Source organism: Candidatus Sodalis endolongispinus, from assembly GCF_018777395.1.
Taxonomy (GTDB): Bacteria; Pseudomonadota; Gammaproteobacteria; order Enterobacterales; family Enterobacteriaceae; genus Sodalis_B; species Sodalis_B endolongispinus.
The window spans coordinates 2,247,099-2,304,769 of record NZ_JAFJYC010000001.1 but is presented as its reverse complement, the minus strand read 5'-3'; the positions used below and the strand labels follow the sequence as shown (position 1 = coordinate 2,304,769).

Genomic DNA, 57,671 nt, shown 5'->3' with positions numbered 1-57,671 from the left:
ACACAAAGCTGAACGGTGCCTGTTTACCCTCCGTACGCACGACGCGCTGCGCAATGACCTTGGACGGGGTATCAGGGATGGTGGCATCGGACAGTGTCACCGTCAGCGCCGCGTCCGGCGGTAGCGCTATGCGCTCGCGGATATAAACCGTACCGCTCACCGCCGGCTGGCTGATGGCGCCATGCTGAGCGGTTCCCGGCGCTTTAAACGCGGGGGTGGGAATATTGGCGCTTTTATCCGCGCATCCTGCAAGCGTAGCGCCCAAGGCAACACCCGCAACAATCTGCCAGAGTTTCATCTTTCGCTTCTCCTTCTTATTATTTGCCGGACCTTCACCACCGTTTAACACCTCGTGGCGAATGCGATGGTGGTTCATACCACCCAAGGCTTTAATCATGGCACAAGACTCCGGAATTTTCCTGTCACCGGGTCAAGGAGGACATTTTCTCGCCAGCCCTACCTGTGTGGGTAAACGGCACCCATAAAAAAAGCGGGAGCACAAAGGCTCCCGCCAGGGGTGACCAGAACGGCCGGTCTGCGGACCGGCAATCGCCGGTGATTAAGGGTTGTAGGCGTTTTCGCCGTGGCTGTTTACGTCCAGACCTTCGCGTTCTTGCTCTTCAGAAACGCGCAGGCCTACCATCATATCGGCGATTTTGAAGCCGATAAACGCGACCACACCAGACCAGATCAGACACACCACTACACTTATAAGCTGTACCCAGACCTGATGTCCCATGGTGACGCCTTCAGCATAACCGGTACCGACCAAAGACGCGGATGAGAATACGCCGGTCAGGAGACAACCGACGATGCCACAGACACCGTGGACGCCAAACACATCACAAACGTCATCCACTTTCAGCCATTTCTTCAAGGTGACCACACCCCACAGGCCTGCTGCGCCACCGACCAGACCGATGACCAGCGCACCGCCAACGCCGACGGTACCGGCAGCCTGAGTGATGGCAACCAGACCGGCGATACAGCCGGAGCACGCGCCCAGTAATGAAGGTTTACCGCGCAGCATCCACTCGACAAACACCCAGGACAGGATGGCGCCGGCGGTGGCCATGACAGTGTTAATAAACGCCAGACCGGCAATTTCATTGGCGGCGCTGGCGGAGCCGGCGTTGAAACTGAACCAGCCGACATACATGATAGCGGTACCGGTAAACACCATCGGCAGGTTATGCGGTTTAAACGCTTCTTTACCAAAGCCGGCGCGTTTTCCCAGCAGGTAAGCTCCGACCAGCCCGGCGCTGGCGGCATTGATATGCACCACCGTACCGCCGGCAAAGTCCAATGCCCCAAGCGATGCCAGGAAGCCACCCGCCCATACCATATGCGCCATCGGCAGATAGGAGAAGGTCAGCACCGCCGAGAAACGGATGCGTTCCGCCAGCGCGCCGACGATAAGGCCGACGGTAATACAGGCAAAGGAGCACTGGAAGGCGACATGGATCAGCTGATAGAAACTGCCGGTCAGCGCGGTCACTCCGATGCTTTTCAGCATTATCATGCTGAAATCGCCGAAGAAGGCGGCGTTACCGGTGCCGAACGTCAGCGAATAGCCATAGATCATCCACAGCACACAGACCAGAGCGAAGGTGACTGCCACCTGCGTCAGCATCGACAACACGTTTTTCCCGCGCAGCAAGCCACCGTAAAAAAGCGCAATCCCCTGCAGGGTCATAAACAGCACCAGCGCGGTGCTTATCATCATAAACGCGTTATCGGCCTTGTCGGCCGCGGGTGCCGCAGCCATGGCCCAGGACGGCAAAAGGGCTGCAGCGCCAACAGCGGTGAGTGAGACTAGTTTTTTCATTTTTTATTCATCCCTTTCTACGAATAGCGCATAACGTTAAAGTGCCGCTTCGTCGGTTTCGCAGGTACGAATGCGAATAACCCGCTGAAGTTCAGCAACAAAAATTTTGCCGGTGTAAGCCGCTTTGCTAATCACGTCAATCACCTTCATCAAGCTGATCATCGGCAATAGCGATATCAATTTTCACTTTCGGTAGAAAATTAACGCTATACTCAGCGCCGCGATATAGCTCGGCAGGGCCTTTCTGACGCCCAAATCCTTTTACTTCAGTGACCGTCAGCCCCTGAATACCTACAGAGGAAAGCGCTTCACGCACATCTTCCAATTTAAATGGCTTAATCACCACGGTTACCAGCTTCATATGTACCCCTCGAAAATTGAGTCCCGACTCGCGACCATTACGCCCAACTAAAGCAAAGCATGTGCCACAAATGTTTTGACATAAAAATTTACCGTTAGCAGGCTATTCCTTTGGCGGCTGCCCGTTTTAACGCTGGCCGTCGGGGTAAAATTGAAAGATCAACAACCCGGTAACGCACCAAACGGGTGCTTAATGCCAAAAAAAGGTGCGTCTGTCACAAAAATGGCACATAAATGCCCATTCACAGTGCGTATTTGGCTAAGTGGGCATTCGATTGCCGCGAATGTTTAGCTAAGGGGTACGGTGCTACCGCTTCCGCCGCGAGAAGGAAGCCGGTAGCGCCGGCGCTGACAGGTGCGCAACGCGCCAAAGCGCCTTCAGGCGGACAGTACCTGGGGCTCTTCGGCGTGCAACGCCTGGCCCGCCTGTTGCAACTGATACATTTGATAATAGCGGCCTCGCGCCTGCAGCAAGGCGGCATGGGTACCGCGCTCCACCACCTCTCCGCGATGTAGCAACAGGATCTGGTCCGCCTCAACCACTGTCGACAGCCGGTGGGCGATGACCATGAGCGTCGTATGGCGCCGCACCGCCTGCAGCGCGCGCGCAATCGCCTGTTCGGTTCCAGAATCGATATTGGCGGTAGCTTCGTCAAGGATCAGTATCGCCGGCGTAGAGACCAGCACCCGCGCCAAGGCCAGCAGTTGCTTTTGTCCGACCGACAGCGTATTGCCCTGCTCTCCCAGTTAAGCGTGCAGCCCGCCCGGTAAGGTGCGCACCAGCGGTTCCAGTTGCACCTGTTCAAGCGCGTGCCAGACCTGTTGCTCGCTGAGCTCCCGTCCGAGGGTCACATTGGCATAAACCGTTTCGGCCATGACCACCGGATCCTGCTGCACCATCGCTACCCCCTGGCGCAATACCCGGTGGCTGAGGGTTTCAATCGGCCGGCCGTCCAACAACAGCGTCCCTGGGTTTACCGGGTAATACCCCATCATCAGGCTAGCCAGAGTACTTTTACCGCTTCCGGTATGCCACACCAGGGCGATAAAGCTTTTCGCCGGCGCCGTTAGCGAAATGTGGCGCAGCACCGGCAGTCCGCGACGGTAAGCAAACTCAAGGTCGCGCACCGCAATCGCACCGCCGCCGAGGGGACGATCATCCAGACCATAGTGCTGTGCGGGACCCTCCATTAATTCAAAGATACGCTCCCCAGCCACCGCTGCCTGCTGCATGATTGACTGCTGGGATGTCAGCTCAATAAGCGGCTCGTTCAGCCGGCCGAGGTAGTTGATAAAGGCGTAAAGCACCACCACACCTATCGCCACGCGCGGGCTGAGCCCGAACAACAACAGCATACCGCACAAAATAAGTGCGAACAGCAGGCTGAGCATCGGGCGCAATAAGTAGCCCTCCAGCCGCAGCGTCGCCATACGGGTCTGCAAGTGGGCATGGCTCTCCCGCTGAAGCTTGGCGCCAAAACGCTGTTGCTGACGGAATTGCTGAATGACCCCCATACCGTTGATAGCTTCATTGAAACCATCATTGATATCGGCGACATAGGTCCGCAGCCGCCGGACAATCGGCGTGCTGTAATGCTGATACAACCACATAACCACAATGACTACCGGGAACAAAATCAGCGAGATGCATGCCAGACGCCAGTCCAGTAAAAACATCGCTACCAGCATGGCACCGATTAACGCCACGCTGCGCAGCACGGAAGCGACCACCGTGACGTACAGATCTTTCACCACTTCGGTATCATTAGTGACCCTGGAAATAAGCTGCCCTACCGGCTGGGTATCGAACACGCTCAATGGCTGGCGCAGCGCGGCGTCCATCACTTCCGTACGCAGTTGCTGCACGACGCTTAACGCTGTGCGGTTAAACAGTAGCGCTTGAAAATAGCGCAGCGCGGCCGCCAGCACCTGTAGCGCGAGAAAAACCAGTACCAGGCCGGCCACCGTCCAAAACGGCATCATTTTCTCCGGCAGAATATGATCGATGAAATAGCTAATCACTATCGGCCCGGCAACTTCCGCCGCCGCCGCCAACCACAGCATCAGGACCGCCAGCGTTAACGGCCTGCGGTGTGGCCGGCCATAGGCAAGCAGCCGCTTGAGGGTCGGCCAGAGGCTAGTCCAGTTACGCATCGCCCGTCTCCTTGGGGTGGGGTTCCTGTTCAATGGCGGCTTCCAGTTGCTGATAGCGGTACATGTCCCTGTACCAGCCAGGCTGCTGCTGCAACGATGAATGATCGCCGCGCTGGCCGACTCGACCTTGTTTTAACACCAGTATCTCGCTCGCGCCCTGCAGCGCCGACAGCCGGTGCGCGATAATAATTACCGTCCGGTGAGCGCCGAAGCGTCGCAGGTTATGCAATATGTTGTGTTCGGTGCGCCCATCAACCGCCGACAGCGCATCATCCAGGACCAGGATCTCTGCGTCCAGTAATAGCGCGCGGGCAATCGCCAGCCGCTGTTTCTGACCGCCGGACAGCATGACGCCGCGCTCCCCGACCTCTGTTTGGTACCCCTGGGGAAGGCGCAGGATGTCCTCGTGCACGCAGGACAACCGCGCCGCCTCCTCAATTTGCTGCGCCGTGGCGTCCGGGCGGCCGAGGGCGATATTGCTGGCGACGCTGTCGGAAAATAGAAAAGGCGTCTGACTCACCACCGCCAGACGGCTGCGCCATTGATCAAGCGCCAGCGCGGTCAAGGGCAGGTCGTGAAAGCGTATCTCTCCTTCGCTAACGTCAAACTGTCGCAGGATCAGCGCCAGAAGCGTACTTTTACCGGCGCCGGTAGGACCTCACACGCCCAGCATCTGCCCGGGAGCCAGCGTAAGATTAATGGCCTGCAGCGCAGGATCCCGGGTGTGGGGATAACGAAAGGCGCCTATCGCCACACTCAGGGTTCCCCGTCCCGCGGGAACGGATAACGTGCCATCCTCAACCTCCGTTCGTTCTTCCAGCGTCTGGCGGATACGGCTATAGGCCGCGCTGCCGCGCTCGACGATGTTGAACATCCAGGCAAGGGCGAGCATCGGCCAGATCATCAGGCCAAGATACACGATAAAGCTGGTCAGTTGACCGAGCGTCATGGCGCCGCGCATCACCAACCAGCTGCCGCCGCCGACCGCCAGTAAATTGGATAGCCCCACCGTCAGGTAGATAGTCGGGTCGAAGCGGGCATCCACCCGGGCCACGTGCATGTTTTTGTCGCCGGCTTCCAAGGCAACGGCGGCAAAACGCGCCGACTGATGTTGTTCGAGGCCGAAAGCCTTGATCATGCGGATGCTGGCCAGATTTTCCTGCGCCTGATTATTCAGCGAGGAAAACGCCGCCTGCGCCACGCGAAAACGCTGGTGAAAACGCTGACCGTCCCGTTTGATAATGACCGCCATTACCGGCATCGGCAAGAGCGCCAACAAGGTTAACTGCCAGCTGATTTGCAGACTCATCACCAGCAATACCGAGCAGCCCATCACCAGCGAATCCACCAGCGTCAGCACGCCTTCGCCGGCGGCGAAAACTACGCGGTCGACATCATTCGTAGCGCGCGCCATCAGATCGCCAGTACGGTGGCGCAGATAAAAGCCCGGTAGTTGCCGGCTGAGCAGATGATAGAGCCGGTCGCGCAGCTCCACCGCCAGCCGGTAAGCAGCGCCAAATAACAAAATGCGCCAAACATAACGCAGGCCGTAGACCAGCACGGCCGTTACGGCCATCACCCCTAGCCACAGTGCCAAATGACGCCCGGTGGCCTGACCCGCTACTACGCTATCGATGATAATGCCCACCAGCCGTGGCGGCACTAATTGTAATAGTGCGATGATGACCAGCAGCATCACAGCACCCAGGTAGTGCCGCCACTCGCGGCGAAAAAACCATCCTAATTGTGCAAATAATCTCACGAAGCGTTATTCCAAAATAAATAGGGCCAAATCGCCGCGTCGCGCGCCGGGCAGCATTGTCGCCGTATTATACCGTGATTAAGAAATTAATGCTGACATGATGCCCAGCGAGAACACCCATTGGCGTGTGACGCGCCGGCGTTAACCGCCAATACGCTTAACGCTTCTTGGCGTTGGCAGCGTAGGGAAAAAAACAATTAAATAGGTCATTACTAGCTTATTTAAGCTTCATAAAGCAAAAATAAGAGAAATATTTTCCACTATTAGCCGAATAGAGATAAAAAAAGCGAAGCGTTTTTCCGCCGTTCCGGTTAGGCTATATTCGGACTCATTATAAGGACTATAAGTATGTCTTCATGGGCAGCACAGGCGGTAAACGAGATAGCGTGTGATTTCCAGCGCTCGGCGGATACCCATTTGATCCGACTTACGTTGCCGTCCTTTCCCGATATTATTTTCTATCTCAAGGATGAGAGTACCCATCCCTCCGGTAGCCTGAAACATCGGCTTGCCCATTCTCTGTTTCTCTACGGGCTCTGCAACGGCTGGATCCGGCAAGATAAACCTATTATCGAAGCCTCGTCCGGTAGCACCGCCGTTTCCGAGGCGTACTTCGCTCGCCTGCTGGGGGTGCCGTTTATCGCCGTGGTGCCGGAATGCACCGCACGACGAAAGATTGAACAAATCGAGAACCACGGCGGCCGCTGCCATTTCGTCAGCCACGGCGGATTGATTTATGACGAGGCTAAACGGCTGGCGCGCGAACTGAACGGCCACTATATGGACCAATTCACCTACGCCGAGCGGGCTACCGACTGGCGCGGGAATAACAATATCGCCGAAAGCATTTGGCGTCAGATGGCGCGTGAGCCCTTCCCTCAGCCCTCCTGGGTGGTGATGAGTGCCGGTACCGGCGGCACCTCCGCAACGCTTGGACGCTATATTAGTTATCAGGGCCACCCTACACGCCTCATGGTCGTCGACCCGGAAAATTCGGTGTTTCATGCTTTTTTCGCCAGGGCGATCCCAACCTGACCCACAATCGGCCGAGCCGTATTGAGGGCATCGGCAGGCCGCGGGTAGAGCCGTCGTTTATCTCCGGCGTGATTGATGAAATGATGACCGTCCCCGACGGCGCAAGCATCGCTACGCTTGGATGGTTGGAATCACTGCTCGGCCGTCGCGTCGGCGGCTCTACCGGCACCAACATGTGGGGCGCGCTGCAATTGGCCAAACGGATGCGTGCCGCCGGCGAAGCGGGAGCCATTGTGACGCTTTTATGCGACGGCGGTGAACGCTATAGCGACACCTACTATCAGCCGGCGTGGGTCAGCGAACATATCGGCGATATCCGTCCATGGCAGGCAGAGCTGGAAAATCTGTAACGCCATTCGCCCGCCGGATTCTTCGCCTCCGCTACTGTTCATCCGCAGGCAGAGACAGTACCCTATATCCTTTGCCATTAAGAGTGAATGGGACAGATGAAACGAGCAGTAGTGGTGTTCAGCGGCGGGCAGGATTCAACAACCTGCCTTATCCAGGCGTTAAGTCAGTATGACGAAGTCCATTGCGTTACCTTTGACTACGGCCAGCGTCATCGGGCGGAAATCGACGTCGCCCGCGCGCTGGCGTTGCAGTTGGGCGCCCGCGCACACAAAGTGATCGACGCCGGCCTGCTTAATGCACTGGCAGTCAGCAGCCTGACCCGCGACAATATTCCGGTACCGGGTTACGAAGATACCGTCGACGGTCTGCCCAGCACCTTTGTCCCCGGCCGGAATATCCTGTTTTTATCCCTGGCCGCCATTTACGCCTATCAGGTCGAGGCAAGCGCGGTTATCACCGGCGTTTGCGAGACAGATTTTTCCGGTTATCCCGATTGCCGCGATGACTTTATCAAAGCGCTGAATGCCGCAGTCAATCTCGGTATGGCGCGCGAGCTGCACTTCATTACACCGCTGATGTGGCTGGACAAAGCCGAAACCTGGGCGCTGGCGGATTACTATCACCAACTCGATCGGGTGCGTCACGATACGCTTACCTGCTATAACGGCATCAAAGGCGACGGCTGCGGACAGTGCGCGGCCTGCCACTTGCGCGCGCGGACTGACGGCCTACAACGCGCAGCCTCAGGCGGTCATGGCCTCACTAAAAGCTAAAACCGGCCTGCGCTAAGTGCAACACCGACGCCATAAACGGCAGCAGCAGTCTGATGGCGCAAGGGCTATAACGCAGCCATGAATCGTCACGAGGCGGCGCCAATAGCAACTTCAGCGCCACAAACCGCAGCCAAGTGGGGTAAAACCATTACTGGCGCCCTGGTCGCATCAGGGCGACACCGCCGCCCTGAGCCGTAGACAACAGCGATAACGCCTTTCGTGGACCAGAAATATGCCGCGCTTGCGGTCCACGCCCGCGGCGCCTACAGCTTTAGACACTCTTTGAGCCGTGCCATCGTCGCCGGGCCAATGCCTTTGACCTTTTCCAAGTCTTCAATTTGCGCAAACGGCCCGTGCTGATTACGGTAGTCAATAATCGCCTGACCCTTTTTAGGCCCGATGCCTTTTAACCCGTCCACCAGCTCGTCCAGCGACGCGGTGTTGATACTGATTTTGTCCTCTTCATCCTCCGCCGAACCGTCCGTAGCCGGCGCGACCTCATCTATGGGTTCCAGCACCCGCGGCGCTTCGGCCGGCCTGCGACTCTTCGGTGTGTCCCGCGACACTGTGCCGCCGGCGCTTTGTCTGGCTGAACCGCCAGGCGCTTTTTTCTCTCGCTTACCCCCTGAGGCTTTCTTGCTCCCTGTCGGGATAGGGCGCGCCGTGACGCTAGCGGTGGGGCGTGCGGCTTTTTCCTGGATGTCCGGGGGGGCCGTGTCCGTGGTCTGGTAATCCATCGGCGCCTGCGCGCTTTCCAGCGGCAGCGTCGCCTCAAATGTAACGGGATCGGTCTGGGTGGCTTTATCGGCGGTGGTGGGTGCCAACGCGGCTTCGCAGGTGAGGGGGGGCAACGCCGCCTCGTCGGTCAGGGTGGCCTGCACCGGGCCGGCGCATTGCAGGGATAGGACAGCGATGAGGGTAAGTAACGTCCTGGTCAGAATCGGTTGTCGCATGCTCTTTTCTCCGTAGTGTATTCCCGTCAGAGCATGCCTTGGCGTTCTGCTTTCCGCTATCGCCCGCGGCAGGAAACGCAACAGGCCGCGAAAGCGGCCTGAAGCTATTGCAGGATTAACGAGAGAATTGCGGCCAACGCCGCGTTATTGCATCTGCGCCGCCGCGCCCGTTTTGATTTTCGCCTCCGCGCGCAGATTCGTCAGCAGCGCATCGAAGGTGACACCGGTCATCCCCTGATTTAACTGATCCACGAACTGTTTGCGTTGCTGCTCATCCAGCGGCCGTGGCGTTACGCTGTCCAGCGCGATCAGCACGATATCGCCCTGGGCATTGCTGGCCATGCCATAACTGCTTTTGCCCTGCGGCGGCTGGGGCAGCGTAAAGACGGTCTGCGCCAGCGGATCGCCCTGATTGGCAGAGTCGAATTGCTGCGGCGCGCTGAAGCTCAGCCCGGCCGCCTGCAGCGCCTCCGTGCCTTTGCCCTGCTTCAAGGCGACCAGCGCCTTTTCAGCATCAACGCGCGCCTGCTCTAGCGCTTTCTGGCGTTTCACCTCCTGCTCCACCCGCGCACGCACATCCTCAAGAGGCTGCACGCGTTCTGGACGGTGCTCGGCGATACGGATGACGAAAGCGCGGTTGCCGTCCACGGTGATAACGTCCGAGTTACTGCCCGGCGCCCCATTGCTGCCCAAAAGCGACTCCTGGAACAGCACCTGTTTCACCGCGTCGTAATTCAGCGCCGCAGGCACATCATCGTGACTGAACCAGTCGGTCTGCTGTGCCTTGATGCCGGCAGCGGTTTCCGCTGACGCCAGCGTCTCGTTATCGTTACTGGCCGCATCACTCACTTTTTGCTGCAGCGCATAATAGGCATCAATGTCTTTTTCCTGCTTCACTTTCGCCGCCACCGCGTCGTGGACCGCACTCAGCGGGCTAACCTGCGCCGGCTGCATGTCGTCCAAAAGAATGATAAGGAAACCGACCGAGGATTTAAGCACACCCGACAGCTGTCCTTTCTCGCTCAGATTAGCCTGCTTGAGCTCGTCGAGGGTGTCGCTGTCGCTCATCCAGCCAATATCGCCACCGTTTTTCGCTGAGACGACGTCGGTGGAGTGGGCTTTCGCTAGGGAGGCGAAATCGGCGCCCTCCTGCAGTTGTTTCAACCAGTCATTGGCATCGTTTTCGCTTTTGCTTTGAATAATGCTGTAGCGTTTACGTCCGGGGACGGTGAACTGATCGTGATGCTTATCGTACCATGCCTGGATTTCCTGCTCGTCGACGCTGGTTTTCGCCTCCATGGCTTCAGCCTCCATCGGGATATAGCTGACCTTGAAGGCTTCCGGCGACAGGTACTGATTTTTGTGCGCGCCATAGCTGGCCTGGATCTCATCGTCACTTGCGGTTTGCTTCTCTGCCAGTGCCGCGATAGCCAACGTTGCCAGACGCGCTTCGCGGGTTTGTACCGCCACCGCCAGCAGCCGGTCGGTTTCTGCCGGCAGCAGGAAACCGGTGCCGCCGATACCATGAATCAGCTGCTGGGTAAGTAACTGTTTGCGCATCAGCGCGGCATATTGATCCGGTGACAGCCCCATGTTGCCAATAAGGGAGCGGAATTTGGCATTATCGAATTTATCTTCGGTGCGAAACGCCGGGATGGCGAAGATTGCCTGTTTGATTTGATCGTCACCGATAGCCAGTCCCAGCTTATCGGCATACTGATCCAGAAGCGTTTCATCAATCAACTGCGAGAGCACTTGCTGGCGCATCTGGCGCATGTAGCCTTCATTGGCAGCCAACTGGGAGAACTGTTCACCCATGGATTCCTGCTGGCGGTTACGTTCGTTCTGTACTGCCTGCTCCAGTTGTGCACGGCTTATCTGCTGACCGTTCACCTTGGCGGCGTAGTCGCCGTCGCCGCCGATCAGATAGTTGCCTACCCCGGTCAGCACGAATGAAACGGCAATAAGCCCCAGAATAATTTTGAGCACGACGTGATTAGCGGCCGCGCGTAAATTGTCCATCATGGTGTGACAACACTCCGCTGTAAATGAATGAAACCTCTGCGCAGGTAAACGGACTGCTCGCCTGCCGCAGCTCCGCGGAGCCGCTGCGCGTTAATGCTAGTTATCTGACAACGCCAACCCTGCCTTGTCAGCCAATCTAGAAAAGCGCATCCTGATGATGCGCCTTGTATTCTACCCTACCCGTCTGACTGCGTCAGGTATTAGTTGACACAGGCGAGAACAGGAAAGCTATCAATTCACTGCGTCTTTCAGCCCTTTACCGGCACGGAAGCCCGGTACCTTGGCGGCGGCGATGGTGATTTCTTTACCGGTTTGCGGATTGCGTCCGGTACGAGCGGAACGCTCGCGCACGGTGAAAGTGCCAAACCCGACCAGCGCAACGTCATATCCCTGCTGCAGCGACTCGGTAACCGAACCGATGATAGCATCCAGCGCTCGTCCGGCGGCCGCTTTGGAAATATCAGCACCTGCGGCAATTTTGTCGATCAGTTGTGACTTATTCACTTTTTCATCCCCTCTTGAATTCTCATGTCGCGGCGGATTTTTCCTTAAACGCGACTGCGCAGCTGTTATATCAAACCCAGTATGTCGGAACAGACTGAACCTGCCCGCTGTCCCAACCCAGCAGCTCACTAACTTAACGGTACAAAAAAAGGCTGGCAAGCCCGAATTGGCCTGCCAGCCCATTTTTACTGGTTTATTTTACATAAACCCCTCATTTTACCGTTTCGGGCGCCACCTCGATGCCGAAAGGCGCATTCTGCAGCGCCAGATTAAGCACTTCGTCGATACGCTGAACCGGATGAATATCCAGGTCGTTTATCACGTTGGCCGGCATATCTTCCAGATCGCGCTTATTCTCAAAGGGGATCAACACGGTTTTGATACCGCCACGATGCGCCGCCAACAATTTTTCTTTCAGGCCGCCGATGGGCAAAACCTGACCGCGCAAGGTGATTTCGCCGGTCATCGCCACATTGGCCTTGACGGGATTGCCGGTCAGACAGGACACCAGCGCGGTACACATGGCAATACCGGCGCTCGGACCGTCCTTGGGCGTGGCGCCTTCCGGCACATGCACATGGATATCCCGCTTTTCATAGAAATCGGGATTGATACCGAGCTTGTCCGCCCGCGCGCGCACCACGGTCAGCGCCGCCTGAATGGACTCCTGCATCACCTCGCCCAGCGAACCGGTATAGGTCAGTTTGCCCTTGCCGGGCACGTACGCGGTTTCAATGGTCAGCAAATCGCCGCCGACTTCTGTCCACGCCAGACCGGTCACCTGGCCGATACGGTTCTCACCTTCCGCGCGACCGTAATCGAAGCGCTGAACGCCGAGGAAGTCTTTCAGGTTATCGGCGCTGATGGTGATATGTTTGGTGCTCTTGTCCATCAGCAGGGTCTTCACCGCTTTGCGGCACAGTTTGGAAATCTCGCGCTCCAGACTGCGCACCCCGGCTTCGCGGGTGTAATAGCGGATAATCCCCACCAGCGCACTGTCTTCCACCGTCAGTTCGCCTTTTTTCAACGCATTGCGCTCAAGCTGTTTGGCCAGCAGATGCTGACGGGCGATGTTGAGTTTCTCGTCTTCGGTGTAGCCCGACAGACGAATCACTTCCATACGATCGAGCAGCGGCGCCGGGATATTCATCGAGTTGGAGGTGGCGACAAACATCACGTCGGAAAGATCATAGTCCACCTCCAAATAATGGTCGTTGAATGCCACGTTCTGTTCGGGATCTAGCACTTCCAGCAACGCTGACGCCGGATCGCCGCGCATATCCGAAGACATCTTGTCGATTTCGTCGAGCAGGAACAGCGGGTTTTTCACGCCGACCTTGGACATTTTCTGTATCAGCTTACCCGGCATCGAGCCGATATAAGTACGACGGTGTCCGCGGATCTCCGCCTCATCGCGCACACCGCCCAGCGCCATACGCACATACTGACGTCCGGTCGCCTTGGCGATGGACTGACCGAGCGAGGTTTTCCCCACTCCAGGCGGTCCCACCAGGCACAAGATCGGCCCTTTGATTTTACTGACCCGGCTTTGTACCGCCAGGTATTCCAAAATGCGGTCTTTGACACGTTCAAGGCCGTAATGATCTTTATCCAAAGTCTCTTGCGCTTTTACCAGGTCTTTTTTCACTTTGCTGCGCGCGTGCCAGGGTACTGACAGCATCCAGTCGATATAACCGCGCACCACGGTCGCCTCGGCGGACATTGGCGACATCATTTTCAATTTTTGCAGTTCCGCCTCGGTCTTTTCCCGGGCTTCCTGCGGCATTTTGGCCGCTTCTATCTTGCGCTTCAGCGCTTCGTTTTCATCCGGCGCATCATCCATCTCGCCCAGTTCTTTCTGAATCGCCTTCATTTGCTCATTCAGATAGTACTCGCGCTGGCTCTTTTCCATCTGCTTTTTGACGCGATTGCGGATACGTTTCTCTACCTGTAGCAGGTCGATTTCCGACTCCATCATTGCCATCAGGTATTCAAGCCGCTCGGTCACATCGGCCATTTCCAGCACCGACTGCTTGTCGGCCAGCTTCAGGGGCATATGAGCGGCGATAGTGTCGGCCAGACGGGCAGCATCATCGATACTGTTTAGCGAGGTAAGCACTTCGGGGGGAATTTTTTTGTTCAGTTTGATATAGCCTTCAAACTGATTAATCGCGGTCCGCACCAGCACTTCCTGCTCGCGCTCATCAAGCTCGGGCGCGTCGAAATAGTCCGCTTCGGCGCTGAAATGATCGCCGCTGTCCGACAGTTCTTTGATACGGGCGCGGGTTAACCCCTCTACCAGCACTTTTACCGTGCCGTCCGGCAGTTTAAGCATCTGCAAAATGGACGATACCGTTCCGACTGAAAAAAGATCATTAATACCCGGCTCGTCGGTTGACGCTTCTTTCTGAGCCACCAACATGATTTTTTTATCACTGTCCATGGCTGCTTCAAGACACCGAATCGATTTTTCCCGGCCGACAAACAGCGGGATGACCATGTGCGGATAGACCACCACATCGCGCAGAGGCAATACGGGAATTTCTATGCGTTCGGAACGCTCAGCATTCATAGAGCTCTCTCTTAGTTTAGCTTCCGCCAGGTTTGTGGAATGCGCAAAAACCCGGCTTTTGCCCGTTTCAACAATTAGGTATTTGAGTATATGTGGTCGAATCGCTTACATTCAACGGCAGCCACTAATGAAAAAAACGGGGGATAAAATCCCCCGCCTGGACGCTGTAACCCGGCGCGCACGCCGCTCCACACCCCCGTTACTCGCCGGAGGCCTGCTGCGCTTCGTGCTTGCCGTAGATAAGTAACGGCTCCGACTGGCCGGCGATGACCGCTTCGTCGATCACCACTTTTTCCACGCTATCCTGGGAAGGCAGTTCGTACATGGTTTCCAGCAGCGCGCCCTCTACGATAGAGCGCAGGCCGCGGGCGCCGGTTTTGCGCGCCATGGCTTTTTTGGCGATCGCGGTAAGCGCTTCATCGCGGAATTCCAGCTCGACGCCTTCGAGATTGAATAACGCCTGATACTGCTTGGTCAGCGCGTTCTTCGGCTCGCGCAGGATTTGAATAAGCGCGTCTTCGCTGAGTTCATTCAACGTCGCCACCACCGGCAACCGGCCGATAAATTCGGGGATAAGACCGAATTTGATCAGATCTTCCGGTTCCACCTGGGCCAGCAGTTCGCTCTCGGTCACTTTCTCCGAGCTGCCTTTGACGGTGGCGCTAAAGCCAATGCCGCGGTTGGTTTCGGTGCGCTGCTCAATCACTTTATCCAGGCCGGCGAAGGCGCCGCCACAGATAAACAGGATTTTCGAGGTGTCCACCTGCAAGAACTCCTGCTGTGGATGTTTGCGCCCGCCCTGGGGCGGCACTGCGGATACGGTCCCTTCTATCAGTTTCAACAGCGCCTGCTGTACCCCTTCACCGGAGACGTCGCGGGTAATGGAGGGGTTATCCGATTTGCGGGAGATTTTGTCGATCTCATCGATATAGACGATGCCGCGCTGGGCTTTTTGCACATCGTAATCACATTTTTGCAGGAGCTTCTGGATGATGTTTTCCACATCCTCACCCACGTACCCGGCTTCCGTCAGGGTAGTGGCGTCGGCCATGGTGAAAGGCACATCCAGGAAACGGGCCAGCGTTTCCGCCAGCAGAGTCTTGCCGCTGCCGGTAGGGCCAATCAACAAGATGTTGCTTTTGCCGAGTTCGATGCCGTTATTGGTATCGCCATTGCGCAGGCGCTTGTAGTGGTTATAGACCGCCACCGCGAGCACTTTTTTGGCTTTTTCCTGACCGATGACATAATCTTCCAGGTGGTGCCGGATTTCATGGGGCGCCGGCAGCGCGCTACGTTCACGATGCGGGCCGACTTCTTTTATCTCTTCGCGGATAATGTCGTTGCATAAATCGACACATTCATCGCAGATATACACCGACGGCCCGGCGATAAGTTTCCGCACCTCATGCTGGCTTTTACCGCAGAAAGAGCAATACAGCAGCTTTCCTGAACCGTCTTTGCGCTTATCTGTCATCAGTAAACCTCTTTCTTTCGTCTTAGTACCGCAGGCCAATCAGGGCGGCAACGCGACGGCTGAGCTCAAAACCGGTCGCCGGAAGCGCTGATGCTTCCGCACGACGCACTACATTAACTATAGTCTATCGGATTCCGCCTTTAAGCAATTACGTACGCTGGCTCAATACGGAATCCACTAATCCATAATCTACCGCCTCAGGGGCGGAGAGGAAACGGTCGCGTTCGGTATCCCGCTCTATTGCTTCAAGAGGCTGACCCGTGTGTTTTGCCATCAATTCATTCATCCGCGCCTTGACCTTCAGGATTTCCCGGGCGTGAATTTCAATATCGGTCGCCTGACCTTGGAAACCGCCCAGCGGCTGGTGGATCATCACCCGCGAATTGGGCAGGCAAAAGCGTTTGCCCTTGGCACCGGCCGCCAGCAGAAATGCCCCCATGGAGGCGGCTCGCCCCATGCAGAACGTGCTGACATCGGGTTTAATGAACTGCATGGTGTCATAAATCGACATCCCGGCGGTAATCACCCCGCCTGGCGAGTTGATGTACAGGTAGATGTCTTTTTCCGGATTTTCCGCTTCCAAAAACATCATCTGCGCCACGATCAAATTCGCCATGTGATCTTCGACCTGACCGGTCATGAAGATAATCCGTTCTTTTAACAGGCGCGAAAAAATATCGTATGAACGCTCTCCGCGTGAAGTCTGTTCCACCACCATCGGCACCAGGGCCATATGAGGTGCAAAGTTATCTTGTTTGCCACTGTATGACATTATCGTCTCCTAGAAATAAAGCGTTCGGCGCCTGGGTTTCCGATTTTACGTGAGATGCGGCGTCATCGCCATGTCCTAAGAAGTCGCCGGTCCGCTGAACGGTTTTTCAGCCCGCATTCCGTCCGCGCGGCTTTCTCTCCCTTCCTTCTCTAGTTGGGGGAGCGCGGCCCCCTTTTCAAGGGCGCAGCAGCACTATTTCAGCACCGGGCGTTAGCGGGTATTCCCGCGGCGCACCCTCTTTTTAACACTGCTTACCCGTTAAATATAGCGCTATTTATCACCGGCAATAGTATGAAAAGCCTATACAAACAAAAAGCCTGCCACCGCAGGATGACAGGCTTTAAGCATGACGGATTAGCCTTGCGACCGCGCGCGATCCGACGACGACGGTTAGGCCGCGCTCGGCTGGTTCATCAACTCGTTGAAGCCGGTTTCTTTTTCCGTCACGCGGGCGTTGGCGAGCAGCGCTTCGACCGCCTGTTCTTCCAGCGCTACGTTACGCATGTTGTCCATCAGCTCTTTATTCTTGCCGTAGAACTCGACGACTTCTTTCGGATCTTCATAGGCGGAGGCCATTTCCTCAATCAGCGCGCTGACGCGGGCTTCATCCGCTTTCAGTTCGTGTTTGCGGATGACTTCACCCAACAGCAGACCGACCTTGACGCGGCGTTTCGCCTGCTCTTCAAACAGTTCACGCGGTAATTCCAGCGCCTGTTTCTCGTTGCCGCCAAAACGCTGTGCCGCCTGACGTTTCAGCACGTCGATTTCACCGTCGACCAGCGCCGCGGGAACGTGGATGTCGTTCGCGTTAAGCAGACCGTCGATGACCTGCGTTTTCACGCGGTTGCGCACGGCGTTTTCCAGCTCACGCTCCATATTTTTACGTACTTCAGCGCGCAAACCTTCCAGGGAACCGTCAGCAACGCCGAAACGTTTAATAAAGGCTTCATCCAATGTCGGCGGTTCGCGCTGCTCGACTTTCTTCAGCTCAACGGCGAAGTTGGCGGCCTTTCCTTTCAGATTTTCCGCATGGTAGTCTTCCGGGAAAATGACGCTGATGTCGAAGCTTTCGCCGGCTTTATGACCGATGACGCCTTCTTCAAACCCGGGGATCATGCGGCCCTGGCCCATGGCCAGCACAAAATCGGTGGCTTTGCCGCCGTCAAACGCTTCGCCGTCAATGGTACCGGTGAAGTCGACGGTCACGCGGTCTTCGGCGCCGGCGGCATCAGTGGTTTCTTTCCAGTCGGCCTGCTGCTTTTGCAGCGTGTCCAGCATGGTGTCGACGTCGGCGTCGTTAACTTCTACCCGCGGTTTTTCGACTTCGATGGTGTCCAGACTTGTCAGTTCCACTTCCGGGTACACTTCAAATTCCACCGCAAAGCTAAAATCTTCACCGGTCTTGTATTCGCCCGGGACATAATTCGGCGCGCCCACCGGATTGATTTTTTCCTGGATAATGGCGTCGACAAAGTTACGCTGCATCAGGTCGCCCAGCACGTCCTGACGGACGGAGGCGCCATAGCGCGGCGCAACGATATTCATGGGAACTTTCCCTTTGCGAAAACCGTCAATGCGGACTTTTTTGGCGACGTTCACCAATTCGCTTTTCACCGCTTGCTCAATCGTGTCGGCGGCAACGGTAATGTTTACGCGGCGCCCCAGGCCTTCAGTGGTCTCAACAGAAACTTGCATCTCGTTACCTCAAAAAATCACAGTGCTCAGTCAACGCCAGAAACCGTTTTCAAAGAAGCGGTCATCCAGGTCCACTAACGTGAAAATGGCCTCTTAGGATCCGGGTGGTCTGAGGGTTCAAAACCTGTAGCCCGTTGTCGTCAGAAGCATCCCGAATACCTTCCGGAAATATAAGACGCGGCATTATAGCGGGATAGGGTTTATGAGTCGAGGACAGCGCGCAAATTGCGCGCTGTGGGGGCGGGAACGTGGTCAATAAAAACGGCCGGCGGGCTATTTCCCCGCCCTTACGGCGCGTTTGCCCTTGGCCAGTACGGCTCAGGCCGTCAGGCCGGCACCCCGGCAAGGGGGTGAGTCCGGCACTGTGTCCTGCAGCCCTTCCCACTCTTTAACGGTGTAGGTATGCAGCGCCAAGGCATGAACCGGCCCCGCCAGTTCATCCGCCAGAACGCCGTAAATCGCGCGGTGGCGGCTAAGGATACGTTCGCCGTTGAACCGATCGCTGACCAATACCACCTTGAAATGACTCTCAGAGCCCGCCGGGACATTATGGCGGTAGCTTTCATCCACGACGTCCAAATACAGCGGAGTAAACTCTGCCCTGATTTTTGTTTCTATTTGCTCGCGAATCATCATCTCTTCTCCTCAACGCCAGGCAGAGCGCTTTGCTCCGTCAGTTAAAATTTTAGCTGATTATTATTTAACGCCCAGCCTTTAGGCGACAAATTTCGCGCTTGTCGCGCTTTGTCGTCTCGCGCTCGGGCCGCGTGGGGCCGTTGCGCGCTTATGGCTGCTCAGGGCCCGACGGCGTTCGGCGCGCGCGGCGCGACAAAACGTTCGGTAACGTAAATTAGCGCGATTTGGGGCTTTCTCCTCCCGTTGGCGATGCTATGATGAGGCCATTTTCACCTTCCCTATCCTGATGAATGAGAAAGCTTATATGCTAAAAAAATACCTGATGCCGTTTGTGGCTATCCTGCTGCTCTCCGGCTGCGCCGCCAGCACCAATACGCTGGACATTTCCCCGAAAATCCAGCTACCGCAGCAGGATCCGTCGCTGATGGGCGTCACCGTCAGCGTTAACGGCGCCGACCAGCGGCCGGATCAGGCGTTGGCCAAGGTCAACCGCGACGGCCAGCTGGTGAACTTGACGCCGTCGCGCGATCTGCGTTTCCTGCTGCAGGAAGTGCTGGAGAAGCAGATGACCGCCCGCGGTTACATGATTGGTCCGAACGGCGCCGTGGATTTGCAGATCGTGGTCAATAAACTTTACGCCGACGTTACCGAAGGCAATGTGCGCTATAACATCACCACCCGCGCGGATATCTCTATCATCGCCCAGGCGAAAAACGGCAACAAGCAAGTGAAGAGCTACCAGTCGGTGTACAATGTGCAAGGTGCTTTCAGCGCCACCAATGACAAGATCACCAACGCCGTAGACAGCGTGCTGGCGGATGTTATTAACGATATGGCCAACGACAGCAGCGTCAACAGTTTCATCAAACAAAACGCACGTTAAGCTTCCCCGTCCACCCGCCTGCCCGCAGCGCCGGGCAGGTTAACCCGAAAACCGTTTATGACCATGACCTCCATTCGTCTTGCTACCCTGACACAGCGCCGTTCTCTTGTTTTGCTGTGCCTAGGCTTTGCCTCCGTCTTACCGCTGGCGCTTACCTCGGGGACATTGCAGGCTTGGATGACGGTGGCCGGGCTGGATCTAAAGACCATCGGTTTCTTCTCGCTGGTCTGGCAGGCGTACGTCTTCAAATTCCTCTGGTCGCCGGTAATGGATCGCTACAGCCCACCGCTGATGGGACGCCGGCGCGGTTGGTTGGTGATTTGCCAATTACTGCTCATCGCGGGTCTACTGGCGATGGGCACCCTGGATCCGGTGCGCAATCTAGCCTGGTTGGCGGCGATGGCGGTATGGGTGGCGTTTTGTTCCGTTTCGCAGGATATCGTGTTCGACGCCTACAAGACCGATCTGCTGCCGGCGCAGGAGCGCGGCACCGGCGCCGCGGTTTCGGTGCTGGGCTATCGGCTGGCCATGCTGGTGTCCGGCGGTCTGGCGCTATGGCTGGCGGACCGCTGGCTCGGCTGGCAGGCCACCTATTGGCTGATGGCCGCCCTTATGCTGCTGGGCCTGGTCAGCACCCTGCTGGCGCCGGAGCCGGACCAGGCGATACCCAAGCCGGCCAGCCTGGAGCAGGCGGTAATGGCGCCGCTGCGCGATTTCTTCGGCCGGGATAACGCCTGGCTTGTCTTGATGCTGATTGTGCTTTATAAGCTCGGCGATGCCTTCGCCCTCAGTCTAAGTACCACCTTCCTTATCCGCGTCGTGGGCTTTGACGCCGGTCAGGTCGGGATGATCAACAAAAACCTGGGGCTGCTGGCAACCCTGGTCGGCACGCTGGCGGGCGGGCTACTGATGCAGCGGTTGTCGCTGTTTCGCGCCTTTTTGCTGTTCGGGCTGCTGCAGGCGGTCTCCAACGCCGGCTATTGGGCGCTGGCGGTGACCGATAAACACCTGTGGTCGATGGCCGCGGCGGTCTTCGTCGAGAACCTGTGCGGCGGCATGGGCACCGCGGCGTTCGTCGCTCTGCTGATGACGCTGTGCAACAAATCTTATTCCGCCACCCAGTTCGCGCTGTTGTCGGCGCTGGCCGCCGTCGGCCGGGTTTATGTCGGCCCCCTTGCGGGCTGGTTTGTCGAATCGCACGGCTGGTCATGGTTTTATCTCTTCTCCGTCGCCATCTCGTTTCCCGGTCTGGGCCTTCTCATGCTGTGCCGCACCACCTTAACCGTCACCCAGCAGACCGGCGATTTCCTGCGCCGCGGCCATTTTAGCGCCGGTTATCGGCTGTCGCAGCGCCTGCTGGCGGCCGGGGGGGCGTTGTGGGCCGGTGCGCTGGTGCTGGTCAAAGCCACAGGCTGGGTCACTACCGGCACAATGATGAATTTATGTTGGGAAATAGGTGCCCTCCTGCTCACGGTGAGTATACTCATGGGATGCACCCTCGATTATCGCGCCATGAAACGATCCCGCTAGCCGGTTCACGGTGATGCGTCATCAATGCGACGGGGCAACGCGGCGAGGAATAAAATCTAGCGACGGCGTTCAGGTTTTCGCTTATTACAATTCTGGCTAAAGGTCATTTTTTTATTTATGTCTCAGGAGTGACAGTTTATCGCCTCTACTATTTTACAGGGTTCCTATTTACGTATTTGTATTTTCTTTGTCAAATAATGATATTTATTTGTTAACACGATGATACAGATTACACGCCGTTATTCTTTCCGTTAACGGAATCTGGGTGTTTCGGCGGTTAATTCTCTAAGCCTTTGTCGATATTCATATTTTGTCATCATTCCCAACAGGTGTGACACGCTTGGCAGAACGCAGAAACATGTTTCTGACATAAGCTTAAGCGTGTTTACAGTACTGCAACCTTCCCGTAAAATGCCCACACAAGAAACGACATTAGAGCACATTTTATTGAGGTCGTTAGATGAGACTCAGGAAATACAATAAGTATTTAGGGATGTTGTCGCTGTTTAGCGTCGCCGCGTTAGTTAGCGGCTGCAGCGACATGGTGTTAATGAATCCCAAGGGACAGATTGGACTTGAGCAACGTTCATTAATACTGACCGCCCTCGGGCTGATGTTGATTGTCGTGATACCCGCTGTCGTCATGGCATTCGTCTTTGCCATCAAATACCGCGCGTCAAATACCAAGGCGACGTACAGCCCCAACTGGTCCCACTCCAGCAAGGTGGAACTGGTGGTGTGGACGGTACCCATCCTTATCATCATCTTCCTGGCCACCCTGACCTGGAAGTCGACCCATGCGCTGGATCCGAGCAAACCCATTGCCTCGGAGGCCAAACCTGTCACCATTCAAGTTGTCGCTATGGATTGGAAATGGCTGTTCATTTACCCCGAGCAGGGCATCGCTACGGTAAACGAAATCGCTTTCCCTGCCAACGTACCGGTGAAGTTTAAGATTACCTCCAATTCGGTGATGAACTCCTTCTTTATTCCCCAGTTGGGCGGCCAGATTTATGCCATGGCCGGTATGAACGCCACCCTGCATCTTATCGCCAACGAGCCGGGCAGCTATAAAGGCATTTCAGCGAATTTCAGCGGTCGGTGGTTTTCCGGTATGAAATTCACCGCCGTCGCCACGCCGGATGAGGCTGGTTTAGACCAGTGGGTTCAGAAGGTCAAGGCATCACCGGAAACCCTTGGCACTATGGAGGCTTACGAGCAGCTGGCGGCGCCGAGCGAATATCATCCGGTGGAGTACTTCTCAAGCGTTAAACCCAGTCTGTACCAGGATGTGATCGGCAAATTCATGGGCAAGGGGACGAGTATTGCCACCACCCAGAACGAAGGGATGGACATGAACATGGGTGAACACTCTCACGCGGGTACCGAGGAATAATAACGATGTTCGGAAAATTAACGTTTGATTCGGTTCCGTACCATGAACCGATCATTATTATAACCGTCGCCGCCATCATTGTGATTGGTCTGGGGCTGGTGGCCGCCATTACCTATTTTGGCAAGTGGCAATATCTTTGGCATGAGTGGTTCACCTCGGTAGACCATAAGAAAATCGGCATCATGTACATGATCGTGGCGTTTGTCATGCTGCTGCGCGGCTTTGCCGACGCCATCATGATGCGTTCACAGCAGGCGCTAGCCTCGGCGGGCAAAGCGGGTTTTCTGCCACCGCATCACTATGATCAGGTGGTCACCGCCCACGGCGTTATCATGATAATCTTTATGGCGACGCCGTTCGTGGTCGGCCTGATGAACCTGGCGGTGCCGCTGCAAATCGGCGCCCGTGACGTCGCTTTCCCTTTCCTGAACTCCCTGAGTTTCTGGTTCTTTGTCGTGGGCGTTATCTTGATAAACGTCTCCCTCGGCGTGGGTGAATTCGCCCAAACCGGCTGGGTGGCCTATCCGCCGCTGGCGGGCAAGGAGTACAGTCCCGGCGTCGGGGTCGATTACTGGATCTGGAGTATACAGATAGCCGGTATCGGGACCACCCTGACCGGCGTAAACTTCTTCGCCACCATTTTGCGGATCCGCGCGCCCGGCATGCCGATGATGAAAATGCCGGTCTTCACCTGTGCCGCGCTGTGCACCAACGTGCTGATTATCGCCGCATTCCCTATTTTGACCGTAACCATCGTGCTGCTGACCCTGGATCGCTATCTGGGCACCCATTTCTTCACCAATGATATGGGTGGCAATATGATGATGTATGTCAACCTGTTCTGGGCCTGGGGCCATCCCGAGGTGTACATCCTGGTGCTGCCGGTGTTCGGCGTATTTTCGGAGGTGGTCGCCACCTTCTCGAAAAAACGCTTGTTCGGCTATACCTCGCTGGTGTGGGCGACCATTGCCATTACCGTGCTGTCGTTCTGCGTCTGGCTGCATCACTTCTTCACCATGGGGTCCGGCGCCAACGTTAACGCCTTCTTCGGCATTATGACCATGATCATCGCCATCCCGACCGGGGTGAAAATCTTCAATTGGCTGTTTACCATTTATCAGGGCCGCGTGGTGCTTAACTCCGCGATGCTGTGGACCGTAGGCTTTGTCATCACCTTCTCAATCGGCGGCATGACCGGCGTGCTGCTGGCGGTGCCCGGCGCCGACTTTGTGCTGCACAATAGCCTGTTTCTGATTGCCCACTTCCATAACGTCATTATCGGCGGCGTGGTGTTCGGCTGCTTCGCCGGTATGACCTACTGGTTCCCGAAAGCGTTCGGCTATACCCTGAACGAAACCTGGGGCAAGCGCGCCTTCTGGTTCTGGATTATCGGCTTCTATGTCGCCTTTATGCCGCTGTACGCGCTGGGCTTCATGGGGATGACCCGCCGTCTGAGCCAGCAGATCGACCCCGTGTTCCATCCGCTGCTGATGGTGGCCGCCGCCGGCGCCGCGCTTATCGCGCTGGGTATCCTTCCTTTGCCAGGTCATCCAGATTGTAGTCAGCGTGCGCGATCGGGAACAGAACCGCGACCTCACCGGCGACCCGTGGGGAGGCCGCACCCTAGAGTGGGCGACCTCCTCTCCCCCGCCGTTCTATAACTTTGCCATCGTGCCGGAAGTGAACAATCAGCGTGATGTGTTCTGGGAAATGAAGGAACAAGGGTCCGCCTATCAGAAACCGCTGGCGTATGAACCGATTCATATGCCGAAAAACACCGGTGCCGGCGTAGTGATTGCCGCCTTTAGCCTGGTGTTCGGTTTTGCGCTGATCTGGCATATCTGGTGGCTGGCGATCATCTGGTTTGCCGGCATGATCGTGACCTGGATAGCCCACAGCTTCAATGAAGACGTGGATTATTATGTGCCGGTAGAGGAAGTCGAACGTATCGAGAACCGGCATTTTGACCAAATCAGTGAAGCGGGCGAGAAGAATGTCAACTAAGATCCTATCCAATCATGAAGCCGCCCATGCCGAGCATGGGCACCACGATGCGGGAGCCACCAAAGTATTCGGTTTCTGGATCTACCTGATGAGCGACTGTATTCTGTTCGCCACCTATGCCGTGCTGAGCAATAGCGTGGCGGGCGGACCGACGGGCAAGGACATTTTCGAGCTGCCGTTTGTGCTGGTCGAAACCTTCTTCTTGCTGTTCAGTAGTATCACCTACGGCACGGCGATCATGGCCATGTACCGCGGTGACAAGAGCCGGGTCAACGTCTGACTGGGCCTGACTTTCCTGTTTGGCCTCGGCTTTATCTGCATGGAACTTTACGAATTCCATCATTTGATTGCCGAAGGCTATGGGCCGGATCGCAGCGCCTTCCTGTCCGGCTTCTTCACGCTGGTGGGTACCCATGGTTTGCACGTCACCTCCGGCCTTATCTGGATTCTGGTGATGATGGTTCAGGTCTCCCGTCGCGGTCTGACCCCGGTCAACCAAACCCGCCTGCAGTGCCTGAGCCTGTTCTGGCACTTCCTGGACGTGGTGTGGATTTGCGTCTTTACCATGGTGTATTTGATGGGAGCACTTTAATGAGTCATGCATCCGCAGGGCATACTGGCGCCATCCACGGCAGCCATAAGTCTTATTTGATTGGTTTTATTCTCTCCATCATCCTGACGGTAATCCCGTTCGGCATGGTGATGCAGGGCTCCGCCAGCGAAAGCACGCTGATTTCGGTGCTGGTGATTTGCGCAGTCGTACAGATTGTGGTTCATCTGGTGTACTTCCTGCACCTTAGTACGTCCTCCGAGCAGCAGTGGAATCTGATAGCCTTTGTGTTTGCGGTGATGATCATCGCCATCCTGGTGGTCGGATCCTTGTGGATTATGTGGTACCTCAATCACAACTTGATGGGCCACTAACAGAGCGCAACGGTAATGATTAAGCAATACCTGCAAGTAACAAAACCAGGAATTATTTTCGGTAATCTAATTTCTGTCATCGGTGGCTTCTTGCTGGCCGCAAAGGGCCAGATTGATTATGCCCTGTTTCTCGCCACGCTGGTCGGTGTGTCGCTGGTGGTCGCCTCGGGTTGTGTGTTTAACAACTATATCGATCGCGATATCGACCGGAAAATGGAAAGGACCAAAAACAGGGTCCTGGTGAAAGGATTAATTTCTCCGAAAGTCAGTCTGGTTTACGCTACGGTGCTGGGTATTGCCGGTTTTGCGCTGTTGTATCTGGCGGCCAATCCGCTGGCCATGTGGCTGGCGGTGATGGGCTTTGTCGTCTACGTCGGCGTATACAGCCTGTATATGAAGCGCAAATCCGTCTACGGTACACTTATCGGCAGTTTGACCGGCGCCGCACCGCCGGTCATTGGTTACTGCGCCGTCAGCGATCGGTTCGACACCGGCGCGCTAATTTTGCTGCTGATTTTCAGTCTGTGGCAAATGCCGCATTCCTATGCCATTGCCATTTTCCGCTTCAAGGACTATCAGGCAGCGTCGATTCCGGTCTTGCCGGTCAAACGCGGTATATCGGTGACGAAACACCACATCACCCTGTATATCATCGGCTTCATGGTGGCCACGCTGATGCTGACGCTGAGCGGTTATGCCGGATACAAATACCTGATTGTCGCCGCCTCGGTGAGTGTCTGGTGGCTGGGCATGGCGCTGCAGGGCTATAAATCGGCCAATGATGATAAAGTGTGGGCGCGCAAGCTGTTCATTTTCTCGATTGTGGCCATCACCTCATTGAGCGTAATGATGTCGGTAGATTTCATGGTGCCCTCCGCCACCAGCCTGCTCACCTACCTCGGTTAACCTCCCGCGGTTGCCCGTTGCGGCAGGGCGCAGGCCCTGCCCTCTTCCTCCCGTTTCCACTCCATTAGCCGCCAGGGCAATAGACACTTGTCCGGTACCGTGCCGGCTCACCTGCCGGGCATGCGGTGGCGTTAACATCTGTTAAATATCATTCGATTCCCCGTCATGCGTTATGGCATTACAATAACCCGGTAAGATTTTTCGAGGTAGTGATGAACGACACTAAAATGACCGGCATGGAGCTGCGCGCCACCTGGGGTCTGGGTACGGTATTTTCTTTGCGCATGCTGGGCATGTTCATGGTATTGCCGGTGCTGACCACCTATGGCATGGCGTTGCAGGGCGCCAGCGAAGCCCTCATCGGCCTCGCCATCGGCATCTACTGGCTGGCGCAGGCGGTATTTCAAATCCCCTTCGGACTAGTATCCGACCGCGTCGGCCGCAAGCCGCTTATCGTCGGCGGTTTGCTGATCTTTGCCCTCGGCAGCGCCATCGCCGCGCTGACCGACAGCATATGGGGCGTTATCCTCGGCCGCGCGCTGCAGGGATCGGGCGCCATTGCCGCCGCAGTGATGGCACTGCTGTCGGATCTGACCCGCGAGCAGAACCGCACCAAAGCGATGGCGTTTATCGGCGTCAGTTTTGGCGTGACCTTTGCCATCGCCATGGTGATCGGCCCCATCATGACCCATGCTATCGGTCTTAGCGGCCTGTTTTGTGGCATCACCGCGCTGTCGCGGGCCGGGGTCGCGCTCACCCTGTTAGTGGTGCCCACCGCCGGCGCCCATACGCTTAATCGAGAATCTGGCATCGTGCGCGGTAGTTTTGGCAAAGTCCTGGCCAATCCGCAGTTGCTGAAACTCAACGTGGGGATTTTTTGCCTGCATGTCATGTTGATGTCGAGTTTCGTCGCCCTGCCGCCCATGATGTCCCGTGCCGGCTTTGTGCCCGGTGACCAGTGGAAAGTGTATCTGGTCACCATGCTGGTTTCATTCGCTGCGGTGGTGCCGGCCATCATTTACGCTGAAGTCAAACGCCGCATGAAGCGCGTGTTCTTGGGCTGCGTGACGCTGCTGCTGTTTGCCGAGCTGGTATTGTTCGCGGCGGGCGGCCATCTCTGGGTCATGTTCGCCGGCATTCAACTGTTCTTTTTGGCGTTCAACGTCATGGAAGCCCTGCTGCCGTCTCTGATTAGCAAAGAGTCGCCGGCCGGCTATAAAGGCACCGCGATGGGTGTTTACTCCACCAGCCAGTTTCTTGGCGTGGCGTTCGGCGGCACGCTCGGCGGTTTTCTGTTTCAACTCCAGGGCGCCTGGCTGGTGTTTCTGGCGGGAGCAGCGATAGCGCTGGCGTGGTGGCTGGTGAGCGTGACGCTGCGCGAGCCGCCCTACGTAAGCAGTTTGCGCATTGCCCTGCCCGACCGCATGGCGGCCGATAGTCAATTGGTTCAGCGTCTCCAGGCACAGCCGGGCGTCACCGAGGTGGTGGTGGTGCCCGAGGAGCGCAGCGCCTATGTCAAGGTGGATACCAAACAGACCAATCGCGCGGCATTGGAGAAAACGGTGGCGGCCTGAGGGCACCGCGGCCACCCCGACCAATCCCGCTCTCGTCATTCACCCGACCATCATCGCCACGACGGCGGCCATCGCCAGGCGCCGGCGCGTGAAAACGCACGGCATACCCTGACGACGTCATGGCGGGATAAGCAGACTGCTATCTGTTTATCGCGCCGGCGCGTGAAAACACGTGGCGTTGAAGGGGTCACGGGCCGAGCGTCCTGACGGCGCCGGCTAGAGCACGGCGCGGCCGTAACGGGGTTAATCGCGGAAGTTGGTGAATTGGAAAGGCTGCCCCAGTTCCGCGCCTTTTACCAGCGCAATCACCTGTTGCAGATCGTCGCGGGCCTTACCGGTGACGCGAACATGCTCACCTTTGATCTGCGCCTGCACCTTCAGCTTGCTGTCTTTAATCAGTTTAACGATTTTCTTCGCCAGGCCGGTCTCGATCCCCTGCTTGAGCTTGGCGTCGACGCTGTAGGTTTTCCCGCTGTGCTCCAGTTCATCCGGTAATTCCAGAGCGCCGCCCTCAATGCCGCGTTTGGATAATTTTTCGCGCAGGATTTCAATCAACTGTTTGACCTGAAAATCTGATTCGCTGGCGGCCTTGATCGACTGATTTTTTTCATTTAACTCAAAGCTGGCCGGGACGTTGCGAAAGTCCCAGCGGGTGGTCAATTCGCGATTGGCATTCTCCACCGCATTACGAACTTCTTGCATATCAATTTCTGACACGATATCAAATGAGGGCATACTGTGGCTACGGCAAGGCAAAATTTGCCCATATCATACCCGCTAGGGCAAAGAGATAAAAGACGGATACCCGCTGCACGTTACGCGCTGGCGTGCATGGCATCCTACCGTACAGCAGAAAAGTATATACTTATGACTCCAAGGTGATGCGCGGGCCGGAGCCCTATCATCTCGCTACAAGGTAAGGAAAATGAAAATTACCGTTCTGGGTTGTGGCGCACTGGGGCAGCTGTGGCTGGCGGCGCTGAGCCGTCAGGGACATCACATTCATGGGTGGCTGCGAGTGCCACAATCGGTCTGCACCGTGGATGTCATCGGCCCACAAGGGCAGGAAAGCCGATTGCAATTGCCCGCCAATAACGCCGAGCACCTGGCCGCAAGCGACCTGTTGCTGGTGACGCTAAAAGCCTGGCTGGTGTCCGGGGCGGTACGGGCGCTGTTGCCGCAACTGCGCGCCGACTGCGTCATCCTGTCGCTGCATAACGGCCTCGGCACGCGTGAGGAATTGCCTGTGTTGATCCAGCCGCTAATTATGGGAACCACCACCCATGCCGCCCACCGTGAAGAGGGCAAAATCCACCATGTCTTTGCCGGCACGACGCGCATCGGTCCCGGCAATAGTCAGGCGCAGCAAGCCAGCGCGATGGCGGAAGTGTTGCACCATGCGATGCCAGAAGTCGCCTGGCATAACAACATCGCCGCCTCCAGTTGGGTCAAACTTGCCGCTAACTGTGTCATAAACCCCCTCACCGCCGTCTACGATTGTCGAAATGGCGAGCTGGAACGCTATCCGGCCGAAATCGAAGCCATTTGCCGCGAAGTGGCGATGGTGATGGATCGCGAGGGTTATCATACCCATTATGAAAGCCTGCTGTTCTATGTCGGCCAGGTGATCCGCAGCACCGCAGATAATGTCTCCTCTATGCTGCAGGATATGCGCGCCCAGCGGCATTCGGAGATTGATTATATTACCGGCCATGTGCTGCGACGCGCCCGGGCGCACGGGTTAAACGTGCCGGAGAATCAGCGGCTGTTTGATTTGGTGAAACGCCAAGAGGAAAGCTATGGACAAATCGATTCTTCTCTGTCTGGCCGATGGTAGCGAAGAAACCGAAGCCGTCACCACCATTGATGTATTGGTACGCGGCGGTATTCAGGTACGCGCGGCCAGCGTCAACGACGATGGCGGACTAACTATCGTCGGTTCGCGCGGCGTACGGCTGCTGGCCGACGCACCGCTGGCGGCGCTGGCGGAGGAGCCGTTTGACGCTATTGTGTTGCCCGGCGGTGTGCAGGGCGCCGAGTGCTTCCAGCGCAGTCCGTTGCTGGTAGAGTGCGTGCGTCGAATGCATCTCAACGGCAAGTTGGTGGCGGCTATCTGCGCTGCGCCGGCCTTGGTATTACAACACCATCAGCTTTTCAGCCAGGCAAAGATGACCGGATTTCCGGCGCTAAAAGACCGTATTCCCGCCGATCGCTGGCTGAACAAGCGGGTGGTGTATGATGCGCGTCACAGACTCCTCACCAGTCAGAGCCCGGGGACAGCCATGGACTTCGCCTTGAATATTATTGCGTTACTGTGCGGCCGGCCGCGCGCGGCCGAGGTGGCGGCGCAATTAGTGCTGCCCCAGGGCATAGATACTTTTCAAGATTAGCGGCGCCTCAGGCAAGCGGACCGGCGGACGCAGGACAGGATCCGCCGCTGGCGCGGGCAGCGTTGACGCTGGCACCCCACCCGCCGACAAATTAAGGGCGGTAAACCTTCACGTTTTGAAAGCCCTGCTCGCGCAAATAGAGCGCTTGCAAACGGCTCATCACCCCGCGGTCACAGTACAGCAAGTAGGACTTACTCTGATCCAGCTCACCGAAATGACTGCCTAACTTGTAAAACGGCAGCGCCTGCACCGCCACATTAACCAGCGCCAGCGGGCAACCTTCCTGCTCATCCTGCGAACGGATATCCAATACGATATCGTCGCTGCCCAATTCGGCGGTGGTTTCCACCTCAGCGACAGGCGCGTTCGCCTCTTCGGCGACCAGCTCGCGGATATCCAGCACCTGTGCCTGCGCCACCGCCATATCCAGCACGGTAAAATCAAACTGCCCTTCTTCGTGCTCAATGCGGCTTTTCACCGCCCGCACGGTGGGGCTCTTGGAAATCACTCCGCAGTATTCTGGCATGGTTTTGGCGTATTCTTCCGTGCCGATCTGGCGCGCCAGCGCGATGATATGCTCTTTGTCATGAGAAATGAGCGGACGCAGAATAAGCGTATCTGACACGTTGTCAATCAAACGTAAATTCGTCAGCGTCTGGCTGGACACCTGCCCCAGCACCTCACCGGTGACCAGCGCCTGAACACCGTAGCGCTCCGCAATGGCCGAGGCTGCACGCATCATCATGCGTTTCAATACCACGCCCATCTGGCCGTCATCCACCTTGGTCAAAATTTCGTTGACCACCGGCGCAAAATCGAGGGACACAAAGCGGACTTTATGCGACTGACCAAAGCGGTGCCATAAATGGTATGCCACCTGGCGGACGACGATTTCATGCGCCGCACCGCCAAGATTGAAAAAGCAATAATTGACCCGGCAACCGCGTCGCATCAGAATATAGCTGGAGACGCCGGAGTCGAAGCCGCCGGAGATAAGCGACAGCACATCTTCCTGGGTGCCGATGGGGAAACCGCCAAGCCCTTCGAGGCGCTCGGTAATCGACAACAGCCGATCGTTGTCGATTTCCAGCAGGACCGTTTCATCGGGGCGGGTCAGTTTAACCCGGGTGTTTTCTACATTCTGGTTCAAACCGCCGCCGACGTAGCGCTCCACGTCCTGAGAGGTGAAATCGTGCGTGCCGCGGCGCTTGACCCGCACGCAAAAGCTTTTGCCCACCAGACGATCGCGATACATCGCCAGCGTTTGCAGATAAATATCATGCATATCCTGCCAGGGACGCTCTTCCACCGCCAGAATGTGGTGGATCCCGGGAATGCGGGTCAACGCGTCGACTACCAGCGGACGGTGTTGTTCATCGCCGGCGCGGACCTCTATATGATCCCAATGACGCACCACCCGCCACCGACTCATCACAATGTTTGAGAATATTGCTGGTAAGTATTTTTATAAAGCGCAACCGCACGGATTGACTTTTTATCGTGATTTATCCCCCTGAAACACCAGACAGTAGCTGTATCTCCAGATAAGAGATAGGCTTGAATATATGTCTAACACTAACGCCAATTTTGATATGACCGGGATCCTGTTAGGTCAAGAAGTCCGTAAACGTAAAACTCCTCAGGAAAAAATGGCCATTATTCAGCAGAGGATGGAGCCCGGCATGAATGTCTCCCATCTCGCACGACTGCACGGTATCCAGCCCAGCCTGCTGTTTAAGTGGAAAAAGCAATATCAGGAAGGCAGCCTCACTGCCGGGGAGGACGTTGTTCCTGCCTCTGAGCTTGCAGCTGCATTGAAGCAGGTCCGGGAGCTCCAGCGCCTTCTGGGTAAGAAGACGATGGAGGTTGAGATCCTAAAAGAAGCCGTGGAGTACGGCCAGTCACGAAAATGGATAGCGCACGCGCCCTTGTTGCCAAAGGCCGGGGAATAGCACAGGTCAGCCGCGCCATGAGCGTGTCGCGTGCGCCGCTGTCACTGCGGATTAAGCGTTCTGCCGACTGGCAGGACAGGCGCTGTAACCGGCGTAATGACGAAGCAGACGCTGAAATACTGTCGGACATCCTCGACATCATCAGCGATATGCCCAGCTACGGCTATCGGCGGGTGTGGGGCATCCTGCGTAAACAACGTCGCGCAGAGGGACTGACGCCGGTAAATGCGAAACGACTTTACAGGATCATGTGTGAGCATAACCTGCTGTTATTACATTGAAAACCAGAGCGGCCGAGGCGTGAGCATAAGGGCAGGATCGCGGTGGCAGAAAGCGATATTCGCTGGTGTTCAGATGGCTTCGAGTTCGGCTGCGACAACGGTGAAAAACTGCGGGTCACCTTCGCACTGGACTGCTGCGACAGAGAGGCCATAGACTGGGCTGCGAGCACTGGAGGCTACGACAGTTCGACCGTGCAGGATGTGATGCTGAGGTCGGTAGAAAAGCGCTTCGGCGACAGGTTACCCGATACAGCGGTGCAGTGGTTGACGGACAACGGTTCAGCGTATACCGCGCATGAAACGCAGAGGTTCGCCAGAGAACTGGATCTGGAGCCCTGCACAACAGCGGTGAGCAGCCCGCAGAGAAATGGCATGGCCGAACGGTTCGTGAAGACGATGAAGGAAGACTATATCGAGTTCATGCCAAAACCGGATGCGAGAACAGCCCTGCGAAACCTTGCAGCAGCTTTCACGCATTACAATGAAAACCATCCGCACAGCGCGCTGGGATATCACTCTCCGAGAGAATACCGGCGGCAGCGGGCTTCGTTAACTTAAGATACAAAAGCTGTACGGAGATGGCGGGGCAAGATCAGATTGACTTTTTATCGTGATTTCCGGAAACAGTTTGATGATAAACTTCATGGTGATAGTCGTTATTTGATCATCAAAGAGTAACGCGCCGCAACACGTTATATAATGGGACACTGGCCCACGTTAGCCCTGGCGTTGGCCTGTCGGCGCGGAGTATACCACTTTATGCCGCGGGATTAAGGCGCAATTTGCTTATCACCGCACTCTGGGCTAACGTGGGCCGCCGTTCGCGCCTTCGCTATCTACCGGTAGGATACAGACCATGCCAAAAAAAGCAGAACAACCCGCCAGTTTTGAGACTGCGCTAAAAGAACTGGAGCAGATAGTCACCCGCCTCGAATCCGGCGAACTGCCGCTGGAGCAAGCGCTGACTGAATTCGAGCAGGGTGTGCAGCTGGCGCGACAGGGGCAAAAAACCCTGCAACAGGCGGAACAGCGGGTGCAAATTCTGTTAAACGACACGCCAGACGCCCCGCTCGCCCCCTTTGCGCCGGAAAACGATGCGCTATGACTGATTTCGCGAGCGCGCTTGAAAACAGCCGCCAACAAGTAGACGCGGCGCTGGAGCGGTATCTCCGCGCCCTCGCCAACCAGCAGGCGCCGCTTATCCAGGCCATGCGCCACGGCGCTTTGCTGGGGGGCAAACGGCTGCGCCCGTTTTTGGTTTATCAGACCGGCCGCCTGTTCGGGCTCACCGCCGCAAGCCTTGACGCGCCGGCCGCCGCAATTGAGTGTATCCATGCCTATTCGCTGATTCATGACGATCTGCCGGCAATGGATAACGATGCGCTGCGCCGCGGTTTGCCAACCTGCCACGTCAAATTTGGCGAAACGACCGCCATTCTGGCCGGCGATGCGCTGCAGACACTGGCCTTCAGCATATTGGCCGACGCGGAGATGCCGGACGTGTCGCTACAGGATCGGCTACAAATGATCTCGGCGTTGGCCGCCGCCAGCGGCGCCGACGGCATGTGTCTTGGACAGGCGCTGGATTTGGCCGCCGAGGGGCAGCAGGTCTCCACCACGCGGCTTGAGACGATTCACCGGCACAAGACCGGCGCGCTTATTCGCGCGTCGGTGCGAATGGGCGTGCTGGCGGCCGGGGAGCGTGGCGGTCCGGCGCTGGATTATCTGGATCGTTTCGCCGCCGCCATCGGCCTGGCTTTCCAGGTACAGGACGACATTCTTGATGTCGTGGGCGACAGCCAGACCACCGGTAAACGCCAGGGAGCGGATCAGGCATTGGGTAAAAGCACCTATCCTGCCCTGCTGGGGCTGGACATGGCGCGGGACAAGGCTCAGGATCTGTATCAGGAATCCCTGGCGTCTTTAGAATGTGTCGCAGCCCTCGGTTATGATACCGCCACGCTGGTGGCGCTGGCGCGCTATATTATTGAACGTGACAAATAAGTGATGCGGTTTTTTACACCTCAGATATGAGTACCCCATGAGCCTTGATATCAAGAAGTATCCGACGCTGGTCCTGGCCGACAATCCCATGGAACTGCGTCAGTTGCCCAAAGAGAGTTTGGTGGCGCTGTGCGACGAGCTGCGGCAATTTTTGCTCGACAGCGTAAGCCGCTCAAGCGGCCATTTCGCTTCGGGGCTGGGCACGGTGGAACTGACGGTGGCGCTGCATTATGTGTACAACACGCCGTTCGACCAGTTGATTTGGGATGTCGGCCATCAGGCCTATCCCCATAAAATCCTGACCGGGCGACGGGACCGCATCGCCACCATTCGCCAGCGTAACGGCCTGCATCCGTTTCCCTGGCGTGGCGAAAGCGAATACGATCAGCTGTCGGTAGGCCACTCATCCACTTCCATCAGCGCCGGCCTCGGTATGGCTGTGGCGGCGGAGCATGAGGGATTGGGCCGCCGCACGGTTTGTGTTATTGGCGATGGTGCCATCACCGCCGGCATGGCCTTCGAGGCGATGAATCACGCCGGCGATATCAAATCCGATTTGCTGGTGGTGTTGAACGACAATGAAATGTCCATTTCGGAAAATGTCGGGGCGCTGAATAATCATTTGGCGCAGATCCTGTCCGGCAAGCTCTACTCCACCCTGCGCGAAGGCGGCAAGAAGGTGCTGTCCGGTATTCCGCCGATTAAAGAGCTGGTGAAGCGCACCGAAGAGCATATCAAAGGCATGGTGGTGCCGGGCACGCTGTTCGAGGAGCTGGGGTTTAACTATATCGGCCCGGTGGACGGCCATGATGTCCAGGGACTGGTGCAGACGCTGAAAAATATGCGGGCCAAAAAGGGGCCACAGCTGCTGCATATCATGACCAAAAAAGGCCGTGGCTATGCGCCGGCGGAGAAAGACCCCATCAGTTGGCATGCGGTGCCAAAATTCGATCCGCATATCGGAACCCTGCCGAAAAGCGGCGGCTGCTGCCCCTCTTACTCGGCCATTTTCGGCGATTGGCTGTGCGCCACCGCCGCAGAGGATGACAAATTGATGGCGATTACGCCCGCCATGCGCGAAGGCTCCGGCATGGTGGCGTTTTCGCGTCAATATCCGCGCCAGTATTTTGATGTGGCCATCGCCGAGCAACATGCGGTTACCTTTGCCGCCGGCCTGGCCATCGGCGGTTATCGCCCCGTGGTGGCCATTTACTCTACCTTTTTGCAGCGCGCCTACGATCAGGTGATCCATGACGTGGCTATTCAAAATTTGCCGGTGCTGTTTGCCATCGATCGCGGCGGCGTGGTCGGCGCCGACGGTCAGACTCATCAAGGCGCGTTTGATCTCTCTTACCTGCGCTGTATTCCCAATATGGTCATCATGACGCCGAGCGATGAAAACGAGTGCCGGCTGATGCTACATACGGGCTATCACTATCAGGCAGGGCCAAGCGCGGTGCGTTACCCACGCGGTAACGGCACCGGCACCCCGCTCAGCGAACTGCATGAGCTGACGGTAGGTAAAGGAGTAGTGCGCCGTCAGGGCGCCGGCGTGGCGATTCTCAATTTCGGTACCTTGCTGCCCCAAGCCGAACACGCGGCGCACGCGCTTAACGCGACCCTGGTGGATATGCGCTTCGTTAAACCTCTCGACGGCGAGCTGATAAGCGAGCTGGCCGCCCGTCATCAGGCGCTGGTGACGGTCGAGGAGAATGCCATCATGGGCGGCGCCGGCAGCGGCGTAAACGAGTATGTGATGCATCAGCGGCTGCAGGTGCCGGTATTGAATATTGGTCTGCCGGACCATTTTATTCCGCAAGGCAGCCAGGAGGAAATCCGCGCGGACCTGGGCCTCGACGGCGCCGGGATCCAGCGGCAAATCGAGGAATGGCTGGCTTAAACCCGCGGCACAGGCCCGTTGACCGATGTTTACTTCAGCGGCGCTCTTGCACCTGCGTACAGCCACGTTTACCTCAGCGTCGTATTCCCAACTGCCCACAGCCAGATTTGATACACCTCGGTTCTGCCCTGCGTTACCCAGGTAGACGCCGTAACGGCATTTAGTTACTTTTGTGCTATTTGTGCCATCAATCGCGTAAAGCCATATTCGGTGGCCCGCGCCACCGGCTTCGACGCCTATACTTATTATTTCCCTTCACGGCGCTTTTCATCTGGAGATGACTATGGAATATACCCCCCTCGGCCAGACCGGCCTGCGCGTATCGCATCTTTGTCTCGGCTGCATGACGTTTGGCGAACCAGAGCGTGGTCGCCATGCCTGTACTTTTCCGGAAGAGAGCTCGCTGCCGCTTATCAAGCAGGCGTTGGAGGGCGGCATTAATTTTTTCGACACCGCTAACAGTTATTCTGACGGCAGCAGCGAGGAGATTGTTGGCCGGGCGCTGAAAACCTATGCCCGCCGCGACGACGTCGTGGTGGCGACCAAGGTGTTTTTCCCCACCGCCGGCCTGTCTGGCGGCCTGTCACGGGCCAATATCCTGCAATCAATCGACGACAGCCTGACACGTTTGGGCATGGATTACGTGGATCTGCTGCAAATCCACCGCTGGGACTACGATACCCCGCGCTGGAAGAAACGCTGGAGGCGTTGCATGATGTGGTGCAATCCGGCAAGGCGCGCTTTATCGGCACTTCTTCTATGTACGCTTGGCAATTTGCCCGCGCGCTGTATACCGCCGATCTGCACGGTTGGACACGTTTTGTCAGCATGCAGGATCAGTACAATTTGATCCAGCGCGAAGAAGAGCGAGAAATGCATCCGCTCTGTCTGGCGGAAAATATCGCCGTATTGCCCTGGATCCCGCTGGCGCGCGGCCGGTTAACCCGTCCCTGGGGCGAAACCACCGCCCGGGTGGTGTCGGATGAATTTGGCAAGACGCTGTATGAACAAAGCGAAGATAACGACGCCCGCATTGCCGAACGGGTGGGCGTGATAACTAAGGTCCGCGGCGTTTCGCGCGCGCAGGTGGCGCTGGCGTGGATGCTCAGCAAGCAGGCGGTGACGGCGCCGATCGTTGGCGCGTCGCGCCCGGCACAGTTGGCCGAGCTATTGCAGGCTACGGAGGTCAAACTGGACAGCGAGGAGATAGCCGAGCTGGAAACCGCCTACCTGCCGCACCACGTGGTGGGCTTCCGCTAGCGGTACCGGCGTTTTCCCTCAGCCGGGAAAACGCCACGAGATATCGGTCGACGATATTATATTCTGGCGAAAAACACCGCTAGTGCTCCCTTAGCACTGAACAGCGGCCAATGATGTCCATCCTGGATGGAAACAGCGGCCGATGTGAAGTCCTGCCCTGCGCTATAACAGCGTCTGTTATGGTCCCAACCGCCGTCAGAATAGCGGCCGGTATTGTTCTACCCTGCGCTACAAAAGCGGCCGAGGCGTTGTCCTACACTAAGCTACAAAAGCGGCCAATGATGCCCTATCCAGTAGAGCACGCCGGCGGCGATAATTCCCGCCACTACATCGTCAATAATGATGCCCATACCGCCGTGGACCTTGCGATCGAACCAGCGAATCGGCCAGGGTTTCTAGATATCCAGTAGCCGGAACAACAAAAAGCCCGCCAGTACCCAGCGCCAATCGTTTACCGGCAATGCCATCAGGGTAATCCACATGCCGACAAATTCGTCCCAGACGATGCAGCCATGGTCGTGAACCCCCATATCCGGCGCCGTCTGATGGCAAAAATAGACCCCCATGCACAGGCTGAACATGACTGCCAGCGAATAAAGCTGCCACGGCAGCTGCACCAACAGGCACCAAAGCGGAATCGCCGCCAGCGAGCCAATGGTGCCGGGCATCCAGGGAAACATTCCGCTGCCAAAGCCCGTCGCCAGCAAATGCCAGGGGTTGGAGAGTTTAATCCGCCGCTTGGCAGCCAACATATCCATCGTCATGCAATATCGTCCCGTTTGAAATGGTCATAGCCGTGCCAGTCATACTCTACCGGCTGGTGATGGCGCATAAATTGAATCCCTTCGCTTCTCGGCCCGATTTGGCCGATGCAGGTAAAGGGCGCGCCGGTATGGCTCAAGGCTACACCCAGCGCGCCACGGTTGATTTCAGGCACCGTAAAGCACAGTTCATAATCTTCACCGCCGCCGAGCGCCCAACGCAGCGCCTGATCGGGCGAGGTATGGCGCAGCAGCGCCGGTGAACAGGGAAGATCGTCCAAATTGATACGGGCGCCGCAGTCGCTACGGGTAAGGATGTGACGCAGATCCGTGATGATGCCGTCGGAAATATCGATGGCGGCGCTGGCAAGATTGCGCAGCGCCTGACCCTGCAAAATGCGCGGCTGCGGGCGCAAATGACGGGCCAGTAAATATTGCCTGTCCTGTGCATCCTGCACCTGCAGACGCTGTTGCAGTATCGCCAGACCCGCGGCGCTGTCCCCAATGGTGCCGGTAACATAAATCCAATCGCCGATGCGGGCACCATTGCGGCTCAGCGCGCGGCCGGCGGGAACTATTCCCTGGATAGTCAGCGTCAGGCTCAACGGTCCACGGGTGGTATCACCGCCGATAAGCTGCATGTCGTAGTAGTCCAACTGCTGGAACAGACTGTCGCTGAAGGCGGCCAGCCAGTCCTCATCCACCGAGGGTAAGGTTAGCGCCAGCGACAGCCAGGCCGGATCCGCCCCCATAGCAGCCAGATCGCTCAGGTTGACCGCCAGCGATTTGTAACCTAAATCGGCGGGGTTGATGTCCGGCAAAAAATGCGTACCCGCCACCAGCGTATCCGTACTGACCGCAATCAACTTTTTGTCAGCTACCGACAGCAGCGCACAGTCATCGCCGATGCCCAACACCACATCCCGGCGCGTACTGCGCATCCGGTTAAAATAGCGGTCAATGAGGTCAAACTCACCACATGCCATATTCTGTCCAAATTTGTGTTGGTGCTGACGCGGCGTCACGGTGGGAGCGGCGGTACCGGCTCCGCCCCGCTATTTCCTGTTGGGACGAATTTGAGGGGCTACCTTGTCCAGCACACCATTGATAAACTTATGACTCTCTTCGGCGCCAAAGGTTTTGGCCAGCTCGATAGCTTCGTTAATGGCGACCTTGTAGGGTACATCCTGGCGCTTGCTCAACTCAAACAGCGCAATGCGCAGCACGGCGCGCTCAACGTGGCCGAGCTCTTCCAATTGACGGGAAAGGTAGGGCGCCATCAGCTTGTCCAGCTCCTGGGCATTCGTCGCCGCGCCGGCATACAGCTCGCGAAAATAAGCGACATCCACATCCGACGTGTCCTGCTCCGCCAGAAATTGGACTTCGATATCGGCGATGTCGTTATGTGATAATTGCCATGAGTAAAGCGCCTGGACGGCACATTCACGCGCACGGCGACGAGCAGCTAGTTTCACAAAATTCCCCTTTACTTACGCTTTAATGGCTTGCAATACGTTGATCATTTCCAGCGCGGTCAGTGCGGCTTCCGCGCCCTTGTTGCCGGCTTTGGTGCCGGCGCGTTCGATAGCCTGCTCAATACTCTCGGTGGTCAGTACCCCGAACGCCACCGGCAGCGCGGCGCGCGTGGCGACCGCGGACAGGCCCGAGCTGCATTCGCCGGCGACAAATTCAAAATGCGCGGTGCCGCCACGGATAACCGTGCCCAGCGCCACCACAGCGTCATAGCTTTTGCTGTCGGCCAGCGCGCTGACCGCTAACGGCAATTCGTAGGCCCCAGGCACCCAGACCACGGTAATGTTTTCGTCTTTGACCTGACCGATGCGTTTCAAGGCGTCGACGGCGCCATCAAGCAGGCTGTCATTGATGAAGTGGTTAAAGCGCGCAATAGCGATAGCGACGCGCGCATCGGGGGCTGCAACAACACCTTCAATAACGTTCATGATTATCCTTACAAAATGGCAAAAAGCTGAATCGTCTCGCGAGGGAGCGGATTCTAACATAATACTTTGTCCGCTGCGCGGGCCAATTAAGCGTGCTCGACGGGTTTCAGACGCAGGCGAATATCGGGCCCCACCTGCCGGGCGTCAAGCAGCGTGAAACCCGGCGCCGCGCTGAGCAGTTCCAGCCCCGGCAGCAGACACAGCGGGCGGGCGTCGGCACCGAGCAGTTTTGGCGCCTGATACAGTATCAGTTCATCCACCAGTCCGGCGCCCAGCAGCGCGCCGGCCAGACCGGCACCCGCCTCAACCCACAGACTGTTGATCTGACGGCGGCCCAATTGCATCATCAGCGCCACCAGATCGAGATGCCCGGCGTTTGCCCCCTCGCCGGCCGGCAGCAGAAGCTGCTCTACGGACCGGGGCCACGCCAGATCATCTGGCGCAAGGCGCGCCAGCCAGGTCAGCCCCTCATCCTGTACCACCTGATGGGATGGCGTCACGCGGTTGGCGCTGTCGATGATAACCCGCACCGGCTGGCGCAACCGCTCCTCGGGGTAAAGGGCCTGGACATCCGCCGGCAGCGACGTCCAGCGCACCGTCAGGGCGGGATCGTCCGCCAACACCGTGGCGGCAGTGGATAGGATGGCGTCGCTTTCCGCGCGCCAGCGCTGCACATCCTGCCGCGCTTCAGGAGAGGTAATCCACTTGCTCTCCCCGGAGGCCATGGCGGTGCGGCCATCAAGGGATGCCGCAAGCTTGAGCCTGACCCAGGGAAAACCGGTGCGCATGCGCTTAAGGAAGCCGGGATTCACCGCCTCCGCCTCCGATAGCATCAGACCATGGCGCACCTTAATGCCCGCCTGATGTAACCGGTAGAACCCGCGGCCAGCCACCTGGGGGTTGGGATCGGGCATCGCGGCTACCACTCGCGCCACGCCGGCGTCTATTAGCGCGTCGGCGCAGGGAGGCGTGCTGCCGTGATGGCTGCAGGGCTCAAACGTGACATAGGCGGTAGCGCCGCGCGCCGCAGCCCCCGCCATACGCAGCGCGTGCACTTCGGCGTGTGCATAGCCGGCGCGCTGATGATAACCTTCGCCAACAATGTGCCCGTCGCGAACGATAACGCAGCCGACATTTGGGTTGGGCGCGGTAGTGAAACGCCCGCGGCGCGCCAGCTCAAATGCACGCGCGAGAAAAACCTCATCTTGTTGCATAGGACGGTCCTTACCGGTAGCGCCTAATCCTGCAGTCGGGCGATCTCTTCGCCAAACTCGCGGATATCCTCGAAACTGCGATAAACCGAGGCGAAGCGGATATAGGCGACCTTATCCAGCTTTTTCAGCGCGTCCATCACGAGATTACCGATCATCTTGCTCGTCACCTCTCGCTCACCGGTGGCGCGCAGCTGGGATTTGATGTGGTTGATGGCCATTTCGACATCGTCAGACTTGACCGGCCGCTTTTCCAGCGCTTTTAAGAAACCGCTGCGCAGCTTTTCTTCGTTGAAAGGTTCACGCACGTCATTGCTTTTAATGACGCGAGGCAACACGAGTTCCGCCACCTCGAAGGTGGTGAAACGTTCGTTACAGATGACGCACTGCCGGCGGCGGCGAACCTGGGTTCCTTCCCCCACCAGACGGGAATCAATCACTTTGGTATCGACTGCAGAACAAAACGGGCAATGCATAGCGCTTCCTGGCCGGCTGATTAGGGATAGGATAGTTTAACGCGAACTCCGCCGACTACAAAGCAACAGTACATAAAGCGGAACCGGCGCCGCAGAGTTATCGATATTAGCGCTGGAACGCCGCGTGTCCCATGACTTTCCACCGCTTACCGGCTAAACTGGAAGCAACCGTTGAAAAAAGGAATTGCCGCTATGACAATCAGTTATCGCGCGGGTTATGCCGTTTCAGCCCTGCTGCTTACCGGCTGCGCCAGCCAGCAGGAAGCACAGTTGCCCCAACTGCGCAGCGAAGTCGGCCACCTAAACCAGCGTTTGCAAAATTTGACCAACCAGGCCACTGCGCTGGTGGCGCAAAACGAGCAAAATCGGCAGTCCACCCGCGGTATATACCTTTATCCGGCGGCAAAAACCGCGGCTGAGGTGCAAAGCGAGGCGGGCACCTTGCGGGTTTCTGTCGATCAGGTGGAAGCGGAGGCCAGAGGCGCGCGCGCAGCTGCATATCCGCAGCACCGACGGCGCGGCGCTGATGCCGTTGCACGGGATTGTGGATTGGGGTCAGGTGGACGCGGCGACCGGTAAGCCACTGACCGCCGACGCGCTCAGCCAGCCAATTTCCGTTCCGGCCTCGCTGCTGCCGAGAACCGAAGCCACCATTGAACTGCGGATGTCTGGCCTGACACCAGAGCAGGTGGGGTTTATACGGCTGCATGATATCCAGCCGGACACGCCGCAAAACCCGCCGGCGTCGGACGCCACCAAACCTGTCGGCAGCCAATAGGCCGCCGCAGGCCTGACGCTTACGGTTTAACACGCCGTCCCTCGCGCGCCTGGCCCAATGGTGCAGCCGGTAGCGGGATCAGCAGGGATAATCGCTGCTCCTCGCGCGCCCGCCTGACCCGATGCAGCTGCCTAAGCTGACCACAGCCGCAGACCGCTCGCGCGACTGCGGCATGCCGTTCGTCCCTCAGGGCAGCATTGACGGCTGATCAGCGCCCTCTTTCTCCACCTTCTGCTGCAGCATATGCTCGCGCTTCATACCGAGCTTAAGCGCCAGCGCCGACGCCACATAAATGGAACTGACGGTGCCGATAAACACGCCGATAAACAGAGTGGTTGAGAAGCCGCGCAGCATCGCACCGCCGAAAATCAACAACATCAGCACCACCATCAGCGTGGTGGCCGAGGTCATTATGGTCCGGCTCAGGGTCTGCGTTAACGAGACGTTGAAAATATCGTAAGCGCTACCGCGGCGGATCTTGCGGAAGTTTTCACGAATACGGTCCGACACCACGATACTGTCGTTCAGCGAATAGCCGATCACCGACATCAGCGAGGCAATAATGGTCAGATCGATCTCGATGTGGAACAGCGACAAGATACCAAGCGTGATCACCACGTCATGCGCCAGCGCCAAAACCGCCCCGGTCGCCAGCCGCCATTCAAAACGAAAACCGACATAAACCAGGATACAGATCAACGCAACCAGCAGCGCCATGCCGCCATCCTGCGCCAGATCGCTGCCGACGCTCGGGCCGACAAATTCGACCCGCTTCACGGCAGCGTTCTGACCGGTAGCCTGATTAATCACGCCAAGAACTTTATTTCCCAATTCCTGGCCAAGGCCGTCTTGCACCGGCGGCATACGGACCATCACGTCGCGGCTGCTGCCGAAATTCTGCACCAGCGGATCGGTAAAGCCCGCGTGCTCAAGCGCGTTACGCATCTGGTCAAGATCGGCGGCCTTTTCCAGATTAAGTTCAATCACCGTCCCGCCCGTGAAATCCAGCCCCCAGTTAAAGCCCCGCACCGCCATGATGGCGATGGAGGAGATAAGCAAGATGGCCGACAGGCTGAACGCCACATAGTCCCAGCGCATAAAGTCATAGACTTTACGGCCGTAATTCAATTCTTCGACATTTCGTTGTTGCTGAGCCACAAGCCACTCCTAGATAGACAGCTTATCGATGCGTTTACCGCCGTAAAGCAGGTTAACGATGGCACGCGTGCCGATGATCGCCGTAAACATGGAGGTAGCGACCCCGATGGCGGTGGTGATGGCAAAGCCCTTGATGGACCCGGTCCCCACGGCATGCAGGATAATGGCGGTAATCAGCGTGGTGACGTTGGCGTCAACAATACTGGAGAACGCGCCCCGATAGCCATCATGAATGGCCTGCTGCACCGTACGACCGTTGCGCAGCTCCTCTTTGATGCGCTCATTGATGAGCACATTCGCATCCACCGCCACCGCCAGCGTCAGCACAATACCGGCAATCCCCGGCATAGTCAGCGTTGCACCGGGAAGCAGGGACATAATGCCGATAATCAGCACCAGGTTGACGATGAGCGCCGCGGTAGCGATAAGACCAAACTTGCGATACCACACCACCATAAACACAATTGACGCTACCAGCCCCCATAAACAGGCTTCCAGCCCCTGGGTAATATTCTGCAACCCCAGGGTCGGACCGATAGTGCGCTCTTCCACAATCTGGATTGGCGCAATCAACGCCCCCGCCCGCAGCAACAGCGAAAGTTGACGCGCTTCATTGGGATTGTTGATGCCGGTGATACGGAAGCTGTTACCGAGTCGCGACTGAATGGTAGCGACGTTAATAACCTCTTCCTGCTTCACCAGAATGGAACGGCCGTTGGCGTCTTTCTTGCCGCTATCCTTATACTCCACAAACAAGGTGGCCATCAGCTTGCCGATGTTGTTCTTGGTGAAGTTGGACATGGTCGTGCCGCCGGCGCCGTCGAGGGAAATATTCACCTGCGGACGGTTATATTCATCGACGCTGGAAGTGGAATCGGTAATGTGATCCCCGGTCAAGATGACCCGTTTGTACAGTACAACCGGCTGGCCGTCCCGGGTGGCTTTCACCTCCGAATCCCCCGGCACGCGGCCGTTGGCGGCGGCGGTTTGATCCACCGCGCTGTTGGCCAGACGGAACTCCAGCGTCGCGGTCGCCCCGAGGATTTCCTTGGCGCGGGCCGTATCCTGAATACCCGGTAGTTCAACCACGATGCGATCGGCGCCTTGACGCTGCACCAAAGGCTCGGCGACGCCCAGTTGGTTGACGCGAGTGCGAAGGATGGTGATGTTCTGCTGCACCGCATATTCGCGAGCCTGGCGCAGGCGGTCGTCCGCCAGCGTGGCGCGCAGGGCGTTGTCACCCTGGCTGTTAATCACCAGATCGCGGTGGCGGGGCGTTAGCCAGGAGATCGCCTGATCGCGGGTTTCTGCATCGCGGAAGCGGATTTCGCTGCCGTAATTCTCTATCTTGCGCACCGTCGCATAAGGAATGCCCTTATCGCGTAAATCGCCGCGCAGGGTATCCATCGTCTGTTCCTGCAGCTTGTTGAGTGCGGTATCCATATCCACTTCCATCAGGAAGTGAACGCCGCCGCGCAAATCCAGGCCCAGCTTCATTGGCGCGGCCCCGAGCAAAGCTAACCAGGCGGGCGTTGCCGGCGCCAGGTTGAGCGCCACGACATAATTGTCACCGAGCGCGGTCATTAACGCTTCGCGGGCGCGCAACTGCACATCGGAGTTGGCGAAACGGGCCATAATGGCGCCATTTTCCAAAGCAATGGACTTACTGGCGATATGTTGTTGTTCTAATACGTTGCGAATCTGGACCAGCGTCGATTCACTGGCGGCGCCACCCCGCACGCCAGTGATCTGTACGGCCGGATCCTCACCATAGATGTTGGGAAGCGCATACAGCAGACCGACGGCCAGCGCCAGCACCAGCATGATGTACTTCCATAAAGGATAACGGTTTAACACGGCAGTTCCCTTCGGGAAAATCGGCTATTACAGCGCTTTCATCGTACCTTTCGGCAAAACGGCGGCCACAAAATCACGCTTGATGACCACTTCATTGGTGTCGTTTAGCGCGATGGAAATATAGCCGGTATCCGCGACTTTGACCACGCGGCCAACCAGCCCGCCGGTCGTCAAAACTTCATCCCCTTTGGAAATGGAGCTCATCAATTCTTTATGCACTTTGGCGCGCTTTTGCTGCGGGCGCAGGATCATGAAATAAAAGATCAGACCGAAAACAAACAGCATCACCACCAGAGAATAAGGACTTGACTGGGACGGAGCACCGGAGGCGGCAACGGCGTCAGAAACGAAAAAACTCATTTAAATTCCCTCATTGTTATGTAACTCGACGACTAAAGGTGGAACCGGCTTACCTGTCCGGCGATAAAACTCACCTACAAAGTGCTCTAATTTACCCTCATCGATATCCTGGCGTAAACCCGCCATCAAACGCTGGTAATAACGTAGATTATGAATAGTATTCAGACGGGCACCCAGTATTTCGTTGCAACGGTCAAGATGATGCAAGTACGTGCGGCTATAATTGCGACATGTGTAACAATCACATTCCGCATCCAGCGGTTCAACACCGTCTTTATACCGGGCATTGCGGATTTTCACCACGCCATCGGTGACAAACAGATGACCATTGCGGGCATTTCTGGTCGGCATAACACAGTCGAACATATCGATGACGCGGCGAACGCCCTCTACCAAATCCTCGGGCTTACCGACCCCCATTAAATAGCGCGGCTTGTCGGCTGGGATCTGCGGGCAGAGGTGCGCCAGTATCCGGTGCATATCGGCCTTCGGCTCCCCTACCGCCAGGCCACCCACAGCGTAACCATCAAAACCGATCTCTACCAGTATTTTTACCGATACATCTCGTAAATCTTAGTAAACACCGCCCTGGATAATGCCAAATAGCGCATTGGGATTACCCAGTTCGTCAAAGCGCTGACGGCTGCGCGCTGCCCAGCGCAGCGACATTTCCATCGATTGTTTGGCGTAATCCCAATCGGAGGGATAAGGCGTACATTCGTCAAAAATCATCACGATATCGGAACCCATATCGTACTGGATTTCCATTGATTTTTCCGGGCTGAGGAATATCGCGTCGCTATTGATTGGATTACGGAAATGCACACCTTCTTCGGTGATTTTGCGAATGTCGCCCAGACTGGAAACCGCCGGAATCTGTCAGTATCGGGCCATGCCATTGCATGAAATCGTGCAAATCGCCGTGCAGCTTCATCACGGCCTGCCCCGGCCGCAGCCACAAATGAAAGGTATTACCGAGCAAGATTTGCGCTCCGGTTTCTTTCACTTCTTCAGGCGTCATACCCTTGACGGTGCCATAGGTGCCTACCGGCATAAACGCCGGCGTTTCCACCACGCCCCGACCAAACACCAGCCGCCCGCGGCGGGCCTGGCCATCGGTTTTCAATAATTGATATTCCACACATCCTCCAACACCAGAGAAACAGTCCGATGCTTGATGAAAAGGAGCGCATTCTACCAACCCCGCAAGCCGCTATACAAGCCAGTCCGCGCGGTGTATGGGTAGCCTGCGTTGTCATTAAATGCTTTCTGCCGCCGGCGGTTTACGCCGGGCAGTGACTCAGGTCCGATCATGCGCGGCGTTAACAACCGGGCGATTACGGCTCGCCTAACCGCTCTGCGGCAGCGGCGGAGTTACGGGTGATAAACATCGCATCTCCATAGCTGAAGAAACGATACGCCTGCGCCACCGCTTCCCGGTAAGGCGCCAGCGTATGGCGATAGCCGGCGAACGCCGACACCAGCATAATCAGCGTTGACTCGGGGAGATGAAAATTGGTAATCAGCACATCCACAACGCGGAATTGATAACCGGGATAGATGAAAATGCGCGTATCGCCAAAAAACGGTGCCAGCACTTGCTCACCGGCTGCCGCAGCGGCACTCTCAAGCGAACGAACGGAGGTGGTGCCAACGGCAACAACCCGATTGCCGCGCGCCTTGCAGGCTAACACCGCGTCGACCACCTCCTGGGGCACCTCGGCATACTCCGCGTGCATCTGATGCTGCTCGATTTGGTCCACCCGCACCGGCTGGAAGGTGCCAGCCCCCACATGAAGGGTGACAAACGCCATTTCAACGCCTTTGGCACGCAGCGCCGCCAACAGCGGTTCATCAAAATGCAGGCCGGCGGTGGGCGCCGCCACCGCGCCCGGCCGTTCGCCATAAACCGTCTGATACAGCTCCCGGTCGGCGGCATCATCAGGCCTGTCGATATAGGGCGGCAAGGGCATATGGCCGGCCTCATTCAGCAGTGTCAGAACATCGCGGGCATCGTCGAAGCGCAGTTCAAAAAGCGAATCGTGTCGGGCCACCATGGTGGCGGCAATACTGTCATCATCCCCCAACAGCAGTGCGCTGCCCGCCTTCGGCGCTTTGGACGCGCGTACGTGCGCAAGTACCCGCTTATCATCCAAAACCATTTCCTCCAAGACTTCGATTTTGCCGCCGCTGACTTTGCGACCGAATAACCGCGCGGGGATCACCCGGGTATTGTTGAAGACCAGTAAATCCCCGTGCGCCAATTTCTCCAGCAAATCGGTAAAGACCTGATGCGCCAGCGCGCCGGTCTGGCCGTCTAGCGACAGCATACGACAGGCGCTGCGTTGCGCCTGAGGATAGCGGGCAATTAAATTATCAGGTAATGCAAACGAGAAATCGGCAACGCGCATAAAAAATCACTTCAGCCTAAAAACAGGCGGCTTAGTCTAGGGCTATGCGTTCCACCCTGCAAGAATTAAGCAATGTCGTGCCGCTTTTGCCGTATAATGAAAGGATGAATTTTCTCGCTCATCTGCATCTCGCCACCCTGGCGCAAAGTTCCCTGCTCGGTAATCTAATGGCGGATTTTGTCCGCGGCGATCCCGACGGCCTCTATCCGCCCGCGGTGGTCGCAGGCATCCGTATGCATCGCCGTATCGATAGCCTTACCGATGGTCATCAAGCGGTACGCCAGGCGCTAACGCTGTTTTCACCCGCCACGCGGCGGGTGGCGCCCATCGCGCTGGACGTGGTTTGGGATCATTTTCTGGAGCGCCACTGGTCGCAGGTCGAACCACAATGGCCGCTGACGGAATTCGTCGTGCGGGCGCAGCAGGGAATTGCGCCCGCCCTGCCGGATACGCCGGCGGGCTTCCAGTCTCTAAACCGCTACCTGTGGCGTGAACGCTGGCTGCTGCGCTATGCTGAGTTGCCTTTTCTGGCCCAGGTGCTGAGCGGTATGGCCCAGCGTCGCCCGCGTCTGTCGGCTCTGGGGGAGATTCATCCAGAGATTCAGACGCACTATAGCCGGCTGCAGGAGGCGTTCTGGCAACTCTATCCGGCGATGATGCAGGCGGCCCGCCAGGGCGTGCTTGGCCACTAAATGGGGTCGTCTTCAACGACTGCCCTCCTCGTTTACCCCGCTTGGAGCAGCGGTTGCTGTGCCGGTTGGCATGGGTCGCCGCTGGCTCGGCGAACCGCTTCGCCTGCACCAGAAAACGCTTCACCCACGCCTGCGCAATGTCCCTGCAACGGCACAACGGTCCGTGCTTGCCGGCGCAAGCCAAGGGGTGTATGAATGGCGGGAGGTCACTTTTCAGACAGGAGTCACTCATGACCACGTATCCGATTGATGCGACCAGTTACCGTTCGCTAAAGGGATTTAATTCTCGCGTGCGTTTTTTAATTATGCATTACACCGCAATCAATTTCGCTGGCTCGGTTAGGTCGCTAAGCGGCGACGCGCCACTTAGCGCGCATTATCTGGTCCCAGACCCCAGCGACCAAAGCTATACCGACGCCGGGTTTAAAGAGATGCGTATTTTCAATCTGGTGGACGAAAAGGACCGCGCCTGGCACGCCGGACTCAGCGCCTGGGCGGGGCGCAACAATCTCAACGATACCTCCATTGGCATTGAAAACGTGAACCTGGCGTCGGTCAATGAGGGGAAATTTACTTTCCCGCCCTATCATCCGGTACAAATGGCGGCCATAATTCAATTAGCACAGGATATCTTGCGACGGTATCCAGAAATTACACCTACTCAGATCATCGGCCATAGCGATGCGGCCCCCGGGCGAAAATTTGACCCCGGCGCGGCGTTTCCCTGGAAAACATTGTTTGATGCGGGCATAGGCGCCTGGTATGACGAGGCGACCAAGCAGCAGTATCTTGACAAATTTGCTGCGCAGGGACTCCCTGACCAGGCGGCGATTACCGCTAAACTTAAAACCTATGGCTATAATACTGCGGGGGCGACAGGCGCCGGCATCTTTAAGAATCTTATTCAGGCTTTTTAGTTGCATTTCCGACCCGTTGACTGGCAGGGTACGGTGGATAAGGAGACCGCGGCGATCCTTTATTCTTTGGTGGAAAAATACTTCAAAAAGTAAGTGCAGACTCACTCTCGCCAAGGCGGCCGCCACAAAGGGGGGTGGAACTCGGTATCTGCGATAGCCAGTTATTCCCCCGCATGCGTCCTTTTTTGCTGCCCCCTTTTTGACTCATGCCGAATACCCGCCTGACGCAAAGTGCAGTACTCCTGCTCGGGATGACAGGTAATCGTTACCTGCTGCTTTAGCAGCAGCGGATTGTTGGTTACCCCGTGGCCAAAATAGGGATAATAATATACCGGGATTGACGTCGTCTCAGCAAAATCGAGGATCACGCTTTTGAAGATCAATCTTTCTTCATCGGTGGCCTCTAGAGTGAAAAATTGGCCGAAGACGATCGCGTTAGGCGTGAAGTCTTTCTTATACTGCAGCTGGTGCAAGGCGCGATCGAGTTGTTTATAGGTTACACCGGTGTCCTCCAATAATAAAATTTCGTCGCGCAGGTATTTTTCATAACGGGTGGAAAATAGCGACTGTAGCAACGTCAAATTGCCGCCCATCAATACGCCGGCGGCTCCGACTTTCGCCGGCGCATTCAGCGGCAAAAGGCCAGGATAATTGACACCTTGGGTTATCGCGTCGAGGGTTTGACGAAACCCCGTGTTCTTATTCAGCCCGTTGCTTCCCTGGAGTTGATACATGTCTTTATTGCTGGACGCCACAATACCGTGTACGCTGCGCCATCCAACATGTTTATTGATAAAATCGTGAATAGCCGTGACATCGCTAAAACCAATGAGGATTTTCTCTCGGGCGCCGTGAATGTGCGTTAGGTTTGCAAACAGATGCGGCAAAAGATTAAGTGCGCCTGACCCGCCGCGTACAAACCATAAATAGTCAACATTATCGTCAGTCAAGGCTTTCACCAGATTTTCCCCCCGCGCGCGGTCGCTATTGACATAGCCGAAGTCGGAAACCTGTTGATCAAGGTATTGCATATTGACCTGAAATCCTTGCCGCTTTAACGCCGTAACAATATCCGGAATGCTTTGCTCAAGATATTCGGAGGAGCTGGAAATAAGATGAATCGTTTTCGCCATAATGGTACCCGCATGAAATAATAAAAATAAACAGCCTGACGCCATTAACCTTCCCATTGACTTTCAATTCCTTTTCCCATTTCATGAAACGCGCATCACTGCCGGTGACGTGGCACGCTGAATATTCCTTCCCCCCCACTCTAAAAAGATTATTGCCGAACCTGGACGCCGGCACAACCGCTAAAACGGCCCTTCTAGCACAATACCCGGTCTTACGCCGTTATACATTAACGCGACATTGAAACGAGCACGGTTATCATTTGTTCACATATTTCTGGTGTGAGAAATTTTTCATCAACTCCCACAACCCTGATGCTGGTTTTCTGTTTTGGCGTACCCGGGTAAACGAAAGCGGTCCTCTTCCTCTGGGGATAAAAAATATTTATATCTCCCCCATCCATTACGGCATCGGGTATTGATCAACGGGCCTCTGGCATCGGCCATCGGGCCTTTAGTATCAGACATCGTTTATCTGGCATCGGGCCATTAGCATCGAGTATCGGTTATCTGGCAGCGGGCCTTTGGTATCGGACAGCGTTTGTCTGGCATCGGTTAGCGGGCCTGTTTCGAGGACTGATTCTTAACGTGAGAGAGTGAGTGAAAGAAATGCCTACGACTGCTTTAGTGGCAAGATTTACCTATCGCTTAGATAGGCAAAACCTATTTAACCAATCGGTACGGGTGACTTTATTCCCCCCCCGGCACGGCCTTATACTGGGTCGGCTTAAACCCTATTCATTCGCAAACGCTATTTTACAGGAGTTAATATGGTCCTGGTTACTCGTCAAGCCCCCGATTTCACGGCTGCCGCCGTGCTCGGCAACGGTGAAATCGTTGACAATTTTAATCTTAAATCCCACATCCAGGGTAAACCGGCGGTCATTTTCTTCTGGCCGATGGACTTCACCTTCGTCTGCCCGTCCGAATTGATTGCATTCGACAAACGCTATGCTGAGTTCCAGAAGCGCGGCGTGGAAATCATCGGTGTATCTTTCGACTCTGAGTTTGTACACAACGCCTGGCGCCAGGTACCGACCGACAAAGGCGGTATCGGACCGGTACAGTACCCGATGGTTGCGGACATCAAACGCGACATCATCAAAGCCTACGGCATTGAACATCCTGACGCCGGCGTCGCGCTGCGCGGCTCATTTTTAATCGACAAAGAGGGTATCGTTCGCCATCAGGTCGTTAACGATCTGCCGCTGGGACGCAACATCGACGAGATGATGCGCATGGTCGACGCCCTGCAGTTCCACGAAGAACACGGGGAAGTTTGCCCGGCACAGTGGGAAAAAGGGCAAGAAGGAATGGGCGCCTCGCCGGAAGGGGTTGCCAAGTATCTGTCTGAGAACCTGACCAGGCTGTAATCGCCTGCATCCGTGCAGTCAAGGCAGTGACTCTGCCCGTATCACGCCGGTCGTCAACTCGACCGGCTTTTTTATGCCTCGGGCTAAGACAAGCGCCCTGCGGAGCCGGCTGAGGTCGCCTCCGCATTGGATAGCCGCAGGCTATGTCCTTAGGAAGCGGCCACGCGCTTGGTTTTTACCCAGCGGTACCCCACTAACAGCAGTAAAATCCAGACTGCTCCGACGTACAGCGAGGCGCGTGTGGTGGGGAAATACCCTATCAGGCCGATAATAAATAGCAGAAAGATCACGCCCAGACTCGCGGTGACCGCGCCGCCGGGCAACGGGAATTTCAGTGCCTGCACCTATTCTGGCTTGATCCTGCGGCGAAAGGCGATTTGTGAACAGAGGATCATGATCCACACCCACACGGTGGTAAAGGTCGCCAGCGAGGCGATCATCAGGAAGACATTTTCCGGCATGATGTAATTTAAATAAACCGCCACCAGCATCGCCATCATCATCACCAACACCGTTATCCAAGGGATACCGTGACGCGATACGCGCTGGAACAGGCGCGGCGCGTGACCCTGCCCCGCCATATCGTGCAACATGCGGCCCACGCCAAACACATCGCTGTTGATCGCCGACAAAGAAGCCGTCAGCACAACAAAGTTCAGCAGACCAGCGGCAATAGGAATGCCCAATTTCTGGAAAGTCAGCACGAACGGGCTACCGCCCGTACCCACCTGATCCCAGGGATAGATGGACATGATAACCGCCAGGGTACCGACATAGAACAGCAGGATACGCCAGGGCACGGAGTTGATGGCGCGCGGGATTGACCGCTGCGGATCCCGCGCTTCACCCGCGGTAATGCCGATAATTTCAATCCCGCCATAGGCGAACATCACCATTTGCAGCGACAGTATCATCCCCCAGACGCCGTGGCTGAAGAAGCCGCCGTGGCGCCATAAATTTGCTACGCCGGTGGGCTGACCGCCGTTGCCGATACCCCAGACGATGATGCCGATACCGGCGAGGATCATGACAATGATGGTGTCCACTTTGAAAAAGGAGAACCAGAACTCCAGTTCGCCGAACGCCTTGACGCTGAGTAGATTGATTGCGCCGATAAACAGCACCACGCTCAACACCCAGACCCAATGCGGCACCAAGGGGAACCACACGCCCATGTAGATGCCGAAGGCGGTGACATCGGCGATGGCGACAATCAGGATCTCAAAGCAGTAGGTCCAGCCGGTAATATAGCCCGCCATGGGGCCCAAATTATCCTGCGCGTAGCGTGAGAACGAACCGGCATTGGGGTTTTCCACAGACATCTCACCCAAGGCACGCATGATGATGTAAGCCACCAGACCCCCGATCAAATAAGCCAGCAGAACGCTGGGACCGGCCATCCGAATCGCATCAGCGGAACCATAAAACAACCCGGTGCCGATGGCGGAGCCAAGCGCCATAAACCGAATGTGCCGGTTGGAAAGCCCCCGTTTCAGCGAAGGGGTGGAAGATTGCATGACCTGAACCCTTTTATCTCACAAGAAAAAACCACGGAACGGTGTCCGTGGTCTGATGATTGCACCGCCGCCCTCAAAGCACTGAAATTTGCTGCCGCCCGCGGGCTTGATCGTAGGCCGCCGCAACGATAAGCATGACAAGGGTCGGCGGCAGCCATGCCAGTCCCTGAGCGCTCAGCGGCAGGCGTTCCACCCAGGCCGGCAGAAGGGTCGGGAAAGCCGACACCTTGATGCCATCGAGGCAGCCAAACACCAGACTCACCAGCATGCCGGGCGCGATAAGACGGTTGCTGGAGTGCCACCAGCGCAGCGTAAAACTCAGCAGAATCAGGACTATGCAAGGTGGATAGATAGCGGTAAGCACCGGCACGGAGATCGTTATCAGATGGCTGAGCCCGAGATTGGAGACCACCATGGAGAACAGCCCCAGCAGGAACACCAATTTGCCATAACCGATACCGGTATGTTCGCTGAAGAACTCGGCGCAGGCGCAGGTCAACCCCACCGCGGTGACCAGACAGGCTATGGTAATCAGCACCGTCAGAAAACCGCTGCCGGCGGCGCCGAAAGTGTATTGCACATAAGCGTGCAGAATTTCCGCGCCGTTTTGTGCCTCGGGCACCAACACGCCGCTGCCCGACCCCAACTTGAACAGCGTCAAATAAACCGCCGTCAGGCCGATACCGGCGATAAGGCCGGCGAGGATGGCATAACGGGTAAGCAAGGGCGCGCTGGTCACCCCACACGACCGGGCGGCGTTGACAATAACGATGCCGAATACCATCGCGCCCAAGGTATCCATGGTGAGATAGCCGTTGACGAAACCGCTGGAAAACGGCAGGTGACTATATCTGGGCCGACACCGGCAGAGGTTGGCCCGCCGGCCACAGCATCGCCGCAATACCGAGCACCGCGAGCGCGATAATCTTGAGCGGCGCCAGGACATGACCCACCGTGTCCAACAAGCGGCCGGGGTACAGAGAAATACCGACAACCAGGGCGAAATAAATCAAGCTATAAATCAGCAAAGGCAGATCGCCGTTGCCGGCGAAGGGGGCCACGCCGACCGCAAACGACACGGTGGCGGTGCGCGGCGTGGCAAACAGCGGCCCCACCGCCAGATAACAGATAACCGCCAGCAGCAGACCCGCTTTCTGGCCGATAGGCGAACTCAGCGCATCAATGCCGCCGCCGACCCGCGCCAGCGCAATAACGGTAATGACCGGAAGACCCACCGCCGTAATCAAAAAGCCCGCCGCCGCCAGCCAGACATGCTGGCCGGATTGCAGACCCACCATTGGCGGAAAGATGATATTGCCGGCGCCGACAAACAGCGCAAAGGTCATGAAACCCAGCGCGAGGATGTCTTTGGAAGTTAATCGTTTAGTCATAGGTTTGTTCTAAGGCCTGTAGTAATTCGCAATAACTTATTCTTATGACGGAGCGGTGATTTACACGCCCTTGACCGCGGCGGTTGGCAACGCGTGAACGGCCGTAAAGCCGGACAGAGAAAAATGCGGGGTAGCAATACTGACGGGCGGCTAGACAACGGCGGCTAATTTAATAGTTTATAGCGGTTGCTGGCAAGTCCATCAGACAAAACAGGCACTAAAATCTGCATTTTAAATAATATTTAGATTAAGTATTCAAATGTTGCCTAATTTGCGCTACATGATAACCCAGGCTGCGGCAAAAATCGCGTTAGCGACATAAGAAATTGCTATGGTGGAATAAATCTCACAGGCACGTTTTGCAGCAAAGCGACAGAGCCCAGCGCCAGCGCCCTGCGCGGGACCTTTCAGGCCGGCAAACTGGCGGGATCGAGGATGATATTCGCTGCCGGCGACCAGGAGGATGACACTGTCGGTGTGTCTACGACACCGCTATCCTGCACGAGGCCGTTTAAGGCACTAGCGCAGATCCTGTGCGGCGTTACCGCCTGCAATGACAAGATCACACCTGTGCGCAACGTGGCGCAGTGGCTTAACGGTGCAAGCGCTGACCAAAGGTTCGGGTGCTGAGCTCGGGGTCAGGCGCCGGACCACGCTTCGGGTGCTAAGCACGGGGTCCACGGGCGCAAGCGCTCACCAAAGATTCGGGTGCTGAGTGGACTTTCAGGCGTTGAATAAAGATTCAGGCCGTGTTCAGCGGTTCAGGAGGTGCGCCGAGATTCATAGGCTTTCACGTTTTAGATGGTGCCCGTCTGGAGTACGCAGACATGGGGCTGATAGCCGGAAAGACGGGCGCGGGCAGGCGGGCTCCCCGCGCTTAAGGGCATTACCAGGCGCGGCGAGCGATATCCAGCACCAACTTCAGCTTATCCCACTGCTGCTGTTCGCTGAGCTTATTGCCCTCTTCGGTCGAGGCGAAACCGCATTGCGGGCTCAGGCACAGCTGATCCAAACTGACGTACTGGCTGGCTTCACGCAGGCGATCCAGCACCGCCTGCGGGTCTTCCAGCGCCGGCGTTTTCGAGGTGATAAGTCTCAGCACCGCCTGCTGATGCCCGGGTTTGATAAAGCGCAGCGGTTCAAAGCCGCCGGCGCGCTCGGTATCATACTCCAGAAAGAAAGCGTCCACTTGCACCTGGCCGAACAGAATTGGCGCGACCGGCTCATAACCGCCTTCGGAAATCCAGGTGGAACGGAAATTCCCGCGACAAACGTGCAGGCTGACCACCAAATCTTCCGGCTTACCGGCCAGCGCTTTATTCAGCACGTCGGCGTAGGTCTGCGCCAGGACGTCTGGATCATCTCCACGTTCACGCATATGACGCTTCTGATCTTCCGAGCATAGATAGCCCCAGACAGTATCATCCAGCTGCAGATAGCGGCAGCCGGCGGCATAAAATGCGGCGATGGCGTCGCGCCAGGTTTGCGCCAGATCGTCAAAATACGCGGCCAGATCGGGATACACCTGCTTATCGATCGCCGCGCGGCCACCGCGAAAATGCAACACGCTCGGGCTGGGAATGGTCATCCTCGGTACCGCATCTCCGGCCACGCTTTGCAGAAAACGGAAGTCTTCCAGCATCGGGTGATGGCTAAAACCCAGTTTACCGGTGACTTTGACGCTGCGGGCCTTGGTTTGTACGCCTTGGAATTGGATCCCCTGATCGAGTTGATAACCCTCGACCCCGTCCAGCCCCTCAAAGAAATCCATATGCCACCA

At 56.8% G+C, this 57,671-nt stretch carries 35 protein-coding genes and 16 pseudogenes (2 of these 51 cut by a window edge); 21 read left to right on the top strand and 30 right to left on the bottom strand.

All coding sequences use genetic code 11. The features are described from left to right. From JZM24_RS11110 to JZM24_RS11090, 5 genes and pseudogenes are all read right to left on the bottom strand, one after another. Positions 1 to 298, bottom strand: partial view of a YbaY family lipoprotein gene (locus JZM24_RS11110; RefSeq protein ID WP_215670127.1) — the 5' portion only. Its footprint begins 260 nt before the window's first position; 298 of the gene's 558 nt are visible here — the first part of the coding sequence; the start codon lies at positions 296 to 298; its stop codon lies off the left edge, out of view. Positions 299 to 559: 261 nt separating this feature from the next. Then, on the bottom strand, positions 560 to 1,828 hold the full coding sequence (amtB, locus tag JZM24_RS11105) for an ammonium transporter AmtB (protein ID WP_215669670.1): 1,269 nt from the start codon (positions 1,826 to 1,828) through the stop codon (positions 560 to 562). A 36-nt stretch (positions 1,829 to 1,864) separates the two neighbouring features. Continuing rightward, positions 1,865 to 2,189: pseudogene (glnK, locus tag JZM24_RS11100) on the bottom strand (P-II family nitrogen regulator). Between the two features lie 377 nt (positions 2,190 to 2,566). Then, a pseudogene (locus tag JZM24_RS11095) lies at positions 2,567 to 4,342 on the bottom strand (SmdB family multidrug efflux ABC transporter permease/ATP-binding protein). Further along, a pseudogene (locus JZM24_RS11090) lies at positions 4,335 to 6,104 on the bottom strand (SmdA family multidrug ABC transporter permease/ATP-binding protein). Before JZM24_RS11090 ends, JZM24_RS11095 begins: the two co-directional pseudogenes overlap by 8 nt. A 348-nt stretch (positions 6,105 to 6,452) precedes the next feature. Here JZM24_RS11090 and JZM24_RS11085 point away from each other — a divergent pair. Beyond that, positions 6,453 to 7,489: pseudogene (locus JZM24_RS11085) on the top strand (PLP-dependent cysteine synthase family protein). Positions 7,490 to 7,585: 96 nt separating this feature from the next. Continuing rightward, positions 7,586 to 8,279: pseudogene (gene queC / locus JZM24_RS11080) on the top strand (7-cyano-7-deazaguanine synthase QueC). A gap of 247 nt (positions 8,280 to 8,526) precedes the next feature. Here the strand turns inward: queC and JZM24_RS19735 are convergent. From JZM24_RS19735 to bolA, 8 genes are all read right to left on the bottom strand, one after another. Continuing rightward, positions 8,527 to 9,216 (bottom strand): helix-hairpin-helix domain-containing protein, encoded by a 690-nt coding sequence (locus JZM24_RS19735; RefSeq protein ID WP_376775525.1) that lies wholly within the window; start codon positions 9,214 to 9,216, stop codon positions 8,527 to 8,529. 144 nt (positions 9,217 to 9,360) lie between these two features. Further along, a complete protein-coding gene (gene ppiD / locus JZM24_RS11070; protein WP_215669669.1) occupies positions 9,361 to 11,241 on the bottom strand; it encodes a peptidylprolyl isomerase in 1,881 nt (626 codons plus the stop codon). A 231-nt stretch (positions 11,242 to 11,472) separates the two neighbouring features. Beyond that, entirely contained in the window at positions 11,473 to 11,928 is a 456-nt protein-coding gene (hupB, locus tag JZM24_RS19185; RefSeq protein WP_281418191.1) for a nucleoid-associated protein HU-beta, read from the bottom strand. A 28-nt stretch (positions 11,929 to 11,956) separates the two neighbouring features. Next, positions 11,957 to 14,317 carry an endopeptidase La gene (gene lon, locus JZM24_RS11060; RefSeq protein ID WP_215669668.1) on the bottom strand — a complete coding sequence of 787 codons (2,361 nt, stop codon included), beginning with the start codon at positions 14,315 to 14,317 and terminating at the stop codon, positions 11,957 to 11,959. Between the two features lie 199 nt (positions 14,318 to 14,516). After that, positions 14,517 to 15,791, bottom strand: a complete 1,275-nt coding sequence (gene clpX / locus JZM24_RS11055) for an ATP-dependent protease ATP-binding subunit ClpX (RefSeq protein ID WP_215669667.1) — start codon at positions 15,789 to 15,791, stop codon at positions 14,517 to 14,519. Positions 15,792 to 15,939: 148 nt separating this feature from the next. Then, positions 15,940 to 16,563, bottom strand: a complete 624-nt coding sequence (gene clpP, locus JZM24_RS11050; RefSeq protein WP_215669666.1) for an ATP-dependent Clp endopeptidase proteolytic subunit ClpP — start codon at positions 16,561 to 16,563, stop codon at positions 15,940 to 15,942. 390 nt (positions 16,564 to 16,953) lie between these two features. Further along, on the bottom strand, positions 16,954 to 18,258 hold the full coding sequence (tig, locus tag JZM24_RS11045) for a trigger factor (RefSeq protein WP_215669665.1): 1,305 nt from the start codon (positions 18,256 to 18,258) through the stop codon (positions 16,954 to 16,956). Between the two features lie 318 nt (positions 18,259 to 18,576). Beyond that, positions 18,577 to 18,894: a transcriptional regulator BolA gene (gene bolA, locus JZM24_RS11040; protein WP_125933142.1), complete on the bottom strand. Its 318-nt coding sequence runs from the start codon at positions 18,892 to 18,894 to the stop codon at positions 18,577 to 18,579. A 304-nt stretch (positions 18,895 to 19,198) separates the two neighbouring features. Here bolA and JZM24_RS11035 point away from each other — a divergent pair, with 304 nt between their 5' ends. From JZM24_RS11035 to JZM24_RS11000, 8 genes and pseudogenes are all read left to right on the top strand, one after another. After that, positions 19,199 to 19,777: a lipoprotein gene (locus JZM24_RS11035; RefSeq protein WP_215669664.1), complete on the top strand. Its 579-nt coding sequence runs from the start codon at positions 19,199 to 19,201 to the stop codon at positions 19,775 to 19,777. Positions 19,778 to 19,840: 63 nt separating this feature from the next. After that, on the top strand, positions 19,841 to 21,307 hold the full coding sequence (ampG, locus tag JZM24_RS11030; RefSeq protein WP_215670123.1) for a muropeptide MFS transporter AmpG: 1,467 nt from the start codon (positions 19,841 to 19,843) through the stop codon (positions 21,305 to 21,307). A gap of 460 nt (positions 21,308 to 21,767) precedes the next feature. Further along, a complete protein-coding gene (gene cyoA, locus JZM24_RS11025; RefSeq protein WP_215669663.1) occupies positions 21,768 to 22,703 on the top strand; it encodes a cytochrome o ubiquinol oxidase subunit II in 936 nt (311 codons plus the stop codon). Positions 22,704 to 22,708: 5 nt separating this feature from the next. Beyond that, positions 22,709 to 24,707: pseudogene (cyoB, locus tag JZM24_RS11020) on the top strand (cytochrome o ubiquinol oxidase subunit I). Then, a pseudogene (locus tag JZM24_RS11015) lies at positions 24,697 to 25,299 on the top strand (cytochrome o ubiquinol oxidase subunit III). Before cyoB ends, JZM24_RS11015 begins: the two co-directional pseudogenes overlap by 11 nt. Then, positions 25,299 to 25,631 carry a cytochrome o ubiquinol oxidase subunit IV gene (locus tag JZM24_RS11010; RefSeq protein WP_215669662.1) on the top strand — a complete coding sequence of 111 codons (333 nt, stop codon included), beginning with the start codon at positions 25,299 to 25,301 and terminating at the stop codon, positions 25,629 to 25,631. The pseudogene JZM24_RS11015 and the gene JZM24_RS11010 overlap by 1 nt, the downstream one beginning before the upstream one ends. A 15-nt stretch (positions 25,632 to 25,646) precedes the next feature. Further along, complete coding sequence (gene cyoE / locus JZM24_RS11005) at positions 25,647 to 26,537, top strand: heme o synthase (RefSeq protein ID WP_215669661.1); 891 nt, start codon at positions 25,647 to 25,649, stop codon at positions 26,535 to 26,537. Positions 26,538 to 26,749: 212 nt separating this feature from the next. Continuing rightward, positions 26,750 to 28,111, top strand: a complete 1,362-nt coding sequence (locus JZM24_RS11000; protein WP_215669660.1) for an MFS transporter — start codon at positions 26,750 to 26,752, stop codon at positions 28,109 to 28,111. Positions 28,112 to 28,354: 243 nt separating this feature from the next. On the opposite strand, the gene JZM24_RS10995 is transcribed toward JZM24_RS11000, so the two are convergent. Beyond that, the gene (locus JZM24_RS10995; protein WP_215669659.1) at positions 28,355 to 28,846 is read right to left on the bottom strand and encodes a YajQ family cyclic di-GMP-binding protein; all 492 of its coding nucleotides are present in this window, start codon (positions 28,844 to 28,846) and stop codon (positions 28,355 to 28,357) included. Between the two features lie 190 nt (positions 28,847 to 29,036). Here JZM24_RS10995 and panE point away from each other — a divergent pair, with 190 nt between their 5' ends. Together panE and yajL are read left to right on the top strand one after the other, a co-directional pair. Then, positions 29,037 to 29,948, top strand: a complete 912-nt coding sequence (gene panE / locus JZM24_RS10990; RefSeq protein WP_215669658.1) for a 2-dehydropantoate 2-reductase — start codon at positions 29,037 to 29,039, stop codon at positions 29,946 to 29,948. Continuing rightward, entirely contained in the window at positions 29,911 to 30,501 is a 591-nt protein-coding gene (gene yajL, locus JZM24_RS10985; protein ID WP_215669657.1) for a protein deglycase YajL, read from the top strand. The genes panE and yajL overlap by 38 nt, the downstream gene beginning before the upstream one ends. A gap of 91 nt (positions 30,502 to 30,592) precedes the next feature. On the opposite strand, the pseudogene thiI reads toward yajL, so the two are convergent. Then, positions 30,593 to 32,006 (bottom strand): annotated as a pseudogene (gene thiI, locus JZM24_RS10980) (tRNA uracil 4-sulfurtransferase ThiI). Positions 32,007 to 32,093: 87 nt separating this feature from the next. On the opposite strand from thiI, the pseudogene JZM24_RS10975 reads away from it, so the two are divergent. The 5 genes and pseudogenes from JZM24_RS10975 to JZM24_RS10955 all read left to right on the top strand — a co-directional run bounded on the left by JZM24_RS10975 (position 32,094) and on the right by JZM24_RS10955 (position 37,898). Then, a pseudogene (locus tag JZM24_RS10975) lies at positions 32,094 to 33,292 on the top strand (IS3 family transposase). Positions 33,293 to 33,590: 298 nt separating this feature from the next. Then, complete coding sequence (xseB, locus tag JZM24_RS10970) at positions 33,591 to 33,839, top strand: exodeoxyribonuclease VII small subunit (protein WP_215669656.1); 249 nt, start codon at positions 33,591 to 33,593, stop codon at positions 33,837 to 33,839. Next, entirely contained in the window at positions 33,836 to 34,738 is a 903-nt protein-coding gene (gene ispA, locus JZM24_RS10965) for a (2E,6E)-farnesyl diphosphate synthase (protein ID WP_215669655.1), read from the top strand. The genes xseB and ispA overlap by 4 nt, the downstream gene beginning before the upstream one ends. Before the next feature lie 37 nt (positions 34,739 to 34,775). Beyond that, positions 34,776 to 36,638: a 1-deoxy-D-xylulose-5-phosphate synthase gene (gene dxs, locus JZM24_RS10960; RefSeq protein ID WP_215669654.1), complete on the top strand. Its 1,863-nt coding sequence runs from the start codon at positions 34,776 to 34,778 to the stop codon at positions 36,636 to 36,638. 283 nt (positions 36,639 to 36,921) lie between these two features. Then, positions 36,922 to 37,898, top strand: a pseudogene (locus tag JZM24_RS10955) (aldo/keto reductase). Positions 37,899 to 38,161: 263 nt separating this feature from the next. Here JZM24_RS10955 and pgpA read toward each other — a convergent pair. The 6 genes and pseudogenes from pgpA to nrdR all read right to left on the bottom strand — a co-directional run bounded on the left by pgpA (position 38,162) and on the right by nrdR (position 42,307). Beyond that, positions 38,162 to 38,650, bottom strand: a pseudogene (gene pgpA, locus JZM24_RS10950) (phosphatidylglycerophosphatase A). Between the two features lie 8 nt (positions 38,651 to 38,658). Beyond that, positions 38,659 to 39,645 (bottom strand): thiamine-phosphate kinase, encoded by a 987-nt coding sequence (thiL, locus tag JZM24_RS10945; RefSeq protein ID WP_215669653.1) that lies wholly within the window; start codon positions 39,643 to 39,645, stop codon positions 38,659 to 38,661. 69 nt (positions 39,646 to 39,714) lie between these two features. Further along, positions 39,715 to 40,134, bottom strand: coding sequence for a transcription antitermination factor NusB (gene nusB, locus JZM24_RS10940; protein ID WP_215669652.1), 420 nt, complete (start codon positions 40,132 to 40,134; stop codon positions 39,715 to 39,717). 15 nt (positions 40,135 to 40,149) lie between these two features. Next, a complete protein-coding gene (gene ribH, locus JZM24_RS10935) occupies positions 40,150 to 40,620 on the bottom strand; it encodes a 6,7-dimethyl-8-ribityllumazine synthase (protein WP_215669651.1) in 471 nt (156 codons plus the stop codon). Positions 40,621 to 40,706: 86 nt separating this feature from the next. Beyond that, positions 40,707 to 41,834 carry a bifunctional diaminohydroxyphosphoribosylaminopyrimidine deaminase/5-amino-6-(5-phosphoribosylamino)uracil reductase RibD gene (gene ribD, locus JZM24_RS10930; protein WP_215669650.1) on the bottom strand — a complete coding sequence of 376 codons (1,128 nt, stop codon included), beginning with the start codon at positions 41,832 to 41,834 and terminating at the stop codon, positions 40,707 to 40,709. Between the two features lie 23 nt (positions 41,835 to 41,857). Beyond that, positions 41,858 to 42,307: a transcriptional regulator NrdR gene (nrdR, locus tag JZM24_RS10925; protein ID WP_215669649.1), complete on the bottom strand. Its 450-nt coding sequence runs from the start codon at positions 42,305 to 42,307 to the stop codon at positions 41,858 to 41,860. A gap of 192 nt (positions 42,308 to 42,499) precedes the next feature. Here nrdR and JZM24_RS10920 point away from each other — a divergent pair. Next, positions 42,500 to 43,085, top strand: a pseudogene (locus tag JZM24_RS10920) (DUF3251 domain-containing protein). Between the two features lie 186 nt (positions 43,086 to 43,271). Here JZM24_RS10920 and secF read toward each other — a convergent pair. The 5 genes and pseudogenes from secF to queA all read right to left on the bottom strand — a co-directional run bounded on the left by secF (position 43,272) and on the right by queA (position 48,871). Then, positions 43,272 to 44,183, bottom strand: coding sequence for a protein translocase subunit SecF (gene secF, locus JZM24_RS10915; RefSeq protein ID WP_215670122.1), 912 nt, complete (start codon positions 44,181 to 44,183; stop codon positions 43,272 to 43,274). A gap of 69 nt (positions 44,184 to 44,252) precedes the next feature. Beyond that, entirely contained in the window at positions 44,253 to 46,100 is a 1,848-nt protein-coding gene (secD, locus tag JZM24_RS10910; RefSeq protein WP_215669648.1) for a protein translocase subunit SecD, read from the bottom strand. A gap of 27 nt (positions 46,101 to 46,127) precedes the next feature. Further along, entirely contained in the window at positions 46,128 to 46,460 is a 333-nt protein-coding gene (gene yajC / locus JZM24_RS10905) for a preprotein translocase subunit YajC (RefSeq protein ID WP_215669647.1), read from the bottom strand. Continuing rightward, positions 46,461 to 47,601 (bottom strand): annotated as a pseudogene (tgt, locus tag JZM24_RS10900) (tRNA guanosine(34) transglycosylase Tgt). A gap of 196 nt (positions 47,602 to 47,797) precedes the next feature. Then, positions 47,798 to 48,871 carry a tRNA preQ1(34) S-adenosylmethionine ribosyltransferase-isomerase QueA gene (gene queA / locus JZM24_RS10895; RefSeq protein ID WP_215669646.1) on the bottom strand — a complete coding sequence of 358 codons (1,074 nt, stop codon included), beginning with the start codon at positions 48,869 to 48,871 and terminating at the stop codon, positions 47,798 to 47,800. 104 nt (positions 48,872 to 48,975) lie between these two features. Between queA and JZM24_RS10890 the strand changes: the two genes are divergently transcribed. Further along, positions 48,976 to 49,563, top strand: a complete 588-nt coding sequence (locus JZM24_RS10890) for an acyl carrier protein phosphodiesterase (RefSeq protein ID WP_215670121.1) — start codon at positions 48,976 to 48,978, stop codon at positions 49,561 to 49,563. Positions 49,564 to 49,793: 230 nt separating this feature from the next. Continuing rightward, positions 49,794 to 50,573, top strand: a pseudogene (locus JZM24_RS10885) (N-acetylmuramoyl-L-alanine amidase). 68 nt (positions 50,574 to 50,641) lie between these two features. Here the strand turns inward: JZM24_RS10885 and JZM24_RS10880 are convergent. Further along, entirely contained in the window at positions 50,642 to 51,613 is a 972-nt protein-coding gene (locus tag JZM24_RS10880; protein ID WP_215669645.1) for an LD-carboxypeptidase, read from the bottom strand. A 767-nt stretch (positions 51,614 to 52,380) separates the two neighbouring features. Between JZM24_RS10880 and JZM24_RS10875 the strand changes: the two genes are divergently transcribed. After that, positions 52,381 to 52,983 (top strand): peroxiredoxin C, encoded by a 603-nt coding sequence (locus JZM24_RS10875; RefSeq protein ID WP_215669644.1) that lies wholly within the window; start codon positions 52,381 to 52,383, stop codon positions 52,981 to 52,983. A 149-nt stretch (positions 52,984 to 53,132) separates the two neighbouring features. Here the strand turns inward: JZM24_RS10875 and proY are convergent. The 3 genes and pseudogenes from proY to JZM24_RS10860 form a co-directional block, all read right to left on the bottom strand. Beyond that, positions 53,133 to 54,500: pseudogene (proY, locus tag JZM24_RS10870) on the bottom strand (proline-specific permease ProY). 73 nt (positions 54,501 to 54,573) lie between these two features. Further along, positions 54,574 to 55,891: pseudogene (gene brnQ, locus JZM24_RS10865) on the bottom strand (branched-chain amino acid transport system II carrier protein). Positions 55,892 to 56,777: 886 nt separating this feature from the next. Further along, positions 56,778 to 57,671, bottom strand: partial view of a cobalamin-independent methionine synthase II family protein gene (locus JZM24_RS10860; protein WP_215669643.1) — the 3' portion only. The gene runs 210 nt beyond the window's last position; only the last 894 of its 1,104 coding nucleotides appear in the window; its start codon lies off the right edge, out of view; the stop codon is at positions 56,778 to 56,780.

What these genes read in the sequence shown, in the direction of transcription:
- clpP (WP_215669666.1), bottom strand. Translation starts at nt 16,563, where the DNA reads ATGTCATACAGTGGCAAACAAGATAACTTTGCACCTCATATGGCCCTG.
- JZM24_RS19735 (WP_376775525.1), bottom strand. Translation starts at nt 9,216, where the DNA reads ATGCGACAACCGATTCTGACCAGGACGTTACTTACCCTCATCGCTGTC.
- ampG (WP_215670123.1), top strand. Translation starts at nt 19,841, where the DNA reads ATGACCTCCATTCGTCTTGCTACCCTGACACAGCGCCGTTCTCTTGTT.
- JZM24_RS10875 (WP_215669644.1), top strand. Translation starts at nt 52,381, where the DNA reads ATGGTCCTGGTTACTCGTCAAGCCCCCGATTTCACGGCTGCCGCCGTG.
- JZM24_RS10890 (WP_215670121.1), top strand. Translation starts at nt 48,976, where the DNA reads ATGAATTTTCTCGCTCATCTGCATCTCGCCACCCTGGCGCAAAGTTCC.
- bolA (WP_125933142.1), bottom strand. Translation starts at nt 18,894, where the DNA reads ATGATGATTCGCGAGCAAATAGAAACAAAAATCAGGGCAGAGTTTACT.
- dxs (WP_215669654.1), top strand. Translation starts at nt 34,776, where the DNA reads ATGAGCCTTGATATCAAGAAGTATCCGACGCTGGTCCTGGCCGACAAT.
- yajL (WP_215669657.1), top strand. Translation starts at nt 29,911, where the DNA reads ATGGACAAATCGATTCTTCTCTGTCTGGCCGATGGTAGCGAAGAAACC.
- JZM24_RS10995 (WP_215669659.1), bottom strand. Translation starts at nt 28,846, where the DNA reads ATGCCCTCATTTGATATCGTGTCAGAAATTGATATGCAAGAAGTTCGT.
- JZM24_RS10880 (WP_215669645.1), bottom strand. Translation starts at nt 51,613, where the DNA reads ATGGCGAAAACGATTCATCTTATTTCCAGCTCCTCCGAATATCTTGAG.
- secF (WP_215670122.1), bottom strand. Translation starts at nt 44,183, where the DNA reads ATGCGCTGGGACTATGTGGCGTTCAGCCTGTCGGCCATCTTGCTTATC.
- cyoA (WP_215669663.1), top strand. Translation starts at nt 21,768, where the DNA reads ATGAGACTCAGGAAATACAATAAGTATTTAGGGATGTTGTCGCTGTTT.
- ppiD (WP_215669669.1), bottom strand. Translation starts at nt 11,241, where the DNA reads ATGATGGACAATTTACGCGCGGCCGCTAATCACGTCGTGCTCAAAATT.
- JZM24_RS11000 (WP_215669660.1), top strand. Translation starts at nt 26,750, where the DNA reads ATGAACGACACTAAAATGACCGGCATGGAGCTGCGCGCCACCTGGGGT.
- JZM24_RS11035 (WP_215669664.1), top strand. Translation starts at nt 19,199, where the DNA reads ATGCTAAAAAAATACCTGATGCCGTTTGTGGCTATCCTGCTGCTCTCC.
- ispA (WP_215669655.1), top strand. Translation starts at nt 33,836, where the DNA reads ATGACTGATTTCGCGAGCGCGCTTGAAAACAGCCGCCAACAAGTAGAC.
- amtB (WP_215669670.1), bottom strand. Translation starts at nt 1,828, where the DNA reads ATGAAAAAACTAGTCTCACTCACCGCTGTTGGCGCTGCAGCCCTTTTG.
- yajC (WP_215669647.1), bottom strand. Translation starts at nt 46,460, where the DNA reads ATGAGTTTTTTCGTTTCTGACGCCGTTGCCGCCTCCGGTGCTCCGTCC.
- lon (WP_215669668.1), bottom strand. Translation starts at nt 14,317, where the DNA reads ATGAATGCTGAGCGTTCCGAACGCATAGAAATTCCCGTATTGCCTCTG.
- hupB (WP_281418191.1), bottom strand. Translation starts at nt 11,928, where the DNA reads ATGGGCTGGCAGGCCAATTCGGGCTTGCCAGCCTTTTTTTGTACCGTT.
- cyoE (WP_215669661.1), top strand. Translation starts at nt 25,647, where the DNA reads ATGATTAAGCAATACCTGCAAGTAACAAAACCAGGAATTATTTTCGGT.
- clpX (WP_215669667.1), bottom strand. Translation starts at nt 15,791, where the DNA reads ATGACAGATAAGCGCAAAGACGGTTCAGGAAAGCTGCTGTATTGCTCT.
- xseB (WP_215669656.1), top strand. Translation starts at nt 33,591, where the DNA reads ATGCCAAAAAAAGCAGAACAACCCGCCAGTTTTGAGACTGCGCTAAAA.
- ribD (WP_215669650.1), bottom strand. Translation starts at nt 41,834, where the DNA reads ATGCAACAAGATGAGGTTTTTCTCGCGCGTGCATTTGAGCTGGCGCGC.
- queA (WP_215669646.1), bottom strand. Translation starts at nt 48,871, where the DNA reads ATGCGCGTTGCCGATTTCTCGTTTGCATTACCTGATAATTTAATTGCC.
- thiL (WP_215669653.1), bottom strand. Translation starts at nt 39,645, where the DNA reads ATGGCATGTGGTGAGTTTGACCTCATTGACCGCTATTTTAACCGGATG.
- JZM24_RS11010 (WP_215669662.1), top strand. Translation starts at nt 25,299, where the DNA reads ATGAGTCATGCATCCGCAGGGCATACTGGCGCCATCCACGGCAGCCAT.
- tig (WP_215669665.1), bottom strand. Translation starts at nt 18,258, where the DNA reads ATGCAAGTTTCTGTTGAGACCACTGAAGGCCTGGGGCGCCGCGTAAAC.
- nrdR (WP_215669649.1), bottom strand. Translation starts at nt 42,307, where the DNA reads ATGCATTGCCCGTTTTGTTCTGCAGTCGATACCAAAGTGATTGATTCC.
- panE (WP_215669658.1), top strand. Translation starts at nt 29,037, where the DNA reads ATGAAAATTACCGTTCTGGGTTGTGGCGCACTGGGGCAGCTGTGGCTG.
- ribH (WP_215669651.1), bottom strand. Translation starts at nt 40,620, where the DNA reads ATGAACGTTATTGAAGGTGTTGTTGCAGCCCCCGATGCGCGCGTCGCT.